General features: G+C 62.2%; 55 protein-coding genes and 1 tRNA gene (1 of these 56 only partly in view). 34 read left to right on the forward strand and 22 right to left on the reverse strand.

The genetic code is table 11. The annotated features are described in order from the left end of the window. A partial coding sequence (locus tag R3C98_RS10485; RefSeq protein ID WP_371314037.1) for a LuxR C-terminal-related transcriptional regulator occupies positions 1-323 on the forward strand: 323 nt, incomplete at its 5' end. Between the two features lie 9 nt (positions 324-332). Here the strand turns inward: R3C98_RS10485 and R3C98_RS10490 are convergent. From R3C98_RS10490 to R3C98_RS10505, 4 genes are all read right to left on the reverse strand, one after another. Next, positions 333-3,788: a PAS-domain containing protein gene (locus tag R3C98_RS10490; protein WP_371314038.1), complete on the reverse strand. Its 3,456-nt coding sequence runs from the start codon at positions 3,786-3,788 to the stop codon at positions 333-335. A gap of 142 nt (positions 3,789-3,930) precedes the next feature. Further along, positions 3,931-5,700: a sodium:solute symporter family protein gene (locus R3C98_RS10495; RefSeq protein ID WP_371314039.1), complete on the reverse strand. Its 1,770-nt coding sequence runs from the start codon at positions 5,698-5,700 to the stop codon at positions 3,931-3,933. 4 nt (positions 5,701-5,704) lie between these two features. Next, a complete protein-coding gene (locus tag R3C98_RS10500) occupies positions 5,705-5,971 on the reverse strand; it encodes a DUF4212 domain-containing protein (RefSeq protein WP_034768239.1) in 267 nt (88 codons plus the stop codon). Positions 5,972-6,106: 135 nt separating this feature from the next. Next, positions 6,107-6,310 (reverse strand): hypothetical protein, encoded by a 204-nt coding sequence (locus R3C98_RS10505; RefSeq protein WP_371314040.1) that lies wholly within the window; start codon positions 6,308-6,310, stop codon positions 6,107-6,109. A gap of 261 nt (positions 6,311-6,571) precedes the next feature. Between R3C98_RS10505 and R3C98_RS10510 the strand changes: the two genes are divergently transcribed. Next, on the forward strand, positions 6,572-7,213 hold the full coding sequence (locus tag R3C98_RS10510) for a 50S ribosomal protein L25/general stress protein Ctc (RefSeq protein ID WP_371314041.1): 642 nt from the start codon (positions 6,572-6,574) through the stop codon (positions 7,211-7,213). Between the two features lie 101 nt (positions 7,214-7,314). Beyond that, on the forward strand, positions 7,315-7,926 hold the full coding sequence (gene pth / locus R3C98_RS10515) for an aminoacyl-tRNA hydrolase (RefSeq protein WP_371314042.1): 612 nt from the start codon (positions 7,315-7,317) through the stop codon (positions 7,924-7,926). On the opposite strand, the gene R3C98_RS10520 is transcribed toward pth, so the two are convergent. After that, positions 7,927-8,850 carry a Gfo/Idh/MocA family protein gene (locus tag R3C98_RS10520; RefSeq protein ID WP_371314043.1) on the reverse strand — a complete coding sequence of 308 codons (924 nt, stop codon included), beginning with the start codon at positions 8,848-8,850 and terminating at the stop codon, positions 7,927-7,929. Between the two features lie 169 nt (positions 8,851-9,019). Here R3C98_RS10520 and R3C98_RS10525 point away from each other — a divergent pair, with 169 nt between their 5' ends. The 3 genes from R3C98_RS10525 (at position 9,020) to R3C98_RS10535 (ending at position 11,328) form a co-directional block, all read left to right on the forward strand. Beyond that, positions 9,020-10,045 carry an NADP-dependent oxidoreductase gene (locus R3C98_RS10525; protein WP_371314044.1) on the forward strand — a complete coding sequence of 342 codons (1,026 nt, stop codon included), beginning with the start codon at positions 9,020-9,022 and terminating at the stop codon, positions 10,043-10,045. Between the two features lie 2 nt (positions 10,046-10,047). Continuing rightward, entirely contained in the window at positions 10,048-10,962 is a 915-nt protein-coding gene (locus R3C98_RS10530) for a hypothetical protein (RefSeq protein WP_371314045.1), read from the forward strand. 99 nt (positions 10,963-11,061) lie between these two features. Then, positions 11,062-11,328, forward strand: a complete 267-nt coding sequence (locus R3C98_RS10535) for an HU family DNA-binding protein (RefSeq protein WP_034768228.1) — start codon at positions 11,062-11,064, stop codon at positions 11,326-11,328. 33 nt (positions 11,329-11,361) lie between these two features. Here the strand turns inward: R3C98_RS10535 and R3C98_RS10540 are convergent, their stop codons facing one another. Together R3C98_RS10540 and R3C98_RS10545 are read right to left on the reverse strand one after the other, a co-directional pair. After that, entirely contained in the window at positions 11,362-12,774 is a 1,413-nt protein-coding gene (locus R3C98_RS10540; RefSeq protein ID WP_371314046.1) for an MATE family efflux transporter, read from the reverse strand. Between the two features lie 166 nt (positions 12,775-12,940). Then, positions 12,941-14,320, reverse strand: coding sequence for a class II 3-deoxy-7-phosphoheptulonate synthase (locus R3C98_RS10545; protein ID WP_371314047.1), 1,380 nt, complete (start codon positions 14,318-14,320; stop codon positions 12,941-12,943). A gap of 149 nt (positions 14,321-14,469) precedes the next feature. Here R3C98_RS10545 and R3C98_RS10550 point away from each other — a divergent pair, with 149 nt between their 5' ends. Beyond that, complete coding sequence (locus R3C98_RS10550) at positions 14,470-15,777, forward strand: ParA family protein (protein ID WP_371314048.1); 1,308 nt, start codon at positions 14,470-14,472, stop codon at positions 15,775-15,777. A gap of 73 nt (positions 15,778-15,850) precedes the next feature. On the opposite strand, the gene gor is transcribed toward R3C98_RS10550, so the two are convergent. The 3 genes from gor to glmU are packed head-to-tail and all read right to left on the reverse strand — an operon-like array spanning position 15,851 to position 19,385. Continuing rightward, on the reverse strand, positions 15,851-17,257 hold the full coding sequence (gene gor, locus R3C98_RS10555; RefSeq protein WP_371314049.1) for a glutathione-disulfide reductase: 1,407 nt from the start codon (positions 17,255-17,257) through the stop codon (positions 15,851-15,853). A gap of 56 nt (positions 17,258-17,313) precedes the next feature. After that, entirely contained in the window at positions 17,314-18,012 is a 699-nt protein-coding gene (gene rpiA, locus R3C98_RS10560; protein WP_371314050.1) for a ribose-5-phosphate isomerase RpiA, read from the reverse strand. Positions 18,013-18,014: 2 nt separating this feature from the next. Further along, positions 18,015-19,385 (reverse strand): bifunctional UDP-N-acetylglucosamine diphosphorylase/glucosamine-1-phosphate N-acetyltransferase GlmU, encoded by a 1,371-nt coding sequence (glmU, locus tag R3C98_RS10565; RefSeq protein ID WP_371314051.1) that lies wholly within the window; start codon positions 19,383-19,385, stop codon positions 18,015-18,017. A gap of 85 nt (positions 19,386-19,470) precedes the next feature. On the opposite strand from glmU, the gene R3C98_RS10570 reads away from it, so the two are divergent. Further along, a complete protein-coding gene (locus tag R3C98_RS10570) occupies positions 19,471-20,151 on the forward strand; it encodes an HAD-IA family hydrolase (protein WP_371314052.1) in 681 nt (226 codons plus the stop codon). On the opposite strand, the gene R3C98_RS10575 is transcribed toward R3C98_RS10570, so the two are convergent. After that, complete coding sequence (locus R3C98_RS10575; protein WP_371314053.1) at positions 20,148-20,390, reverse strand: hypothetical protein; 243 nt, start codon at positions 20,388-20,390, stop codon at positions 20,148-20,150. The two genes, R3C98_RS10570 and R3C98_RS10575, sit on opposite strands and share 4 nt — an antisense overlap. Positions 20,391-20,892: 502 nt before the next feature. Here R3C98_RS10575 and R3C98_RS10580 point away from each other — a divergent pair. From R3C98_RS10580 to R3C98_RS10640, 13 genes are all read left to right on the forward strand, one after another. Then, positions 20,893-20,967, forward strand: a tRNA-Val gene (locus R3C98_RS10580). A gap of 84 nt (positions 20,968-21,051) precedes the next feature. Next, entirely contained in the window at positions 21,052-21,786 is a 735-nt protein-coding gene (locus R3C98_RS10585) for a lysophospholipid acyltransferase family protein (protein WP_371314054.1), read from the forward strand. Beyond that, positions 21,783-23,045, forward strand: a complete 1,263-nt coding sequence (locus tag R3C98_RS10590) for a 3-deoxy-D-manno-octulosonic acid transferase (protein ID WP_371314055.1) — start codon at positions 21,783-21,785, stop codon at positions 23,043-23,045. Before R3C98_RS10585 ends, R3C98_RS10590 begins: the two co-directional genes overlap by 4 nt. Next, entirely contained in the window at positions 23,042-24,037 is a 996-nt protein-coding gene (gene lpxK, locus R3C98_RS10595; protein ID WP_371314056.1) for a tetraacyldisaccharide 4'-kinase, read from the forward strand. Before R3C98_RS10590 ends, lpxK begins: the two co-directional genes overlap by 4 nt. Then, the gene (locus tag R3C98_RS10600; RefSeq protein ID WP_371314057.1) at positions 24,034-24,999 is read left to right on the forward strand and encodes a lysophospholipid acyltransferase family protein; all 966 of its coding nucleotides are present in this window, start codon (positions 24,034-24,036) and stop codon (positions 24,997-24,999) included. The genes lpxK and R3C98_RS10600 overlap by 4 nt, the downstream gene beginning before the upstream one ends. A 172-nt stretch (positions 25,000-25,171) precedes the next feature. Next, complete coding sequence (locus R3C98_RS10605) at positions 25,172-26,401, forward strand: EAL domain-containing protein (protein ID WP_371314058.1); 1,230 nt, start codon at positions 25,172-25,174, stop codon at positions 26,399-26,401. A 141-nt stretch (positions 26,402-26,542) separates the two neighbouring features. Next, positions 26,543-26,971, forward strand: a complete 429-nt coding sequence (locus tag R3C98_RS10610) for a DUF4345 family protein (RefSeq protein ID WP_371314059.1) — start codon at positions 26,543-26,545, stop codon at positions 26,969-26,971. Beyond that, a complete protein-coding gene (locus R3C98_RS10615; protein ID WP_371314060.1) occupies positions 26,968-28,350 on the forward strand; it encodes a M20/M25/M40 family metallo-hydrolase in 1,383 nt (460 codons plus the stop codon). The genes R3C98_RS10610 and R3C98_RS10615 overlap by 4 nt, the downstream gene beginning before the upstream one ends. Before the next feature lie 74 nt (positions 28,351-28,424). Further along, a complete protein-coding gene (locus R3C98_RS10620) occupies positions 28,425-29,534 on the forward strand; it encodes a pseudouridine synthase (RefSeq protein WP_371314061.1) in 1,110 nt (369 codons plus the stop codon). 49 nt (positions 29,535-29,583) lie between these two features. After that, positions 29,584-30,915 carry a cytochrome P450 gene (locus tag R3C98_RS10625; RefSeq protein WP_371314062.1) on the forward strand — a complete coding sequence of 444 codons (1,332 nt, stop codon included), beginning with the start codon at positions 29,584-29,586 and terminating at the stop codon, positions 30,913-30,915. Continuing rightward, positions 30,912-31,670, forward strand: coding sequence for an enoyl-CoA hydratase/isomerase family protein (locus tag R3C98_RS10630; protein ID WP_371314063.1), 759 nt, complete (start codon positions 30,912-30,914; stop codon positions 31,668-31,670). The genes R3C98_RS10625 and R3C98_RS10630 overlap by 4 nt, the downstream gene beginning before the upstream one ends. Beyond that, entirely contained in the window at positions 31,667-32,737 is a 1,071-nt protein-coding gene (locus R3C98_RS10635; protein WP_371314064.1) for a DUF2855 family protein, read from the forward strand. Before R3C98_RS10630 ends, R3C98_RS10635 begins: the two co-directional genes overlap by 4 nt. A 7-nt stretch (positions 32,738-32,744) precedes the next feature. Further along, positions 32,745-34,004: an acetyl-CoA hydrolase/transferase family protein gene (locus R3C98_RS10640; RefSeq protein ID WP_371314065.1), complete on the forward strand. Its 1,260-nt coding sequence runs from the start codon at positions 32,745-32,747 to the stop codon at positions 34,002-34,004. On the opposite strand, the gene R3C98_RS10645 is transcribed toward R3C98_RS10640, so the two are convergent. The 7 genes from R3C98_RS10645 to R3C98_RS10675 all read right to left on the reverse strand — a co-directional run bounded on the left by R3C98_RS10645 (position 34,001) and on the right by R3C98_RS10675 (position 41,222). Further along, positions 34,001-35,365 carry a DEAD/DEAH box helicase gene (locus R3C98_RS10645; RefSeq protein ID WP_371314066.1) on the reverse strand — a complete coding sequence of 455 codons (1,365 nt, stop codon included), beginning with the start codon at positions 35,363-35,365 and terminating at the stop codon, positions 34,001-34,003. The genes R3C98_RS10640 and R3C98_RS10645 overlap by 4 nt on opposite strands. Before the next feature lie 268 nt (positions 35,366-35,633). Then, entirely contained in the window at positions 35,634-36,506 is an 873-nt protein-coding gene (locus R3C98_RS10650) for an OmpA family protein (RefSeq protein WP_371314067.1), read from the reverse strand. A gap of 153 nt (positions 36,507-36,659) precedes the next feature. Further along, entirely contained in the window at positions 36,660-37,940 is a 1,281-nt protein-coding gene (locus R3C98_RS10655) for an amidohydrolase family protein (protein WP_371314068.1), read from the reverse strand. Between the two features lie 62 nt (positions 37,941-38,002). Next, positions 38,003-38,914 (reverse strand): crotonase/enoyl-CoA hydratase family protein, encoded by a 912-nt coding sequence (locus R3C98_RS10660; RefSeq protein ID WP_371314069.1) that lies wholly within the window; start codon positions 38,912-38,914, stop codon positions 38,003-38,005. Next, on the reverse strand, positions 38,911-39,405 hold the full coding sequence (locus R3C98_RS10665; RefSeq protein ID WP_371314070.1) for a DUF4262 domain-containing protein: 495 nt from the start codon (positions 39,403-39,405) through the stop codon (positions 38,911-38,913). The genes R3C98_RS10660 and R3C98_RS10665 overlap by 4 nt, the downstream gene beginning before the upstream one ends. A gap of 10 nt (positions 39,406-39,415) precedes the next feature. Next, entirely contained in the window at positions 39,416-40,327 is a 912-nt protein-coding gene (locus R3C98_RS10670; RefSeq protein WP_371314071.1) for a hypothetical protein, read from the reverse strand. Between the two features lie 31 nt (positions 40,328-40,358). After that, positions 40,359-41,222, reverse strand: a complete 864-nt coding sequence (locus tag R3C98_RS10675; RefSeq protein ID WP_371314072.1) for a serine hydrolase domain-containing protein — start codon at positions 41,220-41,222, stop codon at positions 40,359-40,361. A 215-nt stretch (positions 41,223-41,437) separates the two neighbouring features. Between R3C98_RS10675 and R3C98_RS10680 the strand changes: the two genes are divergently transcribed. Further along, complete coding sequence (locus tag R3C98_RS10680; RefSeq protein WP_371314073.1) at positions 41,438-42,376, forward strand: IS110 family transposase; 939 nt, start codon at positions 41,438-41,440, stop codon at positions 42,374-42,376. 352 nt (positions 42,377-42,728) lie between these two features. On the opposite strand, the gene R3C98_RS10685 is transcribed toward R3C98_RS10680, so the two are convergent. Both R3C98_RS10685 and R3C98_RS10690 read right to left on the reverse strand, forming a co-directional pair. After that, on the reverse strand, positions 42,729-43,979 hold the full coding sequence (locus tag R3C98_RS10685; RefSeq protein WP_371314074.1) for an MFS transporter: 1,251 nt from the start codon (positions 43,977-43,979) through the stop codon (positions 42,729-42,731). After that, positions 43,976-45,064, reverse strand: a complete 1,089-nt coding sequence (locus R3C98_RS10690) for a phosphotransferase family protein (RefSeq protein WP_371314075.1) — start codon at positions 45,062-45,064, stop codon at positions 43,976-43,978. Before R3C98_RS10690 ends, R3C98_RS10685 begins: the two co-directional genes overlap by 4 nt. 298 nt (positions 45,065-45,362) lie before the next feature. Between R3C98_RS10690 and R3C98_RS10695 the strand changes: the two genes are divergently transcribed. The 9 genes from R3C98_RS10695 to sigJ all read left to right on the forward strand — a co-directional run bounded on the left by R3C98_RS10695 (position 45,363) and on the right by sigJ (position 53,003). Then, positions 45,363-45,962, forward strand: coding sequence for a murein L,D-transpeptidase catalytic domain-containing protein (locus R3C98_RS10695; protein ID WP_371314076.1), 600 nt, complete (start codon positions 45,363-45,365; stop codon positions 45,960-45,962). A gap of 69 nt (positions 45,963-46,031) precedes the next feature. Continuing rightward, the gene (locus tag R3C98_RS10700; RefSeq protein WP_371314077.1) at positions 46,032-46,820 is read left to right on the forward strand and encodes a hypothetical protein; all 789 of its coding nucleotides are present in this window, start codon (positions 46,032-46,034) and stop codon (positions 46,818-46,820) included. Next, positions 46,817-47,605, forward strand: coding sequence for a hypothetical protein (locus R3C98_RS10705; RefSeq protein ID WP_371314078.1), 789 nt, complete (start codon positions 46,817-46,819; stop codon positions 47,603-47,605). Before R3C98_RS10700 ends, R3C98_RS10705 begins: the two co-directional genes overlap by 4 nt. Beyond that, positions 47,602-48,318, forward strand: a complete 717-nt coding sequence (locus R3C98_RS10710) for a hypothetical protein (RefSeq protein ID WP_371314079.1) — start codon at positions 47,602-47,604, stop codon at positions 48,316-48,318. Before R3C98_RS10705 ends, R3C98_RS10710 begins: the two co-directional genes overlap by 4 nt. Beyond that, positions 48,308-48,796 carry a hypothetical protein gene (locus R3C98_RS10715; protein ID WP_371314080.1) on the forward strand — a complete coding sequence of 163 codons (489 nt, stop codon included), beginning with the start codon at positions 48,308-48,310 and terminating at the stop codon, positions 48,794-48,796. Before R3C98_RS10710 ends, R3C98_RS10715 begins: the two co-directional genes overlap by 11 nt. A 496-nt stretch (positions 48,797-49,292) precedes the next feature. Beyond that, entirely contained in the window at positions 49,293-51,161 is a 1,869-nt protein-coding gene (locus tag R3C98_RS10720) for an ATP-binding cassette domain-containing protein (protein WP_371314081.1), read from the forward strand. A 56-nt stretch (positions 51,162-51,217) separates the two neighbouring features. Then, positions 51,218-51,604, forward strand: coding sequence for a hypothetical protein (locus R3C98_RS10725; protein ID WP_371314082.1), 387 nt, complete (start codon positions 51,218-51,220; stop codon positions 51,602-51,604). After that, complete coding sequence (locus R3C98_RS10730; RefSeq protein WP_371314083.1) at positions 51,601-52,137, forward strand: hypothetical protein; 537 nt, start codon at positions 51,601-51,603, stop codon at positions 52,135-52,137. The genes R3C98_RS10725 and R3C98_RS10730 overlap by 4 nt, the downstream gene beginning before the upstream one ends. Next, positions 52,134-53,003 (forward strand): RNA polymerase sigma factor SigJ, encoded by an 870-nt coding sequence (sigJ, locus tag R3C98_RS10735; protein ID WP_371314084.1) that lies wholly within the window; start codon positions 52,134-52,136, stop codon positions 53,001-53,003. The genes R3C98_RS10730 and sigJ overlap by 4 nt, the downstream gene beginning before the upstream one ends. On the opposite strand, the gene R3C98_RS10740 is transcribed toward sigJ, so the two are convergent. Beyond that, a complete protein-coding gene (locus R3C98_RS10740; RefSeq protein WP_371314085.1) occupies positions 53,000-53,635 on the reverse strand; it encodes a TetR/AcrR family transcriptional regulator in 636 nt (211 codons plus the stop codon). The two genes, sigJ and R3C98_RS10740, sit on opposite strands and share 4 nt — an antisense overlap. A 199-nt stretch (positions 53,636-53,834) precedes the next feature. Here R3C98_RS10740 and R3C98_RS10745 point away from each other — a divergent pair, with 199 nt between their 5' ends. Genes R3C98_RS10745 through R3C98_RS10755 form a run of 3 tightly spaced genes read left to right on the forward strand, consistent with a single transcriptional unit; the run spans position 53,835 to position 56,231 of the window. Then, the gene (locus R3C98_RS10745) at positions 53,835-54,368 is read left to right on the forward strand and encodes a cupin domain-containing protein (RefSeq protein WP_371314086.1); all 534 of its coding nucleotides are present in this window, start codon (positions 53,835-53,837) and stop codon (positions 54,366-54,368) included. A 15-nt stretch (positions 54,369-54,383) separates the two neighbouring features. Then, the gene (locus tag R3C98_RS10750) at positions 54,384-55,169 is read left to right on the forward strand and encodes an SDR family NAD(P)-dependent oxidoreductase (RefSeq protein WP_371314087.1); all 786 of its coding nucleotides are present in this window, start codon (positions 54,384-54,386) and stop codon (positions 55,167-55,169) included. Next, positions 55,170-56,231: a zinc-binding dehydrogenase gene (locus tag R3C98_RS10755; protein WP_371314088.1), complete on the forward strand. Its 1,062-nt coding sequence runs from the start codon at positions 55,170-55,172 to the stop codon at positions 56,229-56,231. A gap of 194 nt (positions 56,232-56,425) precedes the next feature. Here the strand turns inward: R3C98_RS10755 and R3C98_RS10760 are convergent, their stop codons facing one another. Next, positions 56,426-56,673: the 3' end of an amidohydrolase family protein gene (locus R3C98_RS10760; protein ID WP_371314089.1), read on the reverse strand. It continues 1,210 nt past the right edge of the window; 248 of the gene's 1,458 nt are visible here — the last part of the coding sequence; the start codon falls outside the window, past its right edge; the stop codon is at positions 56,426-56,428.

Raw genomic sequence — 56,673 nt, forward strand, 5'->3', positions numbered from 1 at the left:
GCTACCTGCCCAAGAGCATGTCGATGGAGGACCTCTCCGCCGCGCTCGCCACGGCGCTTGACGGCGGCCAGTGGTTCCCGCCCAGCGACGCCGCCGCAGATGCCGGACGCGAGGAATTGCTCGCCCGCGTGGCCGACCTGACGCCCGCGCAGCGCAAGGTGCTATCCGGCCTCAATGACGGCCTGCTGAACAAGCAGATCGCGTACGAGATGAATATCTCCGTCGCGACGGTGAAGGCGCACATGACGGCGATCTTCCGCAAGCTCGGCGCCAACAACCGCACGCAGGCATTGCTCATCTATAAGGAAGCCATTTCCCTCTGACGCCGGACATCAGGCGGAGGCGCCCTGAAGCAGGTCTTCGAGGAAGCGGCGGATATCGTTCGGCGCGGCAGGCTTGCGCAGCATGGCGATACCATCGATCTCTGCCTGCGTGCGCACCGCGTCACTGGCCGCCGCCGTCAGCAGCAACACATTGCCTGGTGATGGCAGTTTCGGACGGCTCATGGCGATCAGGTCGAAACCGTCGACGGCGTCCTGAAGGTTCAGGTCCGCGATCATCGCATCAAAGTTTTCGGTCTCCAGCCATGCCAGCGCCTCGGCCACAGTACGCGCGCCACGCACCTTGCAGCCCCAGCCGGTCAGCAGCGCTGTCATCCCGTCGACAATCGCGGCCTCGTCATCGACGACCAGCACACTCAGCCCCTCAAGGCTGACATTGTGGCGCGGCGCACTCCTTGTAACGCCGCGCTTGCGCTTGCCGGACGATGCCGCCAGCGGCACGGACACCGAAAACACACTCCCCCGTCCGGGCACAGACCGAACCCTGATGGGCGCTTCCATCAGATCCGCGAGACGCTTCGATACCGGCAGGCCAAGCCCGGCACCGCGAATGCCTGTGTTGTCGGTATCCTCGAAGCGGCGGAATTCCTCGAAGATCAGCGGAACGCTGTCCGGCGGAATTCCGGGACCGGTATCCCACACCTCTATTTGCGCCATGTTCCCGCGCCGCCGGGCACCGACCAGAACTGCACCTTCGCGCGTATAACGCCGGGCATTGGAAATGAAATTGCGCAGGATGCTTTTCAGGAAATCCGGATCGGCCTCAACCACGAGGCTGGACGGGGCGATCCGCAAGTCTATCTCTGCCTGTTCCGCCATCGGCATGGCCTCTTCGACGAGATCTTCCAGCAATGGGCCGATGGGTAACTGCACCGGTTTTGGCGCGATGGCGCCGTGGTCCAGACGGGAAATGTCCAGCAGGCCACGGATCAGATCATCCGCAGACTGAATGGCCTTGTCGGCCCGGGACACAAGCCCCTGCCCCTGCTCGTCCGCCCGGATGGAGCCGAGGAACAGGCGCGCGGCATTCAACGGCTGCAACAGGTCGTGGCTGGCTGCCGCGAGGAAGCGCGTCTTGGAGGCATTCGCGCCTTCCGCATCGCGCCGGGCAACGTCCAGATCCTGCGCCATTTCCTCAAGATCCTGCGTGCGCTCCCGCACCCGCGTCTCAAGCGTTTCGTTCGCCTCGATCAGCGCCCGCTCGCGCAGCTTGTCTTCGGTGATGTCGGTGAAGGTCGTCACATAGCCGCCGCCGGGCGTCGGATTGCCGACGATGCGAAGAAAGCGGCCGTCGGGGTTGCGCCGCTCATAGGTGTGCTGTCGTCCGGCACGCATGTGGGCGACGCGGCGCTGGGCCTCTTCTGCCGGGTTGCCATCGATCCAGCCGGATTTCAGATTGTATTCGATCAGCGTCGACACCGGCGTGCCGATTGTCACAAGGTCATTCGGGTAATGGAACAGGTCCAGATAGGCGGTATTCCAGGCGACAAGGCGCTGGTCGGCATCCACCACGGAAATGCCCTGCGAGATATTTTCCAGCATGGACTGAAGCATGTGCCGGTCAAAGCGTTCGGCCTGTGTCTTGTGGTCCAGCATGGACAGGACGTCCCGCAGGGCGACCTGGTTTCCACCGATGGCAGATGCCAGCACAACCCGCGCGGATGAGGCGCCAAGCGCAGACGCCAGCAAGCGCTCCGTCCGCTGAACAAGCTGCCAGTCCGCCGGCCCGTCACCGGAGGCCGGGACGCCGGAGAGGCGCTCAAAATCCGCGAAGGCATGCTCGACCGCGTCCGGGTTCAGGAAGCGGGAGGCCAGCGTTTTCAGGCCGTTCGGCGTGACCGTCGCCACCGGATCAGATGCGCCTGCCTCCGTCAGGCCCAACCGCTCGGCTTCACCGACAAAAACGGACGATTGCACCTTGTCCCGAAGGCGTTCGCGCGAGCGGAGCGAGAGGACGATATAAGCGGCAATATTGGCGCCAAGGCTCCAGACGACACCATGGATCAGGCTGTCGTCGAACCGCGCCCCGAACAGGGCGTGGGGGTCCAACCAGCCCGGCACGGCGGCCGCCATCCAGTCCGGCTGCAGGATCGCCGGAAGGAACAGTGTGTAAGCCCAAAGACCCATGCCGAGTGCCAGCCCCCAGGCGACGCCGGTGCGCCGTCCGCTGCGCCAGTAGACGGCGCCGACCAGGGCGGGCGCAAACTGGGCCGCCGCCGCAAAGGACAGGAGACCGATCTGCGCCAGCGCCTCCCCCGTGCCCGCCAGCCTGTAATAGCCATAAGCGCACAGCACGATGACGATGATCACACCCCGGCGGATCATGGTGAGGCGCGCCCCGGAATTGCCCCCGAGGCTGGCGAAACGACCAGTCTGCATGACGGCGGGAACGATCAGGTCATTCGTCACCATGGTGGACAGGGCGACGCTGGAGACGATGACCATGCCGGTCGCCGCCGAGAAACCGCCAAGGAAGACGAACAGGGCGAGCAGCCCGTTCTCGCGGGCAAGCGGCAGGTCCAGTACGAACAGGTCCGGTGGCACGTCTGCCCCGAGCGTCGACAGTCCCGCGATCGTGATCGGGATCACCACAGCGCTGGTCAGGGCGAGATAGGCGACGAACACGATGCGCGCGGTCTGCACCTCGCGCGGGTTACGCCGCTCGATCACGGCGACATGGAACTGGCGCGGCAGGCAGATGATCGCGCACATGGAGAGGATCGTGGTCGTGATCATGCGCTGGGACAGGAGACCACCGGAAAAGGGCTCAGTCGCCCGCGCCGGTACTTCGATGTCCGGCGACGTGATCAGCGACAGCGACAGCGCCGCAACGGCGACGAGGGCCACCAGTTTGATCATCGCTTCCAGCGCCAGCACCTGCATCAGCCCCGCATTGCGGCGGGTCGCATCGGACTGGCGCGCGCCGAACAGGATGGCGAACACGCCCATGGCGAGCGCGGTGAACAGCACGGTCTGGCTGGCGGGCCGGGCACCGGCATTCTCCGCACCATAGGCCAGTGCCTGGAAGCTCATCCCCACGGATTTCAGCTGCAGCGCGATATAAGGCAGGCTGCCGGCCACCGCGGCCAGCGCGGCCAGCGCACCGACGCCCCGGCTCTTGCCGTAGCGGGCGGACAAGAAGTCCGACAGGGACGAGATGCTTTCCCGCTGGGCCACATCGCCGATGCGTCGGATCAGGTCCGGCAGGAACAGGAAGACCAGCGCAGGCCCTAGATAGATGGCGAGATAGTCCCACCCATTCGTGGCCGACGTGCCGACCGCGCCGAAGAAGGTCCATGACGTGCAGTAAACAGCCAGCGCCAGGGCGTAGGTGTAAGGGCTGTGTTTCGCCGACGGGTCCAGCGCGCGCCGGTCGCCCCGCCAGGCGATGGCGAACAGGCCGAACACATACAGCCCCGTTGCCCCGACGATCAGCCAGACTGGCATGGACGAAAACTCCTTGAGGGCCGATCTTCACCCGGCGGGCGCCCGTCTGGCAAGTTCGCCCAAAGTCTGGTGCAAAACACCAAAACGGGCGGTCCGTTTTGACGGACCGCCCAGGTTGGGAAGGTTTTGGGCTGCCGCCTTCTTATTCGGGCAGCATTTCCGCATCCGCGATGCCGTGCGGGGTACGGGTTCCCGGCACGCGAATGTCTTCCACCAGATCCTGGATGTCCTGCGGCGGAGGTGCGGTCACGAGGGCAACCACGACGCCGACAGCCAGCGACAGGAACATGAAGACAAAGCCGATCCCTTCAGGCGACACACCCAGCCACCAGTGCGAGGAATCGGTGTCCACGAACTTGAAGTGGTAGATGTACCAGAAGGTGGTGATGAGACCGGTCAGCATGGACGCGATGGCGCCTTCACGGTTCATCCGCTTCCAGAAGATGCCAAGCACGATGACCGGGAACAGCGATGCCGCGGCGAGGCCGAAGGCGAAGGCAACCACCTGCGCCACGAAGCCAAGCTTGGCCGTGTTCATTCCCATGACTCCGGCAAGGATCACCGCGCCTGCGGCAGCCCCCCGCGCGGTGAGCAGTTCCTGCTGGTCGGTCATGCCCTTGAAGAAGGTCCGCCGGCAGAGGTCGTGGCTGACAGAGGACGAGATCACCATCAGCAGGCCTGCCGCTGTCGACAGGGCTGCCGCGAGGCCGCCTGCCACGACAAGCCCGATCACCCAGGCCGGGAGGCCCGCGATGGAAGGATTGGCCGTCACGATGATGTCGCGGTCGAGCTTGGTGACTTCATTGTCCGCACCTGCGCGGTACTGGACGATGCCGTCGCCATTCTTGTCGGTGACTTCCAGCAGGCCGATCTTTTCCCAGCTCTTGAACCAGGCCGGGATCGGCTTGCCGCCTTCCGCGACGATGGTGGCCGCTTCGGTGTCATAGTCCGCATCGCTGGCGATATAGGTCGACTCGTTCACTGTATCGATGAAGTTGAGGCGGGCGAGCGATGCGACAGCCGGAGCGGTCGTGTAGAGCAGCGCGATGAACACCAGCGCCCAGCCGGCCGATACGCGGGCAGCGCCAGCGCTCGAGACAGTGAAGAAGCGGATGATCACGTGCGGCAGGCCGGCCGTGCCGAACATCAGTGCGCCGGTGATGGCGAACACGTCGAACATGGACTTGTCGGTCTGCGTGTACTCAAGGAAGCCGAGATCCGTCACGACGGTGTTCAACTTCTCCAGCATGGAGATGTCTTCGCCCTTCACATTGGAGATGAAGCCAAGCTGCGGGACCGGGTTTCCGGTAACGATCAGTGAAATGAAGATCGCGGGCACCGTGTAGGCAAAGATCAGCACGACGTATTGCGCGACCTGCGTATAGGTGACGCCCTTCATGCCGCCGAGCACCGCGTAGACGAACACGATGGCCATGCCGACCATGATGCCGGTATTGAACTCGACGCCGAGGAAGCCCGAGAAAGCCACGCCCACGCCCTTCATCTGTCCGGCGATGTAGGTGAACGAAACGAACAGGGCACAGACGACTGCGATCAGGCGCGCCGTGGTCGAGTAATAACGGTCACCCACAAAATCCGGCACGGTGAACTTGCCGAATTCGCGCAGGAACGGTGCCAGCAGCAGGGCCAGCAGAACGTAGCCGCCGGTCCAGCCCATCAGGTAGACCGAGCCGCCATAGCCCATGAAGGCAATCAGGCCCGCCATCGACAGGAAGGAGGCCGCCGACATCCAGTCAGCCGCCGTCGCCATGCCGTTGATCGTGGGATGAACATCATGTCCGGCGACATAGAAGTCGTCGGTCGAACCGGCCCGCGCCCAGAGCGCAATGCCGATATAGGTCCCGAATGTCAGGACGACCCAGAAATAGGTCCAGAATTCCTCTCCGCCCATCGTCTCAGGCCTCCACGCCGTATTTCTTCTCCAGGCGGTTCATCGCCCGGCAGTAATAGAAAATAAGTCCGACGAAGACGTAGATGGATCCGTTCTGCGCGAACCAGAATCCAAGCGGCGCGCCGCCGATCGATACCTGGTCGAGCACGCTGCGGAACAGGATGCCTGCCCCGTACGATACGATGAACCAGATGGCGAGAAGGCTCAAGGTCAGCTTGACGACGTCACGCCAGTACCCCTTCGCATCAATCTCTTTGATATTGTGAGTCATTGTTTCCGTTTCCTCCCTCAGCCTGTTTGGCCAATGCCTTATCCGGCTTCTATGGCCGTTCTTCTTGTGTGGGTGCGACAGCCGCAGGTTGCAGGCTGACGCAAAAGGGCTGTCTCAGACAGCCCCACTTTGGTCTTAACTTTCCTGGCGGATGCGCTTGGCGTGGCGGCGTTCTTTCCAGCCGCTCCACAAGAGCGCTCCGGCCAGCCCCAATCCGCCGATCAGGTACGCCTCACCGAGGCCAAACCCGTCCGACAGGCTGAAACCCGACGCGAGACGCACCGCATAGATCGCCGCCATAAGCAGGCCCATAGCCATCATCACATGCGCTTTCAGCATCTTTTCCTCCCGTATTCTTTTCACCAGTTTACGCGATTTCCCCCCGCCACCATCCCCGACCTTGGTCTGAGGGGGAATTCGGGCTCGTTCTGCAATGGATACGAAGGTGTCGTGGCAGGCCCAGCCTCTGCCGCAAACCCTTGCCAATACAGGGCTTATGGGGTACGTGCGCGCCTTCAGAAACGGCGGCGCGAGGCCGTGCGTGTCAGCTTCTCACCTCACCAAAGCGTTGGGGCGGAGTCGAGGGCGAAAGGAAAAACAATGTCAAAACAACAGATTACCTTCAATGTCGAAGTGCGTGAGCGCGTTGGCACCGGCGGCGCTCGTGAAGCCCGCAAAAATGGCATGGTGCCGGGCGTCCTCTATGGCGGCGGTCAGGATCCGGTCGCGATCAGCCTGAAACGCGGTGAAGTCCAGAAGGCCATCGAAACCGGCCACTTCCTGTCCTCGACCGCCACGCTGGTCCACAAGGGCGAGAAACAGCTGGTGATCCCGCAGGCGATCCAGATGCACCCGGTCACCGACCAGCCGATGCACGTCGACCTGTTCCGCGTCGATGCCAAGCAGAAGATCAAGGTCGAAGTTGCTGTGCACTTCGTCGGCGAGGAAGTCTCTCCGGGCCTCAAGAAGGGCGGTACGCTCAACGTGGTTCGCCACACGGTCGAACTGCTCGTCCCGGCCGGCCACATTCCGGAATCGCTGGAAGCCGACGTGTCCAAGCTGGAAGTCGGCGACAATGTGAAGATCTCCGACATCACCCTGCCGGGCGATGCCGAGCCGACCATCACCGATCGCGACTTCACCATCGCCACCATCGCCGGCCGTACGGCCAAGTCCGATGACACGTCCGAGGAAGGCGCAGAAGCTGCTGCAGAAGAAGGCGGCGAAGAGTCCGAAGAGTAAGTCTCTTCCCCTCAATCCTTTCACGAGCGGCCCGCCTGTCCTATGTTGCAGGCGGGCCGCTCACTTTTTACCCCTAAGCCCCGGCAGGAGGCGCATTCCTCATGTTGATCCTATCCGGACAGGGAAACCCCACTGACCGCTATGCGAAGAACCGGCACAATGCCGGCTTCATCCTGCTGGATGCCCTTCATGCGCGGTACAATTTCGGGCCCTGGCGTTCGAAATTCGAAAGTCTGCTCGCGGAAGGCAATGTCGGAGGCCATAAGGTTCTGCTGGTCAAGCCGCAAACCTATTACAACGAGACCGGCCGCGCGCTTTCAAAAGTGCTGCAGTTCTACAAGCGCCCATCAGAAGATGTGACTGTCTTCTATGACGAGATCGACCTTGCCCCCGGACGCCTTCGCGTCAAACGCGGCGGCGGGCATTCCGGAAACAACGGCGTGCGGTCCATGATGGCGCATCTTGGTGAGAATTTCCGCCGTGTCCGCATCGGCATCGGCCACCCGGGTGACAAGGCGATGGTCATGCCGCACGTCCTGTCGGACTTCACCAAAGCAGACCTTCAATGGTTCGAGCCGATGGTCGACGCCATCGGCAGCGCCCTGCCCTTCCTGCTGGATGGCGATGATGAGCGTTTCCAGACGGAAGTCATGCGCCTTGCGCCTGCACCGAAGCACGACCCAAAACAGGCCGCCCGGCGCGGTGACGCCTGATCAGGCGTCGATCTTTGCCAGCACCGCCGCTTCGGCCGCTTCCGCCATCGCCACCGCCCCGACAGTCCCGTGTGCAGGCACCGGGCTGCGGGCAAGACCGAGACAGGCGGCATAAAAGCCTTCATCCGCCGCACCCAGCGGATCCGGCAGTTCGGCAGCGATGTCGACCTTGATCTCATAAGGGGTCGTGTTCTCGACCTTGCGGGTCAGGAAGTCGATGGCGATCTCGCCCGAGGGATAGACGACATGCATGCTGCGTTTGCGCTCGGTCGCCGCACGGCTGGCTGTCAGCCGGGCCTTCCCACCGCAGGCATAGGAAAATTCCGCCGTGGCTTCATCGATGTGCGCGGAGTGCGCGCGGCGGCCTGTGGCGCTCACGCTGGTGAACTCATTGCCCAGCATCATTGCGGCAAGGTCCAGGTCGTGGATCATCAGATCCCAGATGACCGACACATCGCCCGCGCGGTTATCAGGTGCCGGCGGGCCCGAGCGGACGGACTCCAGGAGCAGCGGCTTCTCCTCGATGGCCAGAACGCCCATTGCCTTCGCCACGAAACGTTCCTGATGTCCGACCTGAAGGATGCGGCCATGCGCGGCGGCTTCGTCAGCCAGGAAACGCGCGGCCGTTCCGGTCAGCGCGAGCGGCTTCTCGCAAAGCACATGTCGATGCGCCTCGATCGCCTGACGCGCCAGCGGCTCATGCCAGGTGGCCGGCACGGCGATGACAACCGCGTCGCATGCATCGAGAAACGCCTTGTAGTCGTCAAAACCTTGCGCGCCGAACTGTTCGGCGATGCGCGTGGCACGGGCCAGATCGATATCGTAGACCCCGATCAGATCGGTCTTCACCGAAGCTGCCGCCTTTTGCGCGTGGTAGTTCCCGAACACACCGGCGCCGGCGACGCCCACTTTCAGCTTCGTCATGTCCTAGCCCTCTGTCCTGACCGGCATGGCACCCAAGCGCCAATGTATCAAGGCTGTGGCACAGCCACGCCGCAGCGGGATTCTTCCCGGTTGCCCCTTCACAGTGCCGATCATCATGCCCAATTAGGGCACAAGAAAAACACAAGAAACCAAGCAGGAGGAATCACGAATGGCTACACTTACATCAACGGAATGGGCCCTCGCCCGTCGCCCGGTCGGGCTGCCACAGCAATCAGATTTCGAGAAGAAGACGGTCGAGATTGCAGAGCCCGGCCCTGGCGAAATCCAGGTTCAGAACTCGTGGATGTCCGTCGACCCGTACATGCGCGGCCGCATGTACGACCGGGAAAGCTATGTTCCCCCTTTCGGCATTGGCGAAACGATGACCGGTGGCGCCGTCGGCCGAGTCACGGCTTCCAACAATCCAGACTATCAGGTCGGCGACCTCGTCCAGTCGATGAATGGCTGGCGCACGGCATGGGTCGGCGCCCCGGCCACGGCCATGGCAGTCAAACTGCCGGGCGACAGCGGCCTGCCGGACAGCGCTTTCCTTGGCGTCGCGGGCATGCCGGGCCTGACGGCTTATGCCGGCATCCTGCGCGTTGCTGAACTGAAGGAAGGCGACACGGTGTTCGTCTCCGGTGCGGCTGGTGCCGTCGGCTCCACCGTGGTCCAGATCGCCAAGATCAAGAACTGCACCGTCATCGGGTCGGCAGGCGGGCCGGACAAGTGCGCCTTCGTCAAATCGCTCGGCGCCGATCATGTGATCGACTACAAGCAGGCCAAGGGCTTCGACGGCCTCGTCGCGGCCCTGCGCGAAGCAGCCCCCAAAGGCATCGACGTCTATTTCGACAATGTCGGCGGAGATCATCTGGCCGCCGCCATCGAGGTGGCCCGTCCGATGGCCCGCTTCGCCGAATGCGGAATGATCGCCCAGTACAACGAAACCGGCACGCCGGTTGGTCCGCCCAACATCATTCAGGTCGTCGGCAAGCAGCTGAAGATCCAGGGCTTCATTGTGTCCACGCATGCCGACATGCAGCCGGCCTTCCATGCGGATATGGCCAAATGGATCGCAGCCGGGCAGATGAAATTCCAGGAAACCGTGATGGAAGGAATCGACAAGGCGCCGGATGCCTTTATCGGTCTCTTCAGCGGTAAGAACACCGGCAAGATGCTTGTAAAACTGGGATAGTCATGGCGGCCCTTTTCGACGCGTACATCATGGTGGACTGGAGCGCGGCGTCCAAGCCCGTGACCGGGCCCAATTCAATCTGGATTGGCATCCTGGCCAAGGACGCACGCCTGAAGCTGCAGTTCCGCGCTGTAAACATCGATACGCGCCTGAAGGCCCGCAGTTTCCTTGAGGACATGGTCGGCAAGCTGACAAAGCGCGGCGACCGTGTCCTTCTGGGATTTGACTTCTCGCTCGGCTACCCAGCCGGAACAGCTGAGGCCCTCGGCCTGAAACTGGACGGCAAAGCCCCGTGGCAGGCGATGCACGAGCATCTGGCCGCGAAACTGAAGGACAAGCCCGACAATTCCAATGCGCGTTACGCCATCGCCGCCGGCATGAACTACGCAATCTCGAAGGGGCCGTTTCCCTTCTGGGGCGCACCAGCGCGCGATGTCGTCTCGACGCTGGGCAGCACGAAGCCCGATTTCACCGGTGCGCCGCTGCCCGAATACCGCATCGCGGAAGCTTATCTGAGGGACAACAAGATCGGTCAGCCAAAGTCCGTCTGGCAGCTCGCCTATACGGGCAGCGTCGGCAGCCAGTCCCTAACCGGGATTCCGCATGTCCATGCCCTGCGCGAAACCTGGCCGGAGGCCCGGATCTGGCCGTTCGAATTCGATCCCGCAGAGCCTCTCACTGAGGAAGCGCTCACTGACGTGAAGGTTCTGATCACCGAGATTTACCCTTCATTGACCAAGGTGACGCCCGATTCCGGCGAAACAGCGGATGCGGCCCAGGTTCGCGCAATCGCCCATCATTTCGCCTCGCTCGACGAAAAAGGGGGCCTTCCGGCCACTTTTTCCACAGCCAAAGGGCTCAATCTGGCAGAAAATACGAAAATTCAGGCCGAAGAGGGCTGGATTCCAGGCATATAGCCCGTGTTTATTGGGAATCCGGCGTGTTCAGGATTTCCGAATCGTGGACAAGTCGAACCAACGGCGGGGCATCGCCGTTTAACTCAGAGGAGAACCCGTATGAACAAGGGTGAACTTACGAAGGCAGTGGCCGCTGCTTCTGGTCTGTCGCAAAGCGACGCCGGCAAGGCCGTTGATGCTGTATTCGACACGATCGCTGACGCGGTGAAATCGCGTAAGCAGGTCGCCATCGCAGGCTTCGGCACTTTCGCGCCGAAAACCCGCAATGCCCGCACCGGCCGGAACCCGGCAACCGGTGAACCGATCAAGATCCCGGAGAAGACATCGGCTTCCTTCAAGCCAGCCTCCGCAATGAAGGATCTCTAGAACCGGTCATCCGTTACCGGAACAATTAGAGTTTCAGGCGGCGTGTCCTTTCAAAGGGCGCGCCGCTTTCAGTTCCAGCATCAGCGTCTGCAGCGTGCCCGCCACGAACACGCCGATCAGGGCGCCTTCCATCATGCCTTTCGCCCCGTGCCCCTGCACGATGCCCAGCCAGTAACAGGTTGGCAGCATGACCAGGAAGAACGAACCGATATGGATGAGGCTCGGCGACCAGACGATTTCCTGTGCCCGCAGCGCGAAGGACGCCGTGGCCTGAAGCCCGTCGAACAGGGTCATCACAGCCGCCAGGAATAATAGCGATGCGATCGCAGGCGCAATCCGTACGCCGTCGATCACCGCGTCATCGTTCACCAGCAATCCCGAAAGCGGTCCACGGAAGGTGACGAGACCCAGCCCCATCGTGACGCCGGTCAGGATCGTGGCCGCAACGCCGAGACGGCCGGCATTGACCACCTCTTCCTTGTTGCCACGGCCGAAGGCTTCGGCCACGCGCACGCTCGTTGCCGACGCGATGCCCATGTAGAACATGAAGCAGAAGCCCACGAGCTGGATCGTGTAGCCATAGACGGTATTGGCAGCCAGGCTGATCCAGGTCGCGATCGTGAAGGTCAGGTTGAACCCACCCCACTCTGCCACATTGGAAATGGCCGAGCCGATACCGACTTCGAACTGGCGCCGCGCCTCGCCCGGCTCCGCCTTCGTGGATGCGCGGAATGCCGGCGTCAGGAAGATGACTGCGACGAACATCACCACGGCGATCGCATAGCGCGATCCGGTTGTCGCGATGGCAACGCCCTCTGCGCCCATCTTGGGCAGGCCCCAGAACCCACCGACATAAGCAAGGTCCAGGACGATGTTCAGAAGGACCCCGCCATAGCTGATGACGGCCACCAGTGTCGGCCGGCGCAGGGCTTCGAGATAAAGGCTGCACACGGTCGAAATGGTGAAACCCGGCAGAGCCAGCGCCATGATGCGCGTGACGGAGGCCGTCGAGGCAGCGACATACTCCGGATCGGCGAGGTTCGTCGCCTCGGATCGCGGTGCGACCTCAACGAAAAGCCAGTGAAAGAGCGGCTCTGCGGCGAAGACCACGACACCCAACAGGACGAGACCCAGCCCGATGGCCGCGACCAGTCCGCGCCGGAAGATTCGCCCCGACTGCGCATGGTGGCCGATACCCAGCATTTCCGACGTCAGCACCTGCACCCCGATCAGGATGCCCATGCTGAAGCCCAGCGTCACGCCCATGGGCAGCCACGAGTTCAGAACGAATGGCAGCTCGCCAGGCGCAAACTGGCCCAGCACCACAGCGTCCGTCATGCTCATCAGCATCATCGCCATCCGCGAGATGGCAATCGGCACCGACAGGCGCAACAAATCAATAATGTCCCCAAGCCGGACCCAGGCCGGCAAGTTCATGCTCCGCATTGGAATACCCTCTACCCGGCGTCATTGGCCGGGCTCGTGTGTCTTGTTGATTTATGTTGTGCGAAGCAAGGCCGGATCAGGTCCGGCCTTGTAAAGTTTCCGTGTCCTGACGGAGACGGTTCTGGCTGTCGCACCCGGCCTGAAGCGGCCGGTGAAGAAGGATGCGTCAGCCGGCCTTGCGGGCCGCGTCCTTGCCATTGCCGAGCGCTTGAAGCTTCTCTGCCACCAGGAAGGCCAGCTCCAGTGCCTGCTCACCGTTCAGTCGCGGGTCGCAGTGCGTATGGTAGCGGCTGGAGAGGTCATCCTCGGAGATCGCCTGCGCGCCGCCGATACATTCGGTGACGTTCTGGCCGGTCATCTCGAAGTGAACCCCGCCCGGGTAACAGCCTTCGGCGTTCATGACGTCGATGAACTGGCGCACCTCGGAGAGGATACGGTCCACCGGACGCGTCTTGAAGCCGGAGTCGGTCTTCAGCGTGTTGCCGTGCATCGGATCGCAGGACCACACGACCGTGCGGCCACTTGCCTTCACGGCACGCGCCAGCGGCGGCAGTCCCTGCGCCACGCCATCGGAGCCAAAGCGCGTGATCAGCGTGATCCGGCCTGCCTCGTCTGTCGGGTTGATCGTCTCGATCAGGCGGACAAGCTCGTCCGGCTCCATACCGGGGCCGCACTTGATGCCGATCGGGTTCTTGATCCCCTTGCAGAAATTGACGTGGGCGTGATCCACCTGGCGGGTACGGTGGCCGATCCACAGCATGTGGGCCGACGTGTCGTACCAGTCACCGGACGTGGAATCGATCCGGGTCAGCGCTTCCTCATAACCGAGCAACAGGGCTTCGTGGCTGGTGTAGAACTCCACCTGCGCCATCTGGGGCACGGTTTCGGCATTCAGCCCAACCGCTTCCATGAAGCGCAACGAAGCCGAGATCTGGTCTGCCAGCTTCTCATAGCGTTCGCCCTGAGAGCTGCGATCCACAAAGCCGAGCATCCAGCGGTGCACGTTGGCGAGGCTGGCATAGCCACCCTGGCTGAAAGCGCGCAGCAGGTTCAGCGTCGCGGCCGACTGGGAGTAAGCCTGAATCAGGCGCTCCGGATCGGGCATACGGGCTTCCGGCGTGAAATCCATGCCGTTGATGTTGTCGCCCCGGTAGGACGGCAGCGTGACGCCATCGATCGTTTCGATCGGGGCAGACCGCGGCTTGCCGAACTGTCCGGCGATACGGCCTACTTTCACCACCGGCTTGGCAGCAGCAAAGGTCAGCACGACAGCCATCTGCAGAATCACGCGGAACGTGTCGCGGATGTTGTCCGGATGGAATTCCTTGAAGCTTTCGGCACAGTCGCCGCCCTGCAGCAGAAAAGCATTACCGGCTGCAACCTCGCCAAGGCGGGATTTCAGGCGTCGGGCTTCCCCTGCAAAAACAAGCGGCGGATAGGAGCGCAGACGGGCCTCTGCTGCAGCAAGTGCTGCAGTATCCGGATAGTCCTCCGGGATGTGCTTCGCAGGCAGTTCACGCCAGTCGGAAGGGGTCCAGTTGCTCATTTTACGCTCCATTGATGGCCGCATTAATCACATGGAAGGCGTTCGCTCAAGTTTCACCACAATTTCACAGCAGAAAGCTGGCGGAATCACCCCGCCTCCCCTTACTTAGACAGGACCTGAGGCAAGCCTGAAGGGACCGCCGCGAGATCATGTCTCACGTCTACATTGCCCACTCCACGCTGGACCTCGACGACCTGCTGAAGCTTCACGAAGCGATGCGGGCCGCCTCCATTCCGGTCAAGTTCGCCCCGGACGACGAAAACGACCGGGCCCGCAACAATGCGGATATCGACGATGCGTTCGCGATGATCGTACTGGTTTCGGCCAGCTCCGTGCGCTCGAAGACTGTGCGCCAGGACGTGGAGCGCGCCAAGGGACGTGGCTTGCCCCTGATCCCGTACCAGATCGACAAGGCCCGCCTGAATGGCTTCTTCAAGCAGGAAGTCCAGCCGCACCTGCGCCTTTCCAGCACCACGCCCGGCGGGCTGGAGCAGCTCGTCCAGGAGACGCAGGACGCCTACAAGAAGAAATGCCCCGTCATCGCGGTGATGAATCTGAAGGGCGGGGTCGGCAAGACGACAGTCTCGGCACAGGTCTTTGGTGCCTGGCACGCCATGGCGGGCGGGCGGATCCTGCTGATCGACCTCGATCCGCAATACAATCTGACCCAGACCTTCTATGAAATGGACGCAGCCGACGAGAGCGCGGCGAAGGACCGCTCGGTCATTTCCCTGTTCGAACGCTCCCGCCTTCATACCCGAAATGCGGAGAGCCCCGCCGAACACTGGCTGAACCTGTCGACCGAGCCGTTCGCGCCGGTCGCGCGCGATTACCTTGTCCATGACCTGATGGCGGACGGGAACAGCCCGCCCGGCCGCCTCGACATCGTCTCGGGCCAGTTCGAGATTTCGAAGTACGCCTTCGCCACCGACAATGACGCGCTGGAAAAGATCAAGCTCCACTTCCTGCGGCAGGTGGACTTCTATCGCAGCGAGTACGACCTGATCGTGTTCGACACAAACCCGAACGCGACCTTCCTCACCCGATGTGCGCTGGAGGCGGCCGACCGCGTGCTGGCGCCGATGCATACCGACATCTACTCGCTGCGCGGCGTGAAACTGCTGAACCAGGTGCTGCGGACGCAAATCCCCGTCGCCAACCGCCCGGCCCTTTCGGTTCTGTTCAACGCGGTCAGCCGGTCTGAGCAGTCAACGTTCGAAGCCGATGCCCGAAACGGCGCCTTCGATGAGGTCGCCGGGTTCAAACTGTCGGATGCCCTGCTGAAATCCGCCCTGCCACGCTCAAAGCATCTGGCCGTCAAACCGCCGCAGGAAGGTCAGCCCCCCTGGAAGCAACTGACGATCCATTCGGGGCGTGGCGGAGGCCTGAAGCAGATCCGCGAAAGCCTGAAGACAATTGCGCTGGAGCTGAAAACGCTCTGCGACGAGACGCACTAAAGCAAGTTCGGAGCAATCGGCCTCGATTACGAACGGATATTTGCGAGCCAAAATGACGTGACGCGCTGGCGCGTCAGGCGTTGCTTGCCACCTCCGGCACCCATTTCGTGCGCATGGTCACCAGTTCCTCCGAGACAGAGGGGTGCACGGCACAGGTGCGGTCGAAGTCCGGCTTGGTGACGCCCATCTTGATGGCGATGCCAACGGCCTGAATGATTTCGGCAGCATCGTCGCCCACCACGTGAACGCCCAGCACTCTTTCATCCGATGCGCGCACGACCAGTTTCATCAGCACACGGCTGGTATCGCCGTTGAGGGCATTCTTCATCGGCTTGAAGTTGGTTTTGTAAATATCGATGTCGGAGCCATAGGCCTTGCGGGCATCCGCTTCGCTGAGGCCGACCGTGCCGACTTCCGGCTGGGAGAAGACCGCGGTCGCAATATCCGAATGATCGAAGTGCCAGGGATTGCCGCCGAACTCGGTATCGGCAAAGGCATGGCCTTCACGGATAGCCACCGGCGTCAGCGCCACCCGGTCGGTCACGTCACCGACGGCCCAGACGCTGTCGACATTGGTCTTGGACCATTCATCCACTTTGACGGCGCCATTGTCATCCAGTTCGATGCCCGCAGCTTCGCAGCCAAGTCCCTCGGTGTTCGGACGCCGGCCAACAGCCATCAGCACGACATCCGCATCAATATGGCTGCCGCTGGAAAGCGAGATGTGGAAAGGCAAGTCTTCGCCCTCCCGCTTCTCGATCATGTCGAACACCGCGCCGGTGACAACGCGCACGCCGGCTTCCTTCAGCCCCTCATGCACCGCCGTGCGGACATCCGCATCAAAACCGCGCAGCACTTCTTCGCCACGATAAACGAGGCAGGTCGGCACACCGAGCCCGGCAAAGATGTGCGCGAACTCAACCGCGATATAGCCGCCGCCTGCGATGACGACATGTTTCGGCAGGTCTTCCAGGTGGAAGACTTCATTGGACGTGATGGTGTGCTCCACACCGGGCAGTTCATCCGGTGATGGGCGCCACGGCGCGCCGCCGACGGCGATCAGGATCTTGTCCGCCGTGATGGTCTTGCCGCTGCTTTTCAGGCGGATGGTATGCGCATCGACAAATTCGGCGCGCTCTTCGAAAATCTCGACACCCGCATTCTTGAGGTTGCGGAAATAAATGCCCGACAGGCGATCGACTTCAGCATGCATCGCGGCGGCAAATGTTCCGTGATCGTACGAGACATCACCGACACTCCATCCATAGCCTGCGGACTTCTCGATATCCTGCCCATACTGGCTGGCATAGACCATGAACTTCTTCGGCACACAGCCACGGATCACGCAGGTGCCGCCCATGCGGTATTCTTCGGCAAGACCGACACGTGCGCCTGCGATGGCTGCAATGCGTGCCGCGCGTACTCCGCCGGAACCGCCTCCGATCACAAACAGGTCGAAGTCGTAAGCGTGCTCAGCCATAGGTCAGTTCCTTGAAAGTCGTATGCGTGTCTGCGGGCGCATATGGGCGCAGCAAATCAGAATTCAAACACCGTGGCCCCGGACTCATTGCCGATAATGACCGTCCGCGCGATGCCGATAAACAATCCGTGTTCGACAACCCCCGGCACATTGGAGAGGCGCGCCGCCAGGGATTCCGCATCCGGGATCCGCTGGCAGTGGCAGTCCAGGATGTAGTTTCCGCCATCGGTCATGACCAGCCGGCCGCCCGGCTGGGCCCGTAATTCCACGCGTGGGCGGTCGATTCCGCTGGAGCACAGCGCGTCGTAAACCTTCTTGGCGGTAATCGTGTAGCCAAAGGGCGTCACCTCGACCGGCAGGGGGAAATTGCCGAGCTTTTCGACCTGTTTCGACGGATCGGCAATCACGACCATGTGATCGCTCGCATTGGCGATAATCTTCTCGCGCAGCAGGGCCGCGCCGCCGCCCTTGATCAGGAAGCCGTGTTCGTCCACCTCGTCAGCGCCATCGACGGTGAGGTGGATGCGTTCGATCTGTTCGGAAGGGATCAGGGGCACACCAAGGCTTTCCGCCTGCCTGCGTGTCTGCTCGCTGGTCTCGATGCAGCGCACGACCAGGCCGTCGGCAATTTCTTCTGCCAGCATCTGGACGAAGTATTTCGCGGTCGAACCGGTGCCGAGACCGATGGTCATGCCATCTTCAACGAATTCCATCGCCGCGGCGGCGGCGTTGTACTTCTCCAGTTCGTTCGCCATGCTCAGCCCTTCTTCTTTTCGGCCTTCCGTGCCGCCATCTTTTCCCGGAACGCCGTTGCCCAGCCCTTGCGTTCGACCTGCCTGCCCCGGGCGACTGCCAGCGCACCGGCTTCGACATCCTTGGTGATAACGCTGCCACTGCCGACAATCACGCCTTCACCGATCGTAACAGGCGCCACCAGCGCAGAATTGGACCCGATGAATGCGCCATCCCCGATCGTCGTGCGGTATTTGAAGAAGCCGTCATAGTTGCAGAAGATCGTACCTGCTCCGATGTTCGCGCCCGCGCCGACTTCACCATCGCCCAGATAAGACAGATGACTCGCCTTTGCGCCTTCAGCCATGCGCACATTCTTGACCTCGACAAAATTGCCGACAAATGCCGCCTGTTCCAGCACGGCGCCGGGGCGAAGCCGCGCAAACGGGCCGACAGAGGCAAACTGGCCGACTTCCGCGCCTTCCAAATGACTGAACGCCCGGATCTGCGCGCCGGACCGGATCTTCACGCCGGGGCCGAACACGACGTTCGGCTCGATCACCACATCTGGTTCAATCACCGTGTCATGGGAGAAGAACACCGTCTCAGGCGCGATCAGCGTCACCCCGCCGTCCAGCGCCTGCTTGCGGCGACGCGCCTGGAAGATGGCCTCAGCTTCGGCAAGGTCGGCTTTCGAATCGCAACCGATAAGATCCTCCTCATCGCAGCGCACCGCCTGGCAACGCTTGCCTTCCGCCCGGGCGAGGCCAACCAGATCGGTCAGGTAGTATTCGCCCTTGGCATTGTCGTTCGTCACCTTTTCCAGCAACCGGAACATGTTCTCGGCGCTGGCCGCCATGACGCCGGAATTACAAAGCGTAACCATCAGCTGCTCGGGCGTCGCCTCGCGCGCTTCGACGATGGCTTCCAGCTCACCATGACCAGATGTGATCAGGCGCCCGTAGAGACCCGGTTCGCGCGTGTCGAACCCGAGCACGCCGACCGTGGCGCCCTCGTCCAGCGACCTGAACAGCTCCTCAATGGCGTCCACCGGAACCAGCGGGGAGTCGCCGTAGAGCACGACAAGATCACCTTTAAATCCGCTAAGCGCATCAGCTGCGCATCGTACGGCATGGCCTGTGCCCATCGGCGGATCCTGGAAGGCGACCGGAATATTCCCCGGAAGACTGGCGACATGTTCGATCAGCAACCCTTGCGAAGGATGGGCAACGACCACGATTTCCGAACAGCCTGCCTTGCGGGCCAGGTCCACCGACCAATCCACCATCGGCCGGCCGCCGACCGGATGCATAACCTTGGGCAGGCTGGATTTCATCCGCGTGCCCTTGCCGGCGGCGAGGATCACCGCGGCGCGGAGTCTGACAGTCTGGCTCATGACAGGGCCCTCTCGCTTTCTTCTGCCCATTCGCCTAAATCAAAGGCCGATTCAAGGCGAGGGGCGAGCAAGAATTGGAGCGGGTATGACAGGATGGCTGGACGGCTGGACCGTGGTGTTCGATCTCGACGGGACTCTGGTGGATACCGCGCCGGACCTGCTGAACGCCCTGAACCATGTCCTGGATCATGCCGGACTTGAATCTGTCGATCTCCAGACGGTTGCGGGGATGATCGGCCATGGTGCCAAGGCGATGATCCAGAAGGGCATGGCCCATCAAGGCCAGAGCCCGTCCGAGGCAGACCTTGAGAGCCTCTTCGCGCGCTTCCTCATCTACTATGCAGACCACATCGCGATTGGTTCACGTCCGTTCGACCAGGCGCCGGAAATCCTGGATGACCTCGCGGCGGACGGCGCGATCCTGTCGGTCTGTACCAACAAGAAGCAGGATCTCTCCGACAAGTTGCTGGACGCACTGGGCCTCACGCCCCGCTTTGCGGCCATCATTGGTGCGGACAGCGTGCCTTCCAGGAAGCCCGACGGCGACCACATCGTGCGCACGGTTCAGGCCGCTGGCGGCAATCCGGCTCGCGCGATCATGGTGGGTGACAGCCGGACAGACGAAAGGGCAGCCCGGAATGCCGGACTGCCCTTCGTATTTGTGCCATTTGGCTATGAAGCCGAAACAGTGGAAGCGATAGGCGCAGACGCGGTCGTCTCCCACTATTCCCAACTGCCGGCGGCGCTCTCGCGCCTGATCAGTTAGGCAGTGGCTTCTGCGCGCGGACGGTAGCTCGGACGAGCAGCCGACGCATCCGCATTGATCCGGCGGCGGGGCATACCGTTCACCATGTTGCTGCGTACGTCGGTACGGGCGCTGCGCATGGCAGGCACAAAGCCAGCGTCGATAAGGTCGACATCCACTTCGTAGCCACGCTCGGCCCAATAGGCAGCAATTTTCTCACGCAGGCGCTTTGCGCCTTCTTCGTCACACCAGTCTTTCATTTTCTCTCTCTCCAGGCGTTTTTGTTTTTCAGGGCCGAAAGGCCCCTGCCTGTCCTTCTTAGGGTCTACATTTCTGCGAACCATTCGCGGTTCGTCTCGTATGACTGCAAAATGACAATGTTGGCGTTCAATCTCAAGACCTATTTCAAATGAAACCAACGTAATGTTATTCGATGAACATCTGTTCATAATGAACAACTGTTCATGTTATGCAATTACGGCAGTAATGTTTACGGTGTTCCTGCTGAAAAGCGTAAATCCCTTATACCACGGTTGTCCCGCAGATGGGTGACAGTCCCATTTTCGCCGCAATCCCAAGCCGAAATCTGTGCTCCCAAACCATGCATTGCAGCATATCTTTGCATAGCAGCCATAACTTGGACGTCACATTCCTCGCAGAAAATTGTCATCGGATCGGGGGACAGAATGCCGATACACCCGCTTCAGCTTTCCCCGCTTGACCTCTCGACTCAGTCAGATTAACCCCGCTCTCTTCCGGAACGGGCGATTAGCTCAGTGGTAGAGCACTGCCTTCACACGGCAGGGGTCACAAGTTCGAACCTTGTATCGCCCACCATTTCCGTTCTCTGGATCCTCTGACCACCCGGCCCATCTGAGACAATACGTGGTGGCATCCGCAAAGCACGCTATAAGCCGCGCGATGAAATCGCTGCTCCGTTCTTCCGTCGTCGCCGCCATCCTGGGCCGCCTGATCTGGGCCTGGATGGCCCTGGTGGCCCACACGATCCGCTGGACGATTGAAGTGGACCCCGCCGCCCGCCAGGCCTGGCGGGACCATGACGGCATCGTGGTCGCCTCCTGGCACTCCCGCATCATGATCCTGCCAGCAGCATGGATCCGCTTCATTCGCCGCTGGAAAGACCGCGTGAACCGGGCGGCGATGCTGATCTCGCTATCACCGGACGGTGAAGCCGTCGCACGGGCGATCGATCATCTCGACCTGCACGCCATCCGCGGATCGGCAGCCAACAAGAAAAAGCGCAAGGACAAGGGCGGCGCACGGGCCATCGCAGAAGCCGCCCGCCTGCTGAAAAGCGGCAGCGCGGTCTGCATAACACCCGATGGTCCGCGCGGCCCCGCCGAACAGGTCAGCCCCGGCGCGATCATGATCGCTCAGCGGGCTGGCGCTCCGATTGTGCCTTATGCCCTGTCGGTTACACCCTGCTGGCGGCTGAAGACCTGGGACCGGTTCATGATCCCCTTCCCCTTCACACGCGGCGCCATCATTCTGGGTGCCCCCATCGAAGCGCCCCGCTCCGCGGATCCCGATACATTACGCGCAGAATTACAGGTTCGACTTGATGACGCGACCCGCCGGGCTGATATGCTGTCCGGCCGCATATCGGAAACAGAAACGGACGCCGCTTCCAGATGACCTTCGCGCTGCACGTGTATCGCGTCCTGACCAGCGCGCTATCCCCTTTCCTGGGCTTTGTGCTGAGTGCGCGGGTCAAACAGGGCAAGGAAGACTTCTCGCGCCGGAATGAGCGGATGGCGCGGCACCTGCCGGTGTTGCGGAACAATGGAGTCCTGGTCTGGCTTCATGGGGCCAGTGTCGGCGAAAGCCGGCTTCTGCTCGAGCTGGGCAACCGGTTGCTCGATGAACGGCCCGACCTGATGCTGCTGTTTACCAGCCAGACGCAGACCTCGGCCAAGCTGATGGGTCCCATGCTGCCCGATAATGCTGTCTACACGATGGCACCGATCGATACGCCTGCAGCCGCACGCCGGTTCATTCGCCACTGGAAGCCCAGCCTCTGCATTTTCGGCGAAGGCGAGATCTGGCCGAACCTGCTCCTCGAAGCCGAAAAGGCCGGAGCGAAACGGGCGCTGGTCAATGCCCGCATGACCGAGAAGTCCGCACAGGGCTGGCAGCGCTTCCACCAGACCTTCCGCGCTCTGGTCGGCCGGTTCGATGCCGTGCTTGCAGCGGACGAGGACACCGCCCGGCGTCTGGCGAACCTGATGGGAAAGCCTGTCGTCTGTGCCGGCAATCTGAAGTCCTCCCTGCCACCGCCCTCTGCCAATGATGTTGAACTGCGCCGCATGCAGGAAACCTTCAAGGGCCTGCGCAAATGCTATGTCGCAGCCTCCACCCATGACGGGGAAGAGGCCCTGTTTCTCGATGCGATGAAGGCGGCACCGGATGCCGCTCTGATCATCGCCCCGCGCCATCCGGAACGCGGACCAGTGGTCGAGGACCTGCTGCGCGCCCGCAACATTCCCTTTGCCCGGCGCTCCCGCGGAGAAGTGCCGAACCAGAATACGCGCGTCCTTCTGGCCGACACGATGGGCGAAATGGGCATCTGGTTCCGCCTCGCCGACGCTGTCTATCTTGGGGGTGGGCACACACCGGATGTGGGCGGGCACAATCCGCTGGAACCGATCCGCCTTGGCAAACCGGTCGTGTCCAGCCCCGACGTGTTCAATTTCGCCGAGATGATGGAAGACCTGTCGGAGCGCGGCCTGATCCGCTTGCTCAAGACGCCGAAAGCCATTGGCCGCGCGCTGGTGACCATGGCGCCTCCCTCAAGCTCCTCGCTGGATTTGCTGGAATATGAAGCCGATGCACCGATGCAGGTCACGCTGGACGCGATCCGTCCGCTGCTGCCTGAAAAGGGACTTCTGGAATGAAGGCGCCGCACTTCTGGTCGGCCGGCCTTGATCCGCACTCCCGTGAAGCCGCGCCCCTGACACGCCTGATGCTGACGCCGCTGGCAACGCTCTATACGTTCGGTATCCGCCGCAAGCTCGCCCGCGCGAAGCCAGAAGCCATCCCGGCACGGATCGTCTGCATCGGAAATCTGACGGTCGGCGGCGTCGGCAAGACCCCGGTCGTGGAAGCCATCCGGCGGAGGGCGCTCGACGCTGGCCTGCGTGCAGCGAGCCTGTCTCGCGGCTATGGCGGCAAGCTGGAAGGCCCGCTGAAAGTCGATCCCGCTATGCACTCATCAGCCGATGTCGGCGATGAACCGCTGATGTTGGCCGCAACAGGCGAAGCCTGGATCGGGAAAGACCGAGCGGAAGCTGCCCGCGCCATGGCGGCTGATGGTGTCCAGTTGATCGTTATGGATGACGGGCACCAGAACCCTTCTGTCGCGAAAGACCTCTCCCTGATCGTGATCGACGCAGCTGCGCCCTTCGGCAATGGCCATGTCCTGCCCAAGGGGCCACTACGCGAGCCGGTGGCGGATGGCCTGGCCCGTGCAGATGGCGTGATCCTGATGGGTGAAGGCAAGGAGCTGACGGCGGTGCAGAAATCGCATCTGCCGGTGGTAAGGGCGGGATTGGCACCGGCAGGCAAAGTGCCGGAAGGCCCGCTGGTCGCTTTCGCTGGGATTGGCCGACCGGTAAAATTCTTCTACAGCCTGACCGAAGCGGGCGCCGACCTGCGGGACAGCGTGCCCTATGGCGACCACCACGCCTATTCGGCCAGCGACCTCAAATTCCTGAACGATCTTGCCGCCAGCCGCGGCGCTCGGCTCATTACTACTTCGAAAGACCATGTGCGCTTGCCTGAGGAGGAGCGCGCGCGCATTCTTGTCTTTCCAGTCGAAGCCCGTTTTGAAGATGAAGCGGCGCTAGATGCGCTTCTCGCCCCTATTCTTACGCCGGACAAAGCATGAGCGATCCGCAGCAGAAATCAGGATATGTCCGCCCGAAGGATATCGATAACCGCGCCAGCTTCTGGCAACGGATCCAGTGGCGGCTGGAAACGATTGCGTGGGACCTGATCTACTGGGCGCCCATCAAGGCGATGGGGCCGGACCGCGCGTCCAATTTCGGCGGCTGGCTGCTGCGGAAGATCGGACCGCGCCTGTCACAGCACAAGACAATGCGGCGCAACCTGAAAATGGCCTTCCCGGACTGGACCGATGCGCAGGTGGAAGAAACCGCCATGGCCGCCTGGGAATCTGCCGGACGCACAGCGGGCGAGCTGCCACACCTGCCGAAAATCGATCCGTACACGTCTGGCCGGGTGGAGATCGTTGGGCTCGAAGTCCTGGACCGCATTCGCGACAGCGGGAAAGGCGCGGTGTTCATCTCCGGCCATTTCGCCAATTGGGAAATAATGCCGGCAGCGATCACCAAGCGCATCCCGCAGGCGGTGATGACTTATCGCGCGCTCAACAATCCGCACATTGACCGGCGCATCTCGAAACTGCGCCACGATTACGGCACGGCCATCAACGCGCCGAAGGGCATCGGCACGCGGGAACTGATGCGGGCACTCGCCAAAGGCTCGCCCATCGCACTGATGAATGACCAGAAGTTCAATGAAGGCGTCGCCGTGCCCTTCTTCGGACGCGATGCGATGACGGCGCCGGGCCCGACGCGGCTTGCCCTGAAATACCAGGTCCCCATCGTGCCGGTTTCCACTATCCGCACCGGCCCTGCCCGTTTCCGCATCGAGTTTCACGAGCCTTACGTGCCTGAAGACACCGGCGATACCGATGCCGACATTCTTCGCTCGGTCACGCGGATCAACACCTTCCTTGAAGCGCAGGTCCGCGCCCATCCAGGCCAATGGTTCTGGCAACACCGCCGCTGGCCCAAGGAAGCCTGGAAGGAAGCCGGTGTCACCTGACGCCCCAAGCCTGTCTTAGCGCAACATGGTTTCCAAGTTGGCAACTCTCTTTTCCGAATTCCCCTGTTTCCGGCACCGCTTGCTTAAAAAAAGCTAATTATGTTCTCCCGGTAGCTGCCAGGACGGCAGGGGGATTTAGATATTTAGCCAGGCACTCGCCGGGAGAGCACTGATGAACGCATTCCAGCTCGACGCAACCATGTTGAAGGGGCCGTCCGAGACCTCACCGCAAATCATTGAGTCATCTCTGCGGGCGATCCGCGAGCACCTCGACATGCCGGTTGCCTATCTTTCACAGTTCGTGAACGGCCGGGTCGTCTACCGCCATGTTGATGCCCCGGGCTATGAGCACCTGATACGCGCTGGCGCCAGCCGCAGCATGGATGAAGGCTATTGCGGCCTGATCATCGCCGGGCGCCTGCCGCAGATGATCCCGGACACATCCGAAAATCAGCTGGCTGCCTCGCTGCCAATCACCCGCACCCTTCCGATCGGCTCGCACATAGCCATTCCGATCCATCTCGAAGACGGCACGATCTATGGCATGTTCGCCTGCCTCAGCCCGAAGCCGAACACGAGCCTGAACTCACGCGATCTCGAGACGATGCGCCTGTTCGCCAATCTCGCGACCCAGCAGATCCACGCCAATCACCGCACCGAGCGGCTCATGCGCGAAAAGCGCATCCGCATCGAGTCCGTGCTGGAAGAAAAAGCCTTCGAAATCGCCTACCAGCCGATTGTCGACCTTGGCGACATGCAGCCTAAGGGCTTCGAAGCGCTGTCACGCTTCTCGGCAGAGCCTTACCGCACGCCGGATATCTGGTTCGCCGAAGCCGCCGAAGTCGGCCTCGCTGCCGAACTGGAACTGGCCGCCATCCGCCATGCCGTACGGGCTCTGAACGTGCTTCCGGCGGATCAGTATGTGTCGGTGAACGCTTCACCGCAGACTGTGATCAATCCGGCATTCGCGCCGGCCTTTTCCGGACTTCCGCTGTCGCGCATCGTGCTTGAGATTACCGAGCACGCGATCATCGAGGACTATGACCTGTTCACGAAGTGCCTGGCGCCGCTGCGAAAGCGTGGCCTGCGTATCGCGGTCGACGATGCCGGTGCCGGCCATTCCTCGCTGCGCCACATCATCCAGCTGAGCCCCGACTTCGTGAAAGTCGACATCAGCCTGACCCGCAATGTCGATGCCGATCTTGCGCGCCGTGCCCTGATTTCCGCCCTGCTTCACTACACCCGCGAGACGAGCGCCCAGATCGTCGCGGAGGGTATCGAAACCGAAGCAGAGCTCCGCACCCTGAAGCTGCTCGGCGTCCGCCGTGGCCAGGGCTACTTCCTCGGCCGTCCGAGCATCAATGCGTTCGGCGCACCGAAAGAGGAAGCGCGCAAGGCTTAATCCCCCCGCAGAAACCCCACTCTCCTGCGCCGGCCTGAAAAGGCCGGCGTATTTTTTTGTCGTCCCCCGCGAACTGACGACACCATTAGACACGGGCGAAAAGCATCATAAGGTCCCTCCCAACAGAGAGGACAAACCGGCATGCATTACAGCCAGATCATTTCCTGTGTCGCCCTCGCCTCCGGTGCCGCCATGGGGCTTGGGGCGCTCATCTCTCCGCGATGGGCGTCCGGTGTCGTCCGGCTTGTCGAAGATCCTGACCCGGCCCGGCCCGGCGGCTATTCGGAATTCCGCGCCACCTATGGCGGCCTGTTTCTGATGGCGCACCTGTCTGCCCTGCTGATCGCGTTGAACCTGCCCGCCATTTATGCCGGGTTCGCTGCCCTACCGCTTGCCCTTGGCTGGATTGGGGCAGGTCTTGGGCGTTTGATCTCGCTTCTGGCCGACAAGGACCAAAATCGCACCCGCGGCCTGATCCCCGTCTGGATTCCGCTTGAAATTTTCATCGGTCTCGCGATTGGCTCAAACTTCATCCAGATTTACGAGATCATCCGGACTTTCACACAATGACCCACAAGCTCCTCACAGGCCTTGCAGCTCTGTTCCTCGTCGGCTGCGTGTCTGCCCCGACGTCCGCCAATGCAGAACCGGTGGATGTCGACATGGCGACCGAGATTCTCGGCCAGTCCGTCGCCTTCGACACCGTAGCCGGGCGCGGAAAGGTTCCGGCCTATGCGGACTACCTTGCCGATGTTCTGGAAACAGGCGGCTTTGCGAAAGAAGACATCGAGATCGTCCCGCTTGGCGAGACCGCCACGCTGATCGCAACCTATCACGGCAAGAGCGCAGACGCGCCGATCCTGCTGAACGCGCACATGGACGTGGTGGAAGCCAACCCAGCAGACTGGGAGCGCGCGCCGTTCACGATGGAGACCGACGGCACCTATTATTATGGGCGCGGCGTGCTGGACGACAAATTCGGCCTCACCATGCTGGTCACCACCCTCTTGCGCCTGAAGCGGGAGGGGTTCGAGCCGGAAAACGATATTGTCCTTATCCTGACGGGGGACGAGGAAACCGCGCAGAAGACCGCCGAAACGATCGCCCCGCTCTACAAGCATGCCCGCTTTGTGCTGAACGCGGATGGCGGTGGCGGCAAGCTGAACGAAGATGGCAGCTTCGGCTTCTACAGCCTGCAGGCCGGTGAAAAGACCTATGCGGACTTCAAGATCACCATCACCAATCCCGGCGGGCACTCCAGCCGCCCGACCGCACAGAATGCCATCGTGGACATGGCCGGTGTGTTGGAGCGGCTCGGCAAATATGCTTTCCCAGTCCGGTCCACGGAGCTGACGCGCGCCTTCTTCGCGGAGACCGCGAAGCGCAGCGAGGGCGAACTAGGCGACGCCATGGCCCGCTTTTCCAGTGATCCGGATGACGCCTGGGCAGTGGCAGAACTGTCGAAATATCCGGAATATGTCGGCATGGTCCGCACCACCTGCGTCCCGACGGAAATCAATGGCGGCCACGCCCCGAATGCCCTGCCCCAGAGCGTGGTGGCGAACGTCAATTGCCGCATCTTTCCTGGCACCGCCCCGGCAGAGGTCATGGCGAAACTGCAGGAACTGGCGGGCGACGACGCCTCGGTGACGTTGCCGGAGGAGTACCCGCAATCGGAAACCTCGCCGCTGCACCCGGAACTCATGGCGGCGCTGCGCAAGGCGGTCGATGCCCAGGCGCCGGGCCTGCCGATAATCCCGACCATGGCAGCCTTCACGACGGACGGCCTGTTCTTCCGCAAGGAAGGCATCGACACCTATGGCGTCACCGGCATCTTCATGAAGCCGTCCGATGAGTTTGCCCACGGCCTGAACGAGCGTGTGCCGGTGGCCGCCATCCCCGGTGCGCTGGACCATTGGTATGTTCTGATCACCGAACTGTCGAAATAGCTCGACGGCCAAAATGCCTTGCATCGGTGGCCGGAATGACGGATTCGGGCCTGCGACACTGAAAGGAAGCCATCATGACGGAGTGTCGAGAGACGGGCCGCCCGCGCAGCAAACCTGCTGGCGCGAAAGGCAAGCCGGGCAACAGGCCCGGATACAAACCCAACCACAAATCGGCCCCGAAGGGCAGATCACATGCTGCGCGTGGCCCTGCGCCTGAGACCGACTGGAGCGAGGGCGAGCGGATCGCGAAATACCTCGCGCGGGCCGGCGTCGCCTCCCGCCGCGAAGTCGAGCGTCTGATCGAGGAAGGCAAGGTCACCGTCGACGGCAAGAAGCTGACTTCACCGGCCTTCAAGGTGACCGGCAAGGAGCTGATCCGCGTTGGCCGCCGCACGATCTCCGCCCCTGAAGCGACGCGCGTATGGCGCTATCACAAGCCATCCGGCTTGATCACGACCAATGTGGACCCGGAAGGCCGCCGGACCATCTTTGACGAACTGCCCCGCACTCTGCCCCGCGTCGTGACGGTCGGCCGCCTCGACCTGACCACCGAAGGCTTGCTGCTGCTGACCAATGATGGCGCCCTCGCCCGCGCGCTGGAACTGCCTGCCAGTGGACTGGAGCGGACATACCGCGTTCGCGCCCATGGCACGGTGACGCCGGAGAAGATCGAAAAGCTCGCACAGGGTATCACGGTCGAAGGCGTGAAGTACCAGCCGATCAAGGCTGTGCTGGACCGCGAGACAGGTGCCAACAACTGGCTGACGGTTACGCTGGCCGAAGGCAAGAAACGCGAGGTACGGCGGGCGCTGGAGTCGCTGGATCTGATGGTCAACCGGCTGATCCGCGTGTCCTACGGCCCGTTCGAACTGACGGACCTCAAGCCCGGCCAGGTGGACGAACTGCCGCCGGACCTGTTGGCGCAGGCTGTGGGCCATCTCTATGAAGGGCTGAAGGACGCAGGCCCTGCGCCTAAAAAGTCCAATGCGGCTCCCCGGAAGCCGGTGGCCAAAGGCGGCAGGAGCGGTCCCAAACCGCCGCCCAAATCGCGCACGAAGTCCAGCCGCAAAGCCGATGAGGAATGGTCGACCAGCGCCGAACGCACTTCCCCCAAGTCACGCCTTGGCAGCAAGCCGCCTTCCGGTAAGCTGTCGGGCAACAGGAAACGCAGCAAGCCACGCTGAGACGGCCATAGAATGCCGCCCGTGGCCATCGCCACAAGGGAGGCCATGCATGACGCTTCAGAACGTGACCGACACTTACCAGCAGGAAGTGCCGCCCCATGCCCCTTCGAACACGCCGGTCTATGACCTCGCCCCTCCGGTCGACCTGACCGATCCACAAGTGTTTTCCAGTCATGGCGGCTACACCCATGACGCCTTCGCCCTGATGCGGGAGAAGGCCCCGGTGATGTGGCACCCGGAAGCGGCCGCTGCCGGCTTCTGGGCGATCACGCCGTATGAACTGGTGAAGAAAGTTGAGCTGGATCCAGCGACCTTTTCGTCCCAGCGCGGCGGCATCCTGATGACCTATGGCCTGCCGGAGCAGCCGCGTCATCCGCTGCTGCATTCCTCCAGCCTGAACAGCCTGATCAATCTGGACCGGCCCTATCACACGCCCCTGCGGATGGAGCACATGCACTTCTTCCGCCCCGGTTTCGTCGCCGAGCTTCGCAAGCGGGTGGATGCATATGTGACCGAACTGCTGGATGCGATGGAGAAACAAGGACCGGTGGTGGACATGGTGGAGATGTTCTCCGCCGAACTGCCGCTGTTCACACTGTGTGAGATCCTCGGCGTTCCGGCCGCCGACCGGCCGAAGCTGGTCCACTGGATGCATTTCCTGGAAACCTCGCAATACCGGGCCCAGCAGGAAGGCCTCGGCAATGTGACGCCGGAAGACATCATGGAGTTCGTCAACGAGATCCAGGCGATGTTCGAATTCGGCCGTCACCTGCTGGCTGAGCGCCGCCGGGAACCGAAGGAAGACCTGCTGTCGGCCATCGCCAATGTCGAAATTGATGGCAAGCCGCTGAGCCCAGAATTCCTCGATGGCTCGTGGCTGCTGATCGTGTTCGCCGGAAATGACACGACCCGGAACTCCCTCTCCGGAACAATGCGCCTGCTGACGGAATTCCCGGACCAGAAAGCAAAACTGCAAACGACCCCGGACCTCTTCCCGAACTTCGTTCACGAGGCAATCCGTATGGTATCGCCGGTGACCTACATGCGCCGCACCGCAACGGCGAACACCGAACTCGGCGGCCAGCCCATCGCCGAGGGCGACAAGGTAGTCATGTATTACGCCGCCGCGAACCGGGACCCGTCGAAATTCCCGGACCCGAACCGGTTCGACATCACCCGTACGAACGCGAAAGAACACCTCGCCTTCGGCCACGGGCCGCATGTCTGCCTCGGCCAGCGCGTCGCCAACATGCAGCTTGAAGCCGCCTACCGGCAGATCCTGTCACGCTTCCCGGACGTGAAATGGACCGGCGAACAAACCATCGCCCCGAACAATTTTGTTCACGCAATCTCCAGCCTCATGGTGGACCTCGGCACATGACAGCCTCTCTCGCAACCCGTCAGGACAAGGATGGCTGTGCCATCCTTACACTTAACCGCCCGGACAAGCTGAACTCCCTCACCGTGGGCATGTTCCGCGAGCTTCGTTCACATGTGTCGGATCTATACAAGGACGACTCGATCAGCTGCGTGGTTCTGCGCGGCGCAGGCAAGTGTTTCTCCGCCGGGCATGACCTTGCCGATATTGCCGAGGGTGAGGCGGTGCCGTCGCGCGGCTGGCATTCGGAAACACTACGCCTGATGGAGCGCCTGCCGAAACCGGTGATCGCAGCGGTGCATGGGCATTGCTATACCGGTGCACTGGAAGTGGCACTGGCGGCAGACTTCATCATCGCGGCAGAAAGTGCCCGCTTCGGCGATACACATGCCAAATGGGCCCTGACGCCGATCTGGGGTATGAGCCAGCGCCTGCCCCGCCGCGTCGGCATTGCCACCGCAAAACGGCTGATGTTCACCGCCGAAATGATTGGCGCCGCAGAAGCGTTCCGCATCGGGCTGACCGAAATGGTCGTGCCAGACGCAGAATTCGATGCCGCCATCGGCAAGCTTGCAAAGCAGATCACGGAAAACTCCGCTTTCTCGCACGCCGCCAACAAGCGCCTGCTCGAAGCGACCGATGCGCGCGACATGGACAGCGGGCTGCAATGGGAAGTCCTCAATAATGAGGGCGTGGGGCCTGACATGCAGGCACGAATCGGGGCCTTTACGGGGAAGTCAGCGAAAGCAAAAACATGAGCGATTTTCTCATCCGGCGCGACAATTTGCGCGACGTTCAATGGGTGGATCAGCCCACGGCACCCCTTGCCGACGGCTGCGCCCGACTGAAGGTTGAAGCCTTCGCCCTGACCGCCAACAATGTAACCTACGCCACCTTCGGCGAGGCGATGAAATACTGGGACTTTTTCCCAGCGACAGACCCAGCGTTCGGGCGCGTGCCGGTTTGGGGGTTTGCGACGGTTGAAGAGTCGAATGCCGAAGGCGTTGCGGTCGGCCAGCGCGTCTACGGATACCTTCCGATCTCAGACCGGTTTGATGTCGCGCCCGTCAAAGTCGGCAAAGCCAGCTTCATCGACGGCGCCGCGCACCGCCAGCCCATGGCGCCGATCTACAACACATACATCTTCACCGCGACAGACCCGTCCTACAATGAAGGGCTTGAAGCGCAACAGATGCTGTTCCGCCCGTTGTTCACCACCGGCTGGATGATAGATGACTCGCTGATGGAAACCGGAGACCCGATCCCCGAAACAGTCGTCATTTCCTCGGCTTCGTCCAAGACCGCCATGGCCCTGGCGCACTGCCTGAAACAGCGCGGCAATGTCGACACGGTCGCGCTGACTTCGAAAGGCAACAAATCTTTCGTCGAATCCACCGGGCTGTACGGCCGGGTACGCACCTATGCCGATGCCGACCGCCTGCACGCCCGCGGCCTCACCGCTTTTGTCGACTTCCTCGGACGTCCTACGCTGACAGCGGATGTTCACAACGCCCTGAAAGACCGTCTCGTCCGCAGCCTGGTCATCGGTGTGACCGACTGGGAAGGCAATCGCGCGCCTATCCAGCTACCCGATCCGCAGCCGGAATTCTTCTTCGTACCGACCTACGCCGCCGAGCGAACGAAGCAGCTCGGCGCCGACACGCTGAATGCGAAGCTCGGCCAGTCGCTGATGAGCTTCTACACGGCCTCGCAGAAATTCGTGAAGCCGAAGCAGGCGAGCGGCCATGAAGCGATCTCAAGTGCGTGGGCGAAAACGCTGGATGCGGACGTGAGTCCGGCGTCGGGCCTGATCCTCACGCCGTGAGGCGGACGTGACCACGACCCGGGAACTGCTTGTCGAATTGCGGGACGCCACAGGCGGAACGCCGCGAATTTATGTTCCCGGCGGCCCCGCCGAACCGGCCTGTCTGGCAGATGTACTCCGCGAGACGCCGGAGCTGGCTGACGGCGCGACCTTCATTGGCCACTGGTTGCCAGGCATCAACCGGACCGCCTGGACGGACTTCCACCCCAGCGCCAGTGCCGAGGGAACTTTTCTCTATTCGGAGTATCGCAAGAGCTTCGAAGAAGGCCGCTACAGGCTTCATCCCCTGCATTACTCGGCCGCGTTCGAGTGGCTGAAGACCGTTCCGATGGATGCGGCCTTCATTCCAGTCTCCCGCCCGGACGAGCGCGGGGATGTGTCTCTCAGCCTCGGCACAGACATGTCGCCTGCCCTGATGGAACGCAAGAAAGTCCGGCTCATTGCGGTGGTGCGTCCGGACATGCCCTCTCCGGGAAACGCGCCCCGCGTGCCGCTCGCATCGTTCGCTCATGTCATCGAAGATGACGCCCCGCTGATCACGCTTGCCGATCCGCCCCTGTCGGACGAAGCCAAAGCCATTGCGGGCCATGTCGCAACGCTGCTGGGCGACGGATTTACGGTCCAGTCCGGGATTGGCAGCGTGCAGCAGATCGCCATGGCAGCCGCAGCACATCACCGGAACATTCGTATTCACACAGGCATGATCACGGATGCAGCGCTCGAAGCGGTGAACGCTGGCGCCATCGGCCCAGAGCCGGGCACCATCCTGACCGGTACTGCCATCGGCACGCCGCCACTTTACGAGGCCGCAGGGGTCGACCCGCGCTTCAACTTCCAGCCAGTCAGCGTGACGCATTCTGTACCCGTGCTGGCCGCCATCCCCCGCCTCGCCGCGATCAATGGCGGGGTCGAGGTGGACCTGTTCGGACAGCTGAATTCCGAATGGGTGAAGGGACGGCAGGTCGCCTCGACCGGTGGGCTCGGAAATTTCGTACGCGGGGCCCAGCTCTCCGCCGATGGACGGAGCATCATCGCCCTCCCCGCCACGGCACGCGGCGGCAGCCTTTCCCGGATCGTCGTCAAACTCGCCTCGCCGACAGTCACGCTGAGCCGCGCGGAAGCCGGCTATGTCGTGACGGAGTTTGGCGTGGCAGACCTGACGACGGCCGATATCGACCAGCGCGCAGAGCGGCTGATTGCCATCGCCGCACCGGACTTCCGGAACGACCTTGCCAGGATGTGGTCGACGCTGCGCGCCAGCCTCTAGCTGCGCGCGCCTTCCAGATTACGTTTCTTGCCACCGCGATTGCGGCCGCCTTGCTTGCCGCCCGGTTTGCCTGCGCCTTGCGCCTTGGGTTTGCCCTGCGGACGTGAACCGCCTTGCGGACGGCGCTGGCCACCGCGGCCACCTGGCTGGCGTCCGCCAGTTCCGCGCGCCGGGCCTTTCGGCTTGTAGAGGCGCTCATTCGGGTCCGGTGTCGGCAACAGGTCGACCTTCGAGCCTTCCGGGGCTTCGAGCACGTCCACCTGCACATCGATCGTCTTCTCGATGTCGCGCAGGTAATAGCGTTCGTCTTCCGCCACAAAGGAGACGGCGAGGCCAGCCCGGCCAGCGCGCGCGGTGCGGCCGATCCGGTGCACATACTGCTCCGGCACGTTCGGCACTTCGAAGTTCACGACATGACTGATGCCATCGATGTCGATGCCGCGGGCGGCGATGTCGGTCGCCACGAGAACCTTGCAGCTGCCGTTCTTGAACGCATCCAGCGCCTTCAGGCGTTGCGGCTGGGACTTGTTGCCGTGAATCGCTTTCGCATCCAGGCCTTTGGCCAGCAGCTTGCGTACAACCTTGTCGGCGCCATGCTTCGTCCGGGTAAAGACAAGCGCGCGATCAATCTCCGGATTGTTCAGGACATCGAACAGGAGTTCCAGCTTGTCATTGTTGGACACGTGATAAACGCCCTGGTCCACGCGCTCTGCAGTGGTGGAAGGCGGTGTCACCGAAACGCGCACCGGATTATCCAGGAATTGCTGGGCAAGATCGGAGATCAGTTTCGGCATGGTTGCCGAGAACAGCAATGTCTGGCGGTCTTTCGGAACCTGCGCGACGATCTTCTTGAGGTCATGGATGAACCCCATGTCGAGCATCTGGTCGGCTTCGTCGAGGATCAGGACTTCGATATCCTGAAGTGTGACAGCCTTCTGGCCCACCAGGTCCAGCAGGCGGCCCGGCGTTGCCACCAGCACATCCGTGCCGTGCTGCAGCGCGCGGCGCTGGGCGTTGATGTTCACACCGCCGAACACGGTCTGCACATTGCAGTCCATATGGCGCGAATAGGTGCGGAAGCTGTCGGCGATCTGGCCGGCAAGCTCACGGGTCGGCGCCAGCACCAGAACGCGTGCGCTCCGCGCCCGGCGTTTCTGCGGGAACTCCAGCATGAAATCGAGAGTCGGCAGCGCGAAGGCTGCTGTCTTGCCAGTACCGGTCTGGGCGATGCCGAGAAGGTCCTTGTCTTCCAGAAGAAGCGGAATGGCCTGCGCCTGAATCGGAGTCGGCGTTTCGTAGCCTTCTTCCGAGATCGCTTTCATAAGCAGCGGGTTCAGGCCGAGGTCTGAAAACTTGGTCATATATAGTCTCACGTTCGAGCGGGCGTGCGGCATGCCTGCGCACTGCCAGCCCTGAAGGGTTTGATTTTGTGGAAGCCCCGCGCGATCAGGGGCAACGGCATTGATTGAATGCCTGAAGGGGCTGGCCGGTCGCCGCGGAAAACCCGCTGCACGTTTCACGCTGCCTGCCCCATGCGCCCGTTCCGGCGCTGCGACAGGGGCCACATGGCCTTGTTTGTATGAACAGTCAATGAAGCGGGTGCGAAAACCCGCCAGCATCGCAGAACGTCTACCGCTGCGTGACGACGAACTCCGTCCGCTCATTCCGGGCACGTGCAGCGGCGGACGTGCCGCTGTCGACCGGCTGGGATTCTCCATAACCCTTTGCTGTCAGAACCGCCTCATCCACGCCATGTTCAATCATGTAATCGCGAATTGCGTCAGCCCGCTGGCGCGAAAGCTGGAGGTTGTAGCTGTCAGAACCGCGCGAGTCCGTATGTACGGCAATCTCGATCTTGTAGGCGGTGCAGAGACGGGCAATGCCGGTTGCGGCATCCACCACCGGAAGTTCTGCCGCGTTCAGCACGGTCATGTTCACAGGGAAATCGATATCGTCGACGCGCAGGGTCTGATTAAATGCGTCCTGGCAATCACTCTGCGTCAGATCGCTGTTCATGAGGCGCGTAAGTCCGGCACCCAGCGTGTCTTCCCGCCCTTCGACCGCCATCGCATTGATGATCAAGTCGACCTTTTCAGAGCCTTCAGGATCGTTCTGGATCGCAGCTTTCGCTGTGAGGAAGCTGACATCTCGCGCGGCAAGACCGGGGGCGGTGCCGACGGCAGCCGCAATACCGTTTCGCACTTGCAGACCAAGCCAGGGATAGCCGGTCGTCTCGAAGGTTTGCTCAAGTTTCGCCGCCCAGCCGACCGGCTGGCCCGACATGTCCGTGATCGGGGCTGGTTCAGGACGGGACGATGCATCCGCGCGCATGACGAGGATCTTGCCATCGCGGATCTGATAGGTGCCGTCGGAGATCGGAATGCAGTCCGCTTTGGCCGCAGAGGCCTTTTGTTGCGCCGTTGGGGCGCTTTCCTGCCCCGAACAGGCGGCCAGCGCGAGGACTGCCGCAGCGCCGGTAACCATACGCGTTGCCAGAGCCATCTTGTCTTTCCTTATGCCTTCAGAAACCGTGCTTCTCACAGCCCCATGCATGATCCGGGCCGGATGGCACATAGTCGCTGTTCAGCATCCGGCGTTCGCCCCGCCTTGTCAAAACCCTTCGTGGGCCGGGCGAAGCGCCGGTGGTTAACCTGATCAGTTCTTGGTCTTGTAGACCACGCCGCCTTTCATCACGAAGTCGACGTCCTCCAGTTCGGTGATGTCCTTCAGAGGGTCGGCGGTAACAGCGATGATGTCTGCGTACTTGCCGGGTTCAATCGTGCCGATTTCCGCATCCATTTCGACATGTTCGGACGCGATGACAGTGGCAGAACGGATCGCCTCTTCCGGCGTGAAGCCCGCACCGACCATGAGAGCGAATTCCTTCGCATTGTCGCCATGCTTCGAAACCCCGGTATCGGTGCCGAATGCCACATTCACACCGCCTTCATGCGCGCGGCGCAGCATGTCCTGCATCAGCGGACCGACAATGGCCGCCTTGGCACGGCTCGCCTCCGGCAACCAGGGTTCCTCGACCCAGCCGGTCACCGTGGCGCCTGCCAGGACGGTCGGCACCAGCGTGGCGTTGTGTTCCTTGAAAAGGGCGATGGTTTCGTCGTCCGTGTAGGTGCCGTGCTCGATGGAATCGATCCCGGCGCGCAAGGCAGATTCGATGCCGACCTTGCCGTGCGCGTGCGCTGTCACCTTGCGGCCCATGGAATGCGCTGTCTCGACGATGGCTTCCAGCTCGGCATCAGTGAATTGCTGCTCGAGACCCGCCTTGGTGTTGGAGAGCACTCCGCCTGTCGCCGTGATCTTGATGACGTCGGCGCCTTCTTTCACCTGCTGGCGCACGGCCCGGCGGCAATCATCGGCGCCATTGCAGATGTTGGTACCGGTGAACATCGCCATGACTTCCGGCGAGTAGCCGTTGATGTCGCCATGACCGCCCGTGACCGACACCGCCTGCCCGGCTGCCCGCATACGCGGCCCGGGCACCAGCCCCTTGGCGATCGCGTCGCGAAGACCAAAGACGGCATCGTTCGAACCACCAACATCCTGCACCGTCGTGAAGCCCGCCAGCAGCGTCTTGTGAGCATAACCCGCACCGTCGAATGCCTGATCGACGGTTGTGTCCTCGAACGTCTTGATCCGCTCGCCCGGACCGGATTCCCCAGTGATGTGCACATGGCTGTCGATCAGGCCAGGCAGCACATAGGCGTTGCGAAGATTGATCACGGGCACACCCTTCGCCCCCGGCTTGTAGCCCGCCTCGACTGAGACGATCCGGCCATCTTCGACAAAGATGGTCTGCTTGCGGAGGTAGCCTTCACCCGGCTCAGCCAGAAGGTAACCCGCATGGATCACCGCCTCCTGCGCCGATGCCATGCCTGCAATTGCCAGCGTCGCTGCCGCGGCCAGTCCGAACCGTTTCATATAAAAATCCCTCCAGTTTGCTGGGAGCCTAGCCCGCCCAGCACAGCACCGCAATCACGAGCCTAGTCTTCAATCAGCCGACCGTCAGCATCACGCTTTTCAGGGCCGAAGACGCGGGCGCGCCCATCGCCGAAAGCCGCATCTCGGGCGCGCAGCGTCGCCTTCAGGCCTTTCTCGGCCACACTCGCCCGGAACCCATCTGCCGCGCGCGTATTGTGTCCGCGCACATCGTTCTCGACGGCCAGACGTTGCAGCGTCCGCGCGCCCATCAGTTCCATGGCGAGATTCACAATCCGCTTGTTGGCCGACAGGAGATCCGGATCGATCTTCGCCATCCGGCTGGCCAAGCCGACAACTTCTTCCTCAAGATCCTCGCCCGGGACAGCTTTCAGAACGAGACCAATGGACTGCGCCTCCGTGCCGGTCACCGTGTCACCGGTCAGCAGGAGACGCTTCGCCCATTGCGGCCCGCAATTATAGACCCAGAAATTGTTGGGTAGCGCGCCAAGGTCGCGCGCCGGCGGGAAGCCAAAGGTCGCATCGTCTGCGGCAATCACCATGTCCGCCAGCAGGGCGAGGTCGCAGCCGCCAGCGAGGCAGTAGCCGTGCACCTTTGCGATGACCGGCTTGTGCATATCGAACAGGGCCATCCGCCAGCGCTGCTGGCGTTCCAGCTGCCACGCATCGTCATCGATGCTGCGACCGCCACGATAGGATTTATTGGCCTTGTCTTCGACCGGAGAAACCGGCACCTCTCCATCCGCGCCGGAGAGGTCATAACCGGCGCAGAACGCCCGACCGGCGCCCTCGAGGATTACGCAGTGAACGGACCTGTCATTGTCCGCCTCCCACAACGCGGCTGAAAGCTCCGCCTGCATGACATAAGACAGCGCGTTCAGCTTGTCCGGCCGGTTCAGCGTAATGCGCACATGTCCGTCCTGCGTGGTGTACAGGATTGTTTCGAAACCGCTCATGCCCCCTCCTTCTTCCAGGAAATATCCAGCCTCGGCTGGTCCCGGAAATCATCCGTGCTTTCAGCATCCCAGGGGAAATGGCCATCATCGCCGGACCAGAATACCTGGACCATTCCGGCAAGCGGCGGGCGACCGGTCTCGCGGCGGATCATGATGTTGATCGCGCCCACCTCACCAAGATGTTCGGAATGCACCGAACGGAGTTCGACTTCCTCGCCTTCGATCACGCCGTCCAGCCGCAAGGGCTGACCGGCCCACAGTTTCTCTTTCACAAGCCGGGCTGCAACATTGTGAATCATTCCGTCGGCCAATTCCGGGTCCAGGCCAAACAGGACGAGCTCCGGCAAGCCGAATTTCTCCTGCAGTCCGACCGTGACCGTGAACAACAGCTTCGATTTCGGATCGGCCGGATCCTTCTGCACGTAGACTTTCGCCCAGCCATCGCGGTCAACACTGGCAGCAACGGGCTGCAACTCCGGGGACAGCGCCATGTCGCCCTCCTCAGGCCGGAAGCTTGTCGGCGGGATAGGCCGGATAGCTGGCTTTCATCACGCCATGATTGAGCAGCATTTCCGCTATTTGTGTCGTGCCGGTCTTGTCGAAGAACTTCGTGCGGATCCAGTAATTCTCCACCCGGCGGCTCTCCGACAGCGCGACGACTTCGCGTTGCAGGATATAGGTCTCGCCCACCAGAAGCGGACCATTGACCATCCGCACTTCAAGGTCGGCGAACAATCCAATGGCCGGCTGCTTTACCGGGAACTTGGCGGTGCGGCTGGAGTAATTACCCAGCACACTGACCATCTCCAGCGGCACGATCGGTTTACCCCACGGTCCGGCAGCGGCGTCGCTGTAAACGGCCATCGGCTCAGTGATGACCTTCAGCTTCTCGGCCAGCGAGAAGGGGTAAAGGCTGCCCATGTGCTGATCCATGCCCATGGTCACGGTTTCATCCGCGACACCAGTCATGCCGACTTTCATGTCGGCCAGGATGACAAGATCACCCGGCGGGCGCAGCTTCGCCATGCGCCCTTCCAACAGCGTCTCGCCGTGATCCGGACCGATGGATGCGCTGGCTTCCAGCACGGGCGTGCCGTCTTCCTTGAAAGCGCGGCAGAGGGTGCGCGTTTCGCCGGGCGCCGGGCGGTCGACCTCGACACGCACCTTCTCGCCCTCGAACACCATGTTCAGGAAGTGACTGGAGAAGCAGCCGCGCTCGAACCAGTCATTACCCCAGATATCCGCGAGGTACGGCACGAACTGCGAGAAATGCGTCGGGCCTTCAATGGGCCCGGCCTTGATGCCAAGGCGTTCAGCCTCGCTGTCATCATGCAGGCTCTTGTGGCCGTCATAGGACTGCTCCTGCAGCATCTGTACAGGCGCGCGCAGCGGCCCCTTGATCGTCTCGGTCATGGCGTTTCCTTTTTTCTGAAGTCTGCCACCTTCATTGCAGCGCGTCACCCTGCGTCGTTGCAGCTTCCGTATCGATCGCGTGCTGAATCGCTTTGTAGAATCCCTTCCGTGCTTCCCATTCGCCGCCGGTATCGCCTAGCGCCGAGGTCCAGCTGGCGTTGGAGGCAATAACGAGATTGCGGTTCGGGTCGATGAAGATGCCCTGCCCGAAGATGCCGTCGGCCTGATATGACCCGTCATCCCAGGTCCACCACTGATAGCCGTAACCTTCGCCGGGGGAACCAATGTCAGCCTGTTTGACCGTCGCGGCCGCGATCCAGCCGTCGGGAAGCACATCCGAGCCGCCGTCCAGCATGAACAGGCCGAACCGTGCAAAATCCCGCACCGAGGCCTGGATACAGCAGCCGCTGATTTCATGGCCGTCATGGCCAAGCAGCCAGGTTGCGTCCCGTTCCATCCCGTAAGGCGTCCAGATTTTTTCGGAGAGATAGCCGGCTAGCTCCCGTCCCGTCGCACGGCTGACCAGTACGCCGATCAGGTTTGTCTCCCCGGTCGAATAGTTCCACACCTCGCCCGCAGGATGTGCCCGCCCGAGGCCCGCCATATAAGTCGCAAGCGCACTCTTTCCCGGCTCAACCTCTTGCAGATCGAACTGAGCGACGTCGGAGGCCGGGTCGCTGTAATCCTCGTTCCAGTCAATGCCGGACGTCATGGTCAGCACCTGCTCGACCGTCACGCCGTCATATGCAGATCCCCTCAACTCATCGATATAATCCGACACCGGATCATCAAGGCTCTTGATTGCGCCATCCTTCACTGCCGCACCGACCAGGGTGGAGGTCAGGGATTTGGCGACAGAGAAACTGGTCCAGCGGCCGTCTGGCCGGAAACCCATTTCATAACGCTTGTCTTATGACTTTTCCGGCCAGTTGGACGACATTGGAACCGCCGCCGGGAGTTCGCGCTCCCGGACCGGCGGCGAGGGGCGGATCGGTGAATCGCAGGAGGTTTGACGCTCCGAGCTAGAGTTTGATCGCCCTCGTCTTTCCCATTGGCCTGAACGGATACACGGGCGCTGAGTGGCCCGCATGACAAGCAGAGGCAGGAAAGATGACCATCCTTACCATTGGCGTCGATGTTTCGAAAGACACCCTCGACGTCCATCTTCACCCGACGGGCGATGACCGCCGCTTCGGCAATGATGCCAGCGGCTTCAGGGCCCTCATCAAATGGATTGGCTCCCGGCCTGTCCAGCGCCTCGTCTTTGAGGCCACGGGCGCTTATCACCGCGCCTTCGAGCAGGCCATGGGCCGCGCCGGCCTGCCGCTTTGCAAGGTCAACCCGAAGCAGGCCAAACGCTTCGGCGAAGCCCTCGGCCTTATCGCCAAGACCGACCGGATCGATGCGGGCATGCTGGCCCGGTTCGGCGCGCTTCTCGAACCGCCCATCCGGCCAGCGCCGCCGGAAATCCTGTTGCAACTTAAAGAGTTGCACGTCGCCCGCATGGCCCTCGTCAAGGACCGCACGGCCACGAAGAACCGGGAGAAATCCCTTTCCAGCGCGCTCTTGAAGCGCCAGTCCCGCCAGCGCCTGGCCCAGATCGAGCGCCACATGGAGGCGATCGAGGCCGGGATGCTGGCCCTGATCGAGAGCAACACCGATCTCGCCCGCCGACTGGAGATCCTCACCTCGATCCCGGGCCTCGCAAAGCGCTCTGCCTTTGCCCTGATCGTGGACATGCCGGAGCTCGGCACACTCGACGCCCAAGCCGCCGCAGCCCTGTCGGGCACCGCGCCGAGAACCCGCCAGTCCGGCAGGAAGACCGGAAAAGCCTACGTCACCGGCGGGCGCGTCCAGGTACGCCAGGCCCTCTACATGCCCGCCCTGGTCGCGGCCCGCTTCAATCCCGACTTCGCAACCAAATACGAGGCGCTCACAGCCCGAGGGAAACCGCCGAAAGTCGCCCTCACAGCCATCATGCGCAAGCTCATCACACTCGCAAACGCCCTCATCAAGGCCGACCGAACTTGGGAACCAAGACTGGCTTGACCAAGACGGATACTCTAGCCGGATTTTCCCATCCTGCAGGATGACAATACCTGCCGTCCGGTTGGCCGCCAGATAGGCATCCAGGTCGATGCCGGTGTCCAGCGCGTCGCCTTCCGGCAATTCGCGCACTTCATTCCCGGCCTTGATCTCGTGAGCCTCGATCACGAATGGGATTCGGTCGATCATGCGGAATCCGGCATCGCGCTGTGCCTGGTTCCAAAACAGGATGTCCCGGCCATAGGGCTGGTGCGCCAGCAGGGCACGCCATTCCGGCCCAATCAGGATCCAGCCGATTCCCGCCGCCACGATCAGCGCAGCAAGGAAGAGGCTCAAACGTCTCAGAATTACCATGTCATTCTCCTGTTGCGGGCTTTCCACGACGTTCCGGCCCGAACCACCAGCCGAGGAAGGCCAGCGTCATCAGCAAGCCGGACAGGCAGAGGGTCAGCATTGTCGTTCCATGCCAACCGGCATGTTCGTAGGCATAGGTTGCGCCCCAGCTGGCCATGCCGCCGCCGACGAACATCAGCACGATATACGCGGTCATCAGGCGCGTGCGCACATTGGTCGGCAGGCTGAGGAAGGTCATCCGTCCGGTGATGTCGATCAGGGGGCCGACGACGTTCATGATCATGATCGGGATCAGCATCAACCACAGGCTGTGCCCGAACAGGCCCAGCAGGCAAACGGCACAGAACTGCACGACCGCAATAAACACCCTCGCCTTGCGTGGCCCCACCCGGTCCGCCCAGGCACCCATCGGCGGCGTGGTCATCAGGTTCAGCAACGAGACCGCGGCGAGGTAACCCACCGTATCGGCGCCATAGCCCATGGCCGGGCTGGTCAGGTACAGGCCAAGCCCCAGCCAGACCGACAGGAAGATGCCGAAGCCCAACCCCTGCATCGTTCCGGACAACAGCACTTCCGGATGCTTGCGAATGATCGGAAACACGGAGAGGACCAGGGCGACATAATTGTGCTTCGGCGTATCGTGCGCAGACTTCTCGCGCTCGTCCATGATCCGCGGCAGCATGAAAGTCACCGCCGCCATCACGGTGGCCGCGATAAAATAGACCGTCCGCCAGCCGAGATGCTCCCCCACCCAGCCGGCGCCGACGCGCGCCAGGAGGATACCGCCGATCACGCCGGTGGCCAGAGTCGCCGTGACCTGCCCCAACCGCTCCGGCGCGACGCGCTTCGATGCGTAGGCCGGCAGCAGGTAAGGCGTGATCGTGGAAAAGCCGAGGAAGGTCGAGCCTGCCACGAAGACCCAAAACTTGTTTGCCAAGGCCATCACAACCAGGCCAGCCAGCTGGCCCATCGCGAAAATGGTCGCGAGCCGTCTGTTAGAGAACCGGTCGCCCAGCGGTAGCAGGAGCAGGATGCCGAGCGCCAGTGCAATCTGGTTCAGTGCCGGAACGAGGCCGATCTCGGACGGTGACACGCCGAAATCCTTGGCCACAAGGGCGATGATCGGATGGATATAGTAGGCATTGGCCGTCACCACGGCCGCCGCTAGGGTCAGCAGGACCAGGTCCCGCCGCCCAAGGCGTTGTGTGTGTTGGGCCGGATTGTCTCCGTCGCCTGACGGATCGGGCGTCACCCCGGCATCCCGGCCTTGCGGGCATAGCTGGCGGCGAACTGCGCCAGCGGCACGACGCGCGCGGCATTGCTTTCCGCATTGGCGCTATTGGCCGTGCCGTCGCGTACGCGGCCGATGATACCTTGCAGGATGCCCGCGAGACGGAAGCCATTATAGGCGAAGTAGTAGTCGAGCTCCGGCAAGCCGTCGCGGCCGGTATGCTTGCAGTACATGTCGACATACTCGTCCATGGTCGGGATACCCCAGGCCTCGAGGTCATCAATCGCCATGATCGAGCCGCGTGTGGAGTCGCCCGGCGGCATCACCCAGTTCATCAGGTGATAGGAGAAATCCGCCAGCGGATCGCCAAGCGTGCAAAGCTCCCAGTCGAGAACGGCAATCACTTTCGGCTCGGTCGGGTGCAGCACCATATTGTCGAGACGGTAGTCGCCGTGGACGATCGTGGTCTTGTCGCCCGGTGGGATGTTTTTCGGCAGCCACTCGATCAGCTGTTCCATCTCCGGAATGTGCTGGGTTTCCGACATCTTGTACTGTTTCGTCCAGCGGTGGATCTGGCGGGCGACATAGTCACCTTCCTTGCCGAAGCCTTCGAGGCCCGCGGCGCGCCAGTCGACATTGTGGAGGTCGGCGAAGGTTTTCACCTTGGCTTCATAAATGGCGCGGCGTTCGGCCGGTTCGTAGTCTGGCAGCGTGCCGTCCCACAGGATGCGGCCCTCCACCATGTCCATGACGTAGAACATCGTGCCGATCACCGAATCGTCGGTGCAAAGGCCGTAGGGCCGGGCCACGGGATAACCGAGCGGGTAGAGCGCGGAAATCACGCGGAATTCACGGTCCACGGCATGGGCACTCGGCAGCAGCTTGCCGGGCGGCTTGCGGCGCATCACGTACTTCTTGTTCGGGGTTACCAGCTGGTAGGTCGGGTTGGACTGGCCGCCCTTGAACTGGCGCACTTCCAGCGGGCCTTCATAGCCCTCGACATTGGCTTCCATCCAGGCGGCCAGCTTGGCCTCGTCGAACTTGTGCGAGTCAGCCACCTCTTTGGTGCCACTGAACAGATCGTTTGCTGTTGGCGCGTCGGCCATTTTCCTGCCCTCATTTCCGCAATTTTTCAAAGGATACCATACTCACGGGCCACGCTGCGCCAAGGCCTTCCGCGACGTCCGCGTGCCCGCCCCGAATGGAAAGGCACGCGACCATGCTCCAGATCAAAACCCTTGTGACCGCCCTGACCCTCATTTGCATCGCCAGTGTATGCGTGGCGGGGCTTGTCACATTCATGATCTGGCGAGAAGCTGGGCGTATGTTGCATCATGGCAAGACAGCTTCCCTAACGGCAAAAGCGGCACAACTTGCTGCACCTGTAAGGAGTGAAAAGGCACCATGAGACGTTTTCTGGCCTTCGCCGGCGTGAGTCTCGCAGCCCTTTGCCTGACCGCCATGCCCGCCGCAGCGATTCCCGTCGATCCGCAGGGCCTGATCCGCCCGGAACTGCTGGGCCAGGCGCTCGCTTCGCTGAAAGCGCATGGCGACACCGCGGACCAGACCCATCTCGTCATCGTGGACTATGCCCGCCGGTCCAGCGAGAAACGCGCCTATCTCGTCAATCTGGAAACAGGCCTCGTGGAAGACATGTTCCGCGCAGCGCACGGCTCCGGCTCCGACCGGGACCATGACGGCTATCTCGACCAATTCTCGGACGTGCCCGGCTCCTCGGCGAGTCCGGAGGGCGCTTACCTCCTCGCAGAGGAATATGTGGGGAAGCATGGCCGCTCGCTCCGCCTCGACGGCCTCGACCCGACGAATGCCAATGCCCGCGCCCGGGCCATCGTCATCCACGCCGCCGACTATGCCGAACCATCCTTCCTGCAGAAGTGGGGCAAGCTCGGCCGCTCGAACGGCTGCATCGTCTTCTCGCAGACAGACCTCGCCACCTTCCTGAAGGATGTGCCGAGGGGCACGCTGGTCTTCGTCGGCCGGTAATAAGCCGGGCCATATTGCGTTTGTAATCGGTTTCGCCCCGCACTAGGCTTCCACCCGAGGGGGATGGGAATGCTACTGCGCCGTTTCACCGAGCACGTCAAAGCCCAGAACTGGACCGCCGTTGCGCTCGACTTCGTCATCGTCGTGCTCGGCGTCTTCATCGGCATCCAGGTCTCGAACTGGAACGCGGCCAATGGTGAGCGGCGGGCGCTTGACCGCTATATGGAGGCTGTGGCGTCCGACATCAGGTCCGACATTGTTGAACTGACCCGCGTCGAAACGGAGGCTCAGCAGCGCGTGACTGCAGCAGCCTATGTGCTCCGCAAGGCAGGCGCTCCTGACCTGAACGATGTCTTGTCATTCGCTCCCGCCAACCCAACGGCAAATGACATGTTTGCCGGATCAGAAAACTTTCTGATTCCAGATCAGGAAGCCCTTCCGGATGCCGACCGCAACCGCCTGTGGGCACTGATTGTCAGCGGCTATCTCTATGACACCAATCGCACGGCCTTCGATGCCCTCATAAGCTCTGGCAACATAGACCTGATCGATGATCCGGAGCTTATGCAGCTTCTTCGCGAATACTATTACCTCGTGAACGGGCTGGAGCAGACTCAATCGCGATCGCTCGCCCCAATGCGCCTTCGCGCCATTGACGCGGGAATCGCCCATGGCATGTCATCGGACGGCATTGTTGACGAAACAGAGCTGACAGATCTCGTGAAGAGCGATCCCTCAATCCGCGCGACCATCGCGGTTGCCCGCGAAAACGCGGCCCTGCACCTGCTGCTCGCACGGCTGACAAGGCAAAAGGCTGAGGACGTGCTTCAGGCACTCAGCGAGAAAGGATGGGAATGATCCTCCGCCGCATCACCGATGCCTTCCGCAAGCAGGACTGGTTCACGGTCGGCATCGAAACGCTGATCGTCGTGCTCGGCGTGTTTCTCGGCCTGCAGGTGAACAACTGGAACGAGGCGCGGAGGGATCGGATCGAGGCAGAGTCCTCGCGTGAAAGGCTAATCGCCGATTTGCGCACTGATCTTGATGCCTTCGCGGTTCGCCGTCAGTGGTACGAGGAAGTTGTGGCAGCCGCCCTGCGCGTTGATGGCGCCCTGCGGTCCGATCCGCCCGAAACTGCCGAAGAGACGTGGCGGTTTGTCCTCGACAGCTGGATCGCCGGCGGCGAATGGCCGTTCGCACCTTCGGCGCAGATCTACAAGGAACTTCAGAATGCTGGCGATCTGGATCTCATCGCCAGCGGATCGATGCAACGACGGTTGCGCGACTATTACGAAGACGCTGCCCGAGAGATTGAAATATCACTGACATTCAGATCCGCCTATGGCGACCTGGCGCGCCAGTTAATCGAAGGCCGCGTCGGTATGCACATCTCTGACTGTCTGTCAGCGGCCAGTTTCGAGCCCAGCCTGCCGGGTACAAACCCCACGACATTTTACGAAGACTGTCCGCCGCCAGAGGATTTTGCGCTCGTTATGCGTTCAGCCGCGAGCCTTCAGGAATCGGCAGCGCTCCGGTCCCATCTGAACGCGCGTCTAAGCAATCTTTCGGGGCTCCAGTCATTGCTTGAATACCTTGCTCGTCAGGCGGCATCTCTGGAGTCTGATCTGGAGACCACAGGATGATCCTCCAGCGCCTCGCCTCCTCCATCCGAAAACAGGACTGGTTCACCGTCTTCATCGAGACCCTGATTGTCGTGCTTGGCGTTTTCCTCGGTCTGCAGGTCAACAACTGGAACGAAGCGCGGGCCGCCGAAGCCCGGAAGGCTGAAATCGTCGAGGCGCTCGTGACCGACCTGAAGGACGCAACCAATGTGATGGAACAAGCCGCCATTCCGGCCATCGAAGCCGGTCTTGCCGACTGGGAAGCCGCATTCCAGCGGGGAGAAACCCCTGCCCCCTATTATTTCCGGATGGATGGCTCCGACATACCGCCCAATACATGGAGCGTGCTGCAACAGATGGACATCATCGGCCTGTTCGATCCGGTCACCATCTTCGACCTCAACATGTATTATTCGGAAATGGATGGGGTGGGCCGCAAATACATTCGCTATGTGACTTTCGTCGAAGACGACATCCTGCCGTACGAAGCAGGCGATCCGGGGTACTTCTACACGGATGATGGCACAGCCCTGAAACCGCAATTCCGCGCCAGCATGGATCGCCTACGCGAATGGCGGGGCGAAATGAGCCGGCTCGGCCGCTGGGCGAACTGCCTCGCGGATCGGCTGGATGCCGGAACACATCCGGAAATGTCCTGCTTGCGCGCGGACCCATCCATCTCGGCGGAGTCCCTGCTGGCACTGCCTCAACCGGAGACCCCACATGACCCTTGAGCAGATTGCCTATATCGCCCAGATCGCCGGTGTGGTTGTCGTTGCTGCGACCCTGATCTTCCTGACCATACAGGTCCGTCAGGGCACCGTCCTGCTGCGCTCGGACTCGCGGCAGACACAGCTCGCGAACGACCAGACTGGCGTCTACAAATTTGTAGAATTTCCGGAACTCGGCCGGATCATGTCTCAAGTCGAGACGCCGAGTTTCGAGGAGAAGACCAAGGCGATCTTCTGGATGATCGGCCAGATGCGTGCGCGGGAATATGAGTGGCTGCAATACAAGTCCGGCGCGATGGACAAGGAGTCGTGGGAAACCTATCGCGGTGTGATCTTTTTCGTGCTCGGCACGGAACGCGGTCGCGCGATGTGGGCACTCACCTCCGGCTATTTCAACAGCGGTTTCACCGCCATGGTCGAGGAGATGATCCGCGACGTTCCACCCATCGAATACTGGGACGATCTGCAAGAGATCAAATAGGCGGCGGCCTGCTACACCTTCAGATTAAACTTCCGACACGTTTCAGATCTCAGCGACGGAAACCGTGGCGTGCCGCGTTTGAACTGTATGCGGTTCGCCGCAACCGGTCCCGTTCGCTGTTGAATCCTCCCTGAAACGACACAGCGAACCGCCCGCCATGCAGTCTTCCTTACCCCCTGAGCCCCGAGCAGACTGCGTGGCGGGCACCTCCCTTTTTCGGGCTCTTTTCCGGCCTCGATTCCTTACCGGAATTTCACCTCTCACGAACGCGTGAACCCCATGGAAACGCCCCCCGTTTCTCCCATATGAAGAGCACGAGAGAGGTTCCGTTCGAAACGTTTCTTCCCCCTGGAAACCGAACGGCGAACAGCCCGCCATGCCTGGTCCTGCCCCCCGGACCATTAGGTATGGCGGGCGCTTTTTTCCTGCACCGCCCGCATTCGCGGAGTTCACGACCGGCCTTGCTTTCACCACTGGCCCGGTTACACACCCGCGCATGCTCACCATCACGAACCTCGATTTTCAGGTCGAAGCCCGGCCGCTGTTCGAATCTGCCTCGGCGCAGATCTCGTCCGGCTGGAAGGTGGGCCTTGTCGGACGCAATGGCACCGGCAAGTCGACCCTGCTGCGCCTGATCCGGGAAGATATCGAGCATCCTACAAATGATGCCGCGATCCGGCTGAACACCGGCGCCCGGCTTGGCTGGGTCGCGCAGGAAGTCGCCCCCACGGACGAGACCGTCCTCGATGTCGTCCTCGCTGCGGATACCGAGCGTCACGCTCTCATGCAGGAAGCCGAGACGGCCACCGATCCAAACCGGATCGGCGAGATCCATGAGCGCCTGATGGACATCGATGCCTGGTCTGCGGAAGCACGCGCCGCAGAAGTTCTGCACGGGCTCGGCTTTTCGGACGCTGACCTCTCCCGCGCCACGAAGGAATTCTCTGGCGGCTGGCGCATGCGCGCGGCGATCGCGGGCGTGCTGTTTTCGCAGCCAGACCTCCTGCTCCTGGACGAGCCGACCAACTATCTGGACCTTGAAGGCGCTTCGTGGCTCGAAGGCTATATCAAAAAGTATCCGCACACGGTCCTTATCGTCAGCCACGACCGGGAAATGCTGAACCGCTGCGTGACCCACACGATGGCGCTGGAGCACAAGAAGCTGTCCATCACGCCCGGCGGCTATGACGACTGGCTGAAACTGCGCGCGGCCAAGATTGCCCAGCTGGAATCCCAGCAGGCGAAACAGGCCAAGGAACGCGCCCACTTGCAGAGCTTCGTCGACCGCTTCCGCGCCAAGGCTTCCAAGGCCCGCCAGGCGCAATCCCGCATCAAGATGCTGGAGAAGATGCAGCACATCTCCATCCCTGTTGCAGACCGCACAACGCCCTTCCACTTCCCACCGCCGGCCGACAAGCTGGCGCCGCCCATGCTGGAGCTGAAGGATGCCGACCTTGGCTATGGCGAAGGCGCGCGCATCCTGTCGAGAGTGAATTTGCGCCTCGACCCGGACGACCGGATCGCCATTGTCGGGGCCAACGGCCAGGGCAAGACGACGCTGGTGAAATCCATCGCCGAGCGCCTGCCCCTGATGGAAGGCAAGCGCGTGACGCCAAAGGCCGTGCGGATCGGCTATTTCTCTCAGGACCAGCTCGACGAGCTTTCCGAAGGCGACAGTGTGCTGGACCATGTCCGGCGCCTTTTGCCGCCAGACACGCCGCCTGCAAAAGTGCGCGCAGCGGCCGCTGCCATGGGCTTTTCGGCAGAAAAAGTCGAGACGAAGGTCGAGAAGCTTTCCGGCGGCGAGAAAGTGCGCCTGCTGCTGGGCCTGATGTCCCACAGCGCGCCGCATATCCTGATCCTCGACGAACCGACGTCCCACCTCGACATCGACAGCCGCGAGGCGCTGATCTACGCGTTGAACGATTTCCCCGGCGCGGTCCTGCTGATCACGCACGACGTCTACCTCGCTGAAGCGACGGCAGACCGGCTGTGGCTGGTGAAGGACGGCCGCGCCACGACCTATGATGGCGACCTCGAAGACTACCGCGCCCTCGTCATGAAGGCGGACCGCGCCGAAGCGAAAGAAGCGAAGCCCAAACAGGCCGCCGCGCGAAAGCCCACCGCCTCGCCAGAAGACAAGAAACGCCTCTCCGCCCTGAAGAAACAGGCGCGCGAAGCCGAGGAGCGGATGGAAAAGGCCAATGCCGCCATCGCGAAGATCGACGCGAAACTCGCCGAAGGCACCCCGCCGCCCGAAGAGCTCGAAAAGCTCCTGAAAACCCGCGCCAACCACGCCGAAACCGCCGAGAAAGCCGAACACGCCTGGCTCGAAGCCGCCGAAGCGCTGGAAGCCGCGACCTAGAGCCTGTCACAAAACCAGGCACTGTCTCGTCATGTCCCCGAAACAGGAGACATGACATGTGGAGACCGATCCTTCTGCTGATTGCAGCAGTCCATTTCGCCAATGCGCTGATGATGTGGTTCGCGCCGCACACCTGGTACGAGACCGTACCCGGCGTTGCGATGATGGGCCCGTTCAACCTGCACTTCGTGCGGGACATCGCCCTTGTCTTCGGGATGAGCGCCGGGGCGCTGGCTTACGGCACTCTGAAATATGATCGCACCGCCGCCATCTGCGGCGCAGTCTGGCCAGCGCTGCATGCGCTCTTCCACATCTGGATCTGGTTTGCGCGCGGTGTGCCGCTTGATCAGATCGCCTTCGCAAATCTCATCGGCATCCAGACCCCAGCCTGGCTGGCCCTGGCCGCTGCCCTCAATTTCACACGCAAGGAGATCAGGACATGATCCGTCAATTCCTTCATTCACAGATCCGCAAATTCGGCCACCAGTTCCGCTATGACGTGACATACATGCACGAAATCGCCGATGTCTCGCCGGGCGCCGCCTACACGCTGTCGAAACTGCCGAACTTCTACAAATATCGCGGGCCGGAGGCGGGCCTGCCGGTCTGGACTGGCGCGTTGCTGGCGTCCACGCTGGAAGGCGATTGCGGCCCGTGTGCCCAACTGGTCGTGGACATGGCACTGGCGAATGGCGCCGATGCGGACGCCTTGCAGGCTTGCGCGGAAGGACGCCCGAACGATGCCGGCACCATGGGGCTGGGCTTCCGCTTTGCCTGCGCCGCCATTGCAGGGGACATTGTCGCCGACGATTTGCGCCGCGAGATCGAAGCCGAATTCGGCAAGAAAGCCGCCATCTCCTGCGCGTTCGCCGCCGCGTCGGGCCGTATCTATCCGGTGCTGAAACGCGGCATTGGTCATGGGCAGGCCTGCCAGAGGCTGGACTTTGGCGGCAAGGTCGTGAAGCTCGCCGCATGAACGCCGACACTGCCCTGTTCGAAGCCGAACGCCCGGCCCTGACGGCCCTGTGTTACCGCATGCTGGGCGAACGCGCGGGCGCCGAGGATGCAGTGCAGGATACCTGGCTGCGCTGGGAACGGGCCGATCATGACGCGATCGAAAACCCGCAAGCCTGGCTTCGCCGCACGGCCACCCGCATCGCCATTGACGCCCTGCGCTCCGCCCGCGCGCGGCGGGAAACCTATCCCGGTCCATGGCTGCCGGAACCTCTGGTCGAGAGCGAAAGCCTCGGAATCGAGGACCGTTTTGCGCTGGCGCAGGAATGCGAACTCGCCCTTCTCTGGGCCATGGAGCGTCTGTCGGAAACGGAACGCGCCGCCTTTATCCTGCGCGAAGCGTTCGATGCCGGATATGACGAGATTTCCGCCGTAACGGGCAAGTCCGAAGCGGCGTGCCGCCAGCTGGTCAGCCGCGCCCACCGGCGCCTGCAGGAGAGCGGCCCGCGGTTCGACGCCCCGCCGGCGGAAGTGGCCGACCTGCTACAGCGTTTCATGGCCGCCGCTAGTGCACTGGACCATGACGCCGCGCTCAGCCTGTTTTCCAAGGACGCCGTCGCCTACACCGATGGCGGCAAGAAGGTGCGCGCAGCGCTCCGTCCACTGATCGGGCCAGAGGACATCACACATGTGCTGATGGCTGTCATGGCGAAAGCGGCAAAGGAGACATCCGAGTGGTCCGTCGAACCAGCGCTCGCCAATGGCGGCCCGGCCATTGTCCGGCGGCTCGATGGAAAAGTGGACCTGATCCTGACGCTCGCCCCTTCAACGGATGGCCGCATCGCCTGGCTCTACGCCATGCGCAATCCGGACAAGTTGCCGGGTTAAGCCTTGTCCGACAGCATCCGATCGCAGAACGCGTCATGGGTGGAACGGATTTCCTCCAGCGCGTGGTGGATGATCTGCCGGTCCGGATCGAACATGAGTTCCAGCGTCATGCCGCGCAGGGACAGGATCAGCATGCGCGTGTGGACCACCAGTGCATCCACGTCATTCACACCTGCTTCTTCGCCGCGGCGCCGCGTTTCGGCATCGAGTTCGATCTCGATTTCCTTCGTCACCCGGCCCAGCATGCCTGCCAGTTCGGTATCCCAGCGCGCCGCCAGCAGCACTTCGGTCACGGCGACCGACCGGGGCAGCCTTTGGGTTTCCCAATAGACGTCACACAATCTGCGCAGGCGCTCGACCGGGTCAGCGATACGCGCAAATCGGGCACTGGTGTCGGCCATCATGGCCCGCATCGCGGTCTCGATGGTCGCGGTCATCAGGTCCAGCCGGGTCGGGAACTGGTTCAGGACGGAACCGCGGCTGATCCCGGCCTTTGACATGACCGCCTCAATTGAGGTGCCCGCATAACCGCGTTCATTGAGGCAATCGATGCAGGCTTCGATTAGCTGCCGTCGGGTTTCCTCGCCGCGGCGCGTGCGCCTGCGGCCTGAACCCTCTTTCGTTTCGGTCATTCCGTTTGCTGCTTCCTGCCCTGCCCGGCGCCGATAATGGGCAGAGGCCCGCGCGCGTCAACCGGACTCGCCTAATACTAGTCAATGTTGACTATTTCGTTTTTGACGCTAGCGTGATCCAAGCAGGAAGACATGGGCCAGAGCCCGGCACCTGTATGACCGGCCGCCCTCCACCGCGGCCTCTGGGAGGAATTGAGACATGAGCGATGCACCCGTCACCGAAAAGCCAGCCGCAACCGGCTACCAGATTTTCCGCACATCCGAAGCGCCCTCGCTGGACGAGACGGCGCACATGGAAGTGGCGGACATGACCCCTGATCTCGAAGCGGGCATCGGCACCGCGCTGGAAGCGGGCTTTGCCGAGGGCAATGTGGTCAAGACCCTGTTCTCCCAACCCGGCTTCAGCCTGACCTATGCATGGTTCAAGAGCGGCTTCCCGCTCCCTCTGCATACGCACAATGCCGACTGTCTCTATTATATCGTCGCTGGCAGCCTCCAACTGGGCACCGATACGCTGGGCCCAGGCGACGGTTTCTTTCTGGGTGCGGGTAAGGCCTACCGGTACACGCCCGGCCCTGACGGCGTGGAAGTCCTTGAGTTCCGCACCCAGGAAAACTTCGACATCAAGTTCCTCGCGAAGACGCTGCCGGCCTGGCAGAAGATTTCGGGAGTCATTTCCGAGCGCCGCTCCGCATGGGCAGACGAGTCTCCTCCCAGCTCAGTCCTGTCCTGACGGAGTGGCCATCGGATGACAAAAAGATTTGAAGACAAGGTCGCCATCATCACCGGCGCCGCCTCCGGCATCGGTGCGGCAACGGCAAGGTTGATGGCAGGTGAAGGCGCAAAAGTCGTGCTCGCCGACATCTCCGAGGACGCAGCAAATGCCCTTGCTGCTGAGCTTGGTCCGGATGCCCTGGCGGTGACCTGCGACGTTTCGAAAGAGGCTGATGTTGGCGCCCTTATCAAGGCAGCGATCGAAGCGCATGGACGGATCGACATCCTGTTCAACAATGCCGGGATCGGCAGTTTTGCGAACACAGTGGAATTGCCGCCGGACCAGTGGGAACAGGTCATCGCGGTGGACCTGCACAGTGTCTACTATGCCTGCCACCATGCCATTCCTCATATGCCGCGTGGCAGCGCCATCGTGAACACAGCCTCCATTTCCGGCCTGGGCGGGGACTACCGGTTTGCCGCATACAACGCCGCCAAAGGCGCGGTGATCAACTATACGAAGGCGCTCGCCATCGACCATGCACGCGACGGCATTCGCGTGAATGCGCTATGCCCGGGCCTGGTTGAAACGCCGATCACCGCCGGCATGAACGAGATGCCTGGCCTGCCGCAGGAATGGCACAAGCGCATCCCGATGGGCCGCGGTGCCCAGCCGGAAGAGATGGCGAAAGTTGTCGCTTTCCTCGCTTCGGATGACGCCTCCTACATGACCGGCTCCATCGTCGTAGCGGATGGTGGCACCACCGCACACACAGGCCAGCCCGAGGTTGCCCTGTTCGCCGGACTGCCAGAGGCCTAGATGCGCGCGCTCACCCTGCAGGGCAAATCCTTCCACGTGACGGACCTGCCTGATCCGTCCCCCGCGGCTGGCCAGCTTCTGGTCCAGCCCCTATTCAACGGTATCTGCGGCAGCGACCTCAGCCTGCGCAAGCAAATGGCGGAACTTGCCGATGCCACACCGCCAGAAGCGCAACACCAGTTGCCCATCATCGTTCCCGGTCATGAATTCTCGGCCCGGGTCGTCGGCATCGCTCCGGGCACGGAGACATCGCTCAAGGTCGGCGACCGGGTGACCGGCCTGCCCTTCACGCATAGCCATGACGGCCCGGCCTGTGTCGGCCTCTCCCCCTTCCACAGCGGCGGCCTCGCCACGCTGTCCTGTATCGACGCGACACGCACCTTCCGCGTGCCGGACGGTATTCCCGACGACCTGGCCGCGCTGACCGAGCCACTCTCCGTCGGCCTGCACGCCGTGAACCTCGCGAACCGCAATGACGGACCGAATATGGTGATCGGCTGCGGCCCTGTCGGCCTTGCCGTGATCCTGGCGCTCAAGATCGCCGGGCGCGGGCCCATCCTCGCCGCGGATTTCTCAGCCGAGCGCCGCGCTGTCGCCGCCAGCCTTGGTGCCGACATCGTGCTCGACCCGGCAACCGACAGCCCGTACGAACGCTGGAGCGACCTTGGCCACGAACCGGCGCTGATGTCACCGCTACTGGAACGGGACTTCCGCGGCCAGCCGCATGGGCTGAACATTTTCGAATGCACCGGCGCTCCCGGCGTGATGGGACAGATCATCCAGACTGCTCCGGCGCATGCGCACATCGTCGTGGTCGGCGTGTGCCCGCATGAAGAGAAGATCACGCCGCTGGAGGGGATCACGCGCGAACTCACGCTGGAGTTCAGCTTCGCCTACCGGCCGGAAGAATTCAGCACCGCGCTGCACCTTATCGAAGCCCACACCGATCAGGCAGCGCGTCTGATCACCAGTCACCAGCCGCTGGCCAGTACCGAGGCAGCTTTCGACGCGCTCGCCAAAGATCCTCACGAAATCAAGATTCTCATCGACCCGAACGCCTGAGGCTGCGGCGGCCATAAGAAATTTGTGAGCCAGAAGAAATTTTCGCGATGGATTCAGGCCGGTGATGCGTTCAACGAACAGGATGCCATACCGGCGTCCTGCGTTTTGCCCGTCGCATTTCCCAAATCGCCCCGCGGCGGGCAAACCGCCATTCTGGACCGCACATCCATGGACTGGCGGCGCCGCCTGACTTCCTACTCGCCCGCGAGCGCACTCACATCGACGCCATATTCGGCCAGCCCGCCAAATACATTGGCCATTGTCCGCTCGACATTCTGCACCGCTGAAGCCTGACGCAACTTGTCCAGCGCCGCGCGGTCCAGCCATGCGCCGCGAAAGACGAGGCCAGCCGGCTCCGTGGCGCATGCGATATCTGCCAGCGGGTTACAGGGCAGCAGGACGAGATCAGCCGCACAACCGGACGCGACGCAGCCGTCTTCCC

The organism is Hyphomonas sp. (assembly GCF_041398465.1).
Classification (GTDB): Bacteria; Pseudomonadota; Alphaproteobacteria; order Caulobacterales; family Hyphomonadaceae; genus Hyphomonas.

Coding starts and splice junctions, on each gene's coding strand:
- pth (WP_371314042.1), top strand. CDS start 7,315: ATGTTGATCCTATCCGGACAGGGAAACCCCACTGACCGCTATGCGAAG.
- R3C98_RS10520 (WP_371314043.1), bottom strand. CDS start 8,850: ATGACGAAGCTGAAAGTGGGCGTCGCCGGCGCCGGTGTGTTCGGGAAC.
- R3C98_RS10550 (WP_371314048.1), top strand. CDS start 14,470: ATGTCTCACGTCTACATTGCCCACTCCACGCTGGACCTCGACGACCTG.
- R3C98_RS10700 (WP_371314077.1), top strand. CDS start 46,032: ATGCTACTGCGCCGTTTCACCGAGCACGTCAAAGCCCAGAACTGGACC.
- R3C98_RS10540 (WP_371314046.1), bottom strand. CDS start 12,774: ATGCGGAGCATGAACTTGCCGGCCTGGGTCCGGCTTGGGGACATTATT.
- R3C98_RS10570 (WP_371314052.1), top strand. CDS start 19,471: ATGACAGGATGGCTGGACGGCTGGACCGTGGTGTTCGATCTCGACGGG.
- R3C98_RS10535 (WP_034768228.1), top strand. CDS start 11,062: ATGAACAAGGGTGAACTTACGAAGGCAGTGGCCGCTGCTTCTGGTCTG.
- R3C98_RS10750 (WP_371314087.1), top strand. CDS start 54,384: ATGACAAAAAGATTTGAAGACAAGGTCGCCATCATCACCGGCGCCGCC.
- gor (WP_371314049.1), bottom strand. CDS start 17,257: ATGGCTGAGCACGCTTACGACTTCGACCTGTTTGTGATCGGAGGCGGT.
- R3C98_RS10655 (WP_371314068.1), bottom strand. CDS start 37,940: ATGAAACGGTTCGGACTGGCCGCGGCAGCGACGCTGGCAATTGCAGGC.
- R3C98_RS10615 (WP_371314060.1), top strand. CDS start 26,968: ATGACCCACAAGCTCCTCACAGGCCTTGCAGCTCTGTTCCTCGTCGGC.
- R3C98_RS10525 (WP_371314044.1), top strand. CDS start 9,020: ATGGCTACACTTACATCAACGGAATGGGCCCTCGCCCGTCGCCCGGTC.
- R3C98_RS10590 (WP_371314055.1), top strand. CDS start 21,783: ATGACCTTCGCGCTGCACGTGTATCGCGTCCTGACCAGCGCGCTATCC.
- R3C98_RS10675 (WP_371314072.1), bottom strand. CDS start 41,222: ATGGGTTTCCGGCCAGACGGCCGCTGGACCAGTTTCTCTGTCGCCAAA.
- R3C98_RS10705 (WP_371314078.1), top strand. CDS start 46,817: ATGATCCTCCGCCGCATCACCGATGCCTTCCGCAAGCAGGACTGGTTC.
- R3C98_RS10605 (WP_371314058.1), top strand. CDS start 25,172: ATGAACGCATTCCAGCTCGACGCAACCATGTTGAAGGGGCCGTCCGAG.
- R3C98_RS10740 (WP_371314085.1), bottom strand. CDS start 53,635: ATGACCGAAACGAAAGAGGGTTCAGGCCGCAGGCGCACGCGCCGCGGC.
- R3C98_RS10490 (WP_371314038.1), bottom strand. CDS start 3,788: ATGCCAGTCTGGCTGATCGTCGGGGCAACGGGGCTGTATGTGTTCGGC.
- R3C98_RS10635 (WP_371314064.1), top strand. CDS start 31,667: ATGAGCGATTTTCTCATCCGGCGCGACAATTTGCGCGACGTTCAATGG.
- R3C98_RS10730 (WP_371314083.1), top strand. CDS start 51,601: ATGATCCGTCAATTCCTTCATTCACAGATCCGCAAATTCGGCCACCAG.
- R3C98_RS10600 (WP_371314057.1), top strand. CDS start 24,034: ATGAGCGATCCGCAGCAGAAATCAGGATATGTCCGCCCGAAGGATATC.
- R3C98_RS10630 (WP_371314063.1), top strand. CDS start 30,912: ATGACAGCCTCTCTCGCAACCCGTCAGGACAAGGATGGCTGTGCCATC.
- R3C98_RS10545 (WP_371314047.1), bottom strand. CDS start 14,320: ATGAGCAACTGGACCCCTTCCGACTGGCGTGAACTGCCTGCGAAGCAC.
- R3C98_RS10695 (WP_371314076.1), top strand. CDS start 45,363: ATGAGACGTTTTCTGGCCTTCGCCGGCGTGAGTCTCGCAGCCCTTTGC.
- R3C98_RS10680 (WP_371314073.1), top strand. CDS start 41,438: ATGACCATCCTTACCATTGGCGTCGATGTTTCGAAAGACACCCTCGAC.
- R3C98_RS10620 (WP_371314061.1), top strand. CDS start 28,425: ATGACGGAGTGTCGAGAGACGGGCCGCCCGCGCAGCAAACCTGCTGGC.
- R3C98_RS10505 (WP_371314040.1), bottom strand. CDS start 6,310: ATGCTGAAAGCGCATGTGATGATGGCTATGGGCCTGCTTATGGCGGCG.
- R3C98_RS10530 (WP_371314045.1), top strand. CDS start 10,048: ATGGCGGCCCTTTTCGACGCGTACATCATGGTGGACTGGAGCGCGGCG.
- R3C98_RS10500 (WP_034768239.1), bottom strand. CDS start 5,971: ATGACTCACAATATCAAAGAGATTGATGCGAAGGGGTACTGGCGTGAC.
- R3C98_RS10745 (WP_371314086.1), top strand. CDS start 53,835: ATGAGCGATGCACCCGTCACCGAAAAGCCAGCCGCAACCGGCTACCAG.
- R3C98_RS10575 (WP_371314053.1), bottom strand. CDS start 20,390: ATGAAAGACTGGTGTGACGAAGAAGGCGCAAAGCGCCTGCGTGAGAAA.
- lpxK (WP_371314056.1), top strand. CDS start 23,042: ATGAAGGCGCCGCACTTCTGGTCGGCCGGCCTTGATCCGCACTCCCGT.
- R3C98_RS10495 (WP_371314039.1), bottom strand. CDS start 5,700: ATGGGCGGAGAGGAATTCTGGACCTATTTCTGGGTCGTCCTGACATTC.
- R3C98_RS10660 (WP_371314069.1), bottom strand. CDS start 38,914: ATGAGCGGTTTCGAAACAATCCTGTACACCACGCAGGACGGACATGTG.
- sigJ (WP_371314084.1), top strand. CDS start 52,134: ATGAACGCCGACACTGCCCTGTTCGAAGCCGAACGCCCGGCCCTGACG.
- R3C98_RS10585 (WP_371314054.1), top strand. CDS start 21,052: ATGAAATCGCTGCTCCGTTCTTCCGTCGTCGCCGCCATCCTGGGCCGC.
- R3C98_RS10610 (WP_371314059.1), top strand. CDS start 26,543: ATGCATTACAGCCAGATCATTTCCTGTGTCGCCCTCGCCTCCGGTGCC.
- R3C98_RS10725 (WP_371314082.1), top strand. CDS start 51,218: ATGTGGAGACCGATCCTTCTGCTGATTGCAGCAGTCCATTTCGCCAAT.
- rpiA (WP_371314050.1), bottom strand. CDS start 18,012: ATGGCGAACGAACTGGAGAAGTACAACGCCGCCGCCGCGGCGATGGAA.
- R3C98_RS10690 (WP_371314075.1), bottom strand. CDS start 45,064: ATGGCCGACGCGCCAACAGCAAACGATCTGTTCAGTGGCACCAAAGAG.
- R3C98_RS10645 (WP_371314066.1), bottom strand. CDS start 35,365: ATGACCAAGTTTTCAGACCTCGGCCTGAACCCGCTGCTTATGAAAGCG.
- R3C98_RS10650 (WP_371314067.1), bottom strand. CDS start 36,506: ATGGCTCTGGCAACGCGTATGGTTACCGGCGCTGCGGCAGTCCTCGCG.
- R3C98_RS10710 (WP_371314079.1), top strand. CDS start 47,602: ATGATCCTCCAGCGCCTCGCCTCCTCCATCCGAAAACAGGACTGGTTC.
- R3C98_RS10625 (WP_371314062.1), top strand. CDS start 29,584: ATGACGCTTCAGAACGTGACCGACACTTACCAGCAGGAAGTGCCGCCC.
- glmU (WP_371314051.1), bottom strand. CDS start 19,385: ATGAGCCAGACTGTCAGACTCCGCGCCGCGGTGATCCTCGCCGCCGGC.
- R3C98_RS10510 (WP_371314041.1), top strand. CDS start 6,572: ATGTCAAAACAACAGATTACCTTCAATGTCGAAGTGCGTGAGCGCGTT.
- R3C98_RS10755 (WP_371314088.1), top strand. CDS start 55,170: ATGCGCGCGCTCACCCTGCAGGGCAAATCCTTCCACGTGACGGACCTG.
- R3C98_RS10670 (WP_371314071.1), bottom strand. CDS start 40,327: ATGACCGAGACGATCAAGGGGCCGCTGCGCGCGCCTGTACAGATGCTG.
- R3C98_RS10665 (WP_371314070.1), bottom strand. CDS start 39,405: ATGGCGCTGTCCCCGGAGTTGCAGCCCGTTGCTGCCAGTGTTGACCGC.
- R3C98_RS10715 (WP_371314080.1), top strand. CDS start 48,308: ATGACCCTTGAGCAGATTGCCTATATCGCCCAGATCGCCGGTGTGGTT.
- R3C98_RS10720 (WP_371314081.1), top strand. CDS start 49,293: ATGCTCACCATCACGAACCTCGATTTTCAGGTCGAAGCCCGGCCGCTG.